This window comes from Paenibacillus sp. MAHUQ-45 (assembly GCF_058133325.1).
On record NZ_JBYUPV010000003.1, the window covers coordinates 353616 to 411286 of the forward strand.

Below are 57671 nucleotides of genomic sequence, written 5' to 3' on the forward strand. Positions count from 1 at the left end.
CTGGATGTGGATATTAACACCAGTAAAAAGCGGGGATTCATTACTCATGTTAGATGAATAGCTATAATGGACATTCTGTATTTGTAGTGCAGCCACTTCATCAGAAATTACAGGTAATACGCCCGGTTCTGGTGAAGAGTGATCGTTTCCTTCATCAGGGGAATCTAGTATAGCGAATACGCGGTCTGATGCACCTAAAGCTTCCTGTACGCTGCCCCATGTTTGGGACATATGGACAAATGGCCATTGAACCCTGCCCATCAGAATAATAAAGGCGAGTACTCCACCTGCAGTCGTCCCACCTTTTAAAGCAGATAAAGCTATTAAAGCCGCACATGTTATCATAATGATATTGTTGATAAAAGCAGAAGATTGCCATAGGAGTCCATTAAGAAGGGATCTTCTCAGCTGCATTCTTCGTAGCTTCTCACGTTCTAACGCATATTTGTCTAAGAGAATTTCTTCTAGTGAGAAAGCTCTGACGACTGCCATGCCTTGCAGTGTTTCTTGTAGAATCCCACGCAATTCTGCCTCTTTAGCATATATTTCAGTAGATAATTTACGTAGCCTGCGATCAAAGAAGCGACCAGAAAGAAATACAAGGGGGCCTGATCCGAGAGCAAGCAGTGCGAGCCAGACATCTGTTTTGGCCAAGTATAGAAAGGAAATAAAACATAAAAGAAGGTTATATCCTAAATCATATACGATGCTATTAATCATACCAATGGCTATTCCTGCATCCTGATTATTACGTGAAGTCAAATCACCGGAATGCATGGATTGTACTTGCTGAAAAGGTAGTCGGTTGCTCTTGCCAAATAGCTTACCACGGATATCCCAGGCCATCCGGCTCTGTATGACAAAGCGGAAGTAATGCTGTAGCATGAGACAGAAAATGATGATCACACAGACAATAGCACAAATAACGGTTATTCGCGTAAGCGCATCCATATTGGAGCTGTTGATCGTATCAATAAACACCTGCTGTACAGCCGCAATTCCTACATCCATTACTAACCTGGCGGAGAGGAGGAGTAAAGCAACAATAAAGCCAATACGATAAGGCCTAGCATAAGACATTAATCGACGCAGCACATATCCTAGTTTAAGCTCCTTGGATTCAGTTATATTCATTGTACTTCCTCCATGACCGCTGTAGTGTTGTCATCGTTGTTCAATGTTGTCTCTACCATGTTATAATACTTTCCTTTCAAATCCATTAGTTCCAGATGGGTCCCCTCTTCGACAATAGAGCCTGCTTCCATGTAATAAATATGATCTGCATTTCTGATGGTAGAGAGTCTGTGGGCAACAACAACGGTAGTTCGATCATGCATGAGTTCTTGTAGTGCTTGCCCGATGATTTCTTCATTGTGGCTGTCGAGCGCTGCAGTGGGCTCATCAAGAAGCAGAAGCTTAGGCTTTCGGACAAACGCCCTGGCAATGGATAGTCGCTGTCTTTCGCCTCCAGATAATGTAAGCCCCCGTTCACCGATAAAAGTCTCATATTGATGAGGGGTTGTCATAATGAACTCATGGATACCTGCGCTTTGTGCCGCTGCAATAATGTCTTCAGCAGTAGCATCAGGTCTTCCCCACGCAATATTCTCATAGAGTGTTCCGGAGAATAGATAGGATTCCTGAGATACATAAGCCAAATTCCTACGCCATGATCGATGTGGAATGCTGTTTAACAGCAGATTACCGGAGTGAATTGTACCCTCATTAGGCTCATATGAGGACAGTATTAATTGAAGAAGGGTACTTTTTCCGCTACCGCTAGGGCCGGCAAGTGCGGTTACCTTACCAGGTTGAATCGTTAGATTGACGCCTGTTAATACTTGATCATTACCATAACCAAAACCGACGTTGTTAAAAGAAATTGGATATAATCCGCTAACCGCCTGATTGGTGTTGGTCGATGTTCCGAAATGAAGATCTTTACCATTGGAATCACGGCGTACACCTTCTTCTTGTAAATCAAGGACCTCGAATAACCGCTTACCTTGCGCCAAAGAGCCTTGTAATTCGGTCCATAGATTCGCAAGCTTCGATACTGGATTCGCAATTTGCTCGAAGCATACAAGAAAGGCTGCCACAGCGCCCACATCCAAACGACCATGAATAACGAGATATCCACCATAGGAGAGAACATAGAGCAAACCACCAAGAATAACGGCAAGAGGCATATTATAAGCTACAGCTTCTAAGCGTGAGACCGGTAAATGTATTTTCAAATATTTCATAACCCGCCCTGTGAATTGCTGCTGAAGCTTGGGCGCAAGGGAGAAGGTACGAACAACCTCAGCACCCTGTACCGTATCCTGTATAAACATTTGTTGAGTAGTTTCAATGTGCTGTCTTTGCTCATGCATGGAACGTAGGCGAGAAGAAAAGGGAAGCATCACAAGCGGAACCAATGAGCAGATCAATAGCATCCCCAAGGTTAAGGCATATTGGAGAGAGAGCAGATAGGTCAGAAGAAATGTAATTTGCATCAGATTACTGAAGAGATCAATCGTCTTCTGATTGATGCCTTGTTGGGCAGCAGTCGCAGAATCATTAATACGACTGATGAGATCGCCAGAATGATAACGGTCTAAATCTTTCATTTGAACATTTAATAATCTGGACAGAACAGATACCTGAAGCTTGGAGGTGGATTTGAACTCAAGTACACCTGATAAGTAAGTTTTTAGAAAATTAGCCGAAGCCTCCACAGTAATGATTACTATTGCAATAATTGCTCCGGAAATCAAACTGGACAAGTCTTTATTCGTAGCAGCATTGATTATCCGCCGTAATGATTCAGCGATCCCAACTGCTGCAAGAGAAACGATTGCTGCCAAGATACACAATATGAGATACCAGCCAAAATAGGGTTTTCCAAGTTTCAGTAAACGCATAAATGTATTCGAAATGGCTCGTGATTTCTTTGTTGGCTCCGCTTGAGCATTCATCGATTTATTCAAATTAAATCCTCCCTGGTTCCTCATCTAGCATGACCTTGGTAGTGATAGCCAGCAGTTCTCGCAATTTATCTACTTGAAGATGGTAATATAACCGATGATCTTCTCTTTTGATCTCGATGAGGTCTAAGAAGAATAAGAAGTTGGCATGATAAGATACCGCTGCGGGTGTGATGCCAAGTGCTGTTGCAATTTCTTGCCCATAGTGAGGGCGATTGCGTAATAGTAACAAGAAGTCTAAACGTCTTTTATCCGAGAATGCCTTTAAGAATAATTCCGTTTTCTCCCGATCGGCGGCAGGGCCGAATATAAGATCATTATGTACTCCGAAGATTACTGTTACCACACGTTCAGATTCTGATGTGTTAAAAAAGAGACAATGGTTTCCAAATTGAGTTATGAAGCTAACGTGAAAATTAGTAGGGACGTCATATAAGGCAGGTTCATTTTTGTTAACCTCACGAATAAATCGTTCAGGATTATCTAGGAACATTTCTTCATACCGCCGGGAAGCTTCTTCAGATGCCTTTCTTAGTGGCTCTTTCAAAAGTGAAAACACATCTCGATAGAACTGTTTGAAGAGCTGCATATAACGTTGCTTCGTATCCTCCGGATGATTGAGGCATTCGAACAATGGTCCATGAGCCTCAATAACCTCATGATGTGGTTTTGTTCTAGTTAGAAGCTCTGTCATTAAGCGAAAATCCTTTTTAACGACCTCCCAATCGTTTCCATCGAGTAGTTCTTCTAATTTATCGTAATATACGCCATATACCATCTCTGCAACTACCTTCTTGGCTGGGCTTTCCTCCAAACGAGTGATCCATGCTTCAGCCGTTAGTGGTTCTGCCCAGGTACAGATGGACTCAAAGAAAGCAAAGTCCAGTGCTTTATGAAAAAAGTTAAATTGAAAGAAAAACAGGAGTTCCCGGTGTGCATGAGGCGACAAAAGTGACCGTGCTTCTTCATGATAGGATAAGGCAAGGGGATCCAGTTCAATTTTATAATCCGCTGCCCACGTCCGTATCTGCTCTTCATTAGCAATCATCCCCATGAAAAGAATGAATTCTAAAGCCTCGTTGTAAGCAAAATTAATGTTCTTTAGTAAGGTATTCTTCATCGTATCTGCCATCTTAGCCTCCATTTTTGAATAAAGTGAAATTTAAATATTATGTATGATTGATCAATGTTCAATAATCACTTAATGTTAAAATAAACCATATCCTATTTTTTGTAAAGATAAATATTTATTTCGTGATTTGACGATGTAATTCAATTTGAACAATTTTGAGGAACTGAAAAAGTTTGTGTGGTAAATTTTTCATGGTAAACTATGGAGAATTAAATCTCTTTTGGAGTAAGCATAGAGGAGGAAATGATGATATGGAAGTTGGAAAAATATTAGGTATAGCCTACAATGTGATTCCTGTTAAGGATCTGGAGAAATCGGCGGCATGGTTTGTCAAGCATTTTGGATTTAATATTAGACATCAAAGAGAAGATTATTTAAGCTTATTTAGAGATAACAGACCGATTTTAGATTTAATTCAAAGTGATAATGATTCACGAGCGGTCTTTGAAATAAAACAGAAGAAAAGATGGATCATTACATTTTTCACTAATGATATTGTATCTTTACATGACTATTTGAAATCAGAAGAAGTTAAGGTAGGAGATATTAGTGATGAGGGGGAATACGGGAAGTTTTTTGTGCTTGAAGATTTGGATGGTAATATATTTGATGTATGGCAACATCATGATTGTGAGCTAGTTTACTAGATATAATTCCCACGAAACGAGCCCTACAAGTGATTCTAGAGGCTCGTTTTTTCTCGTATGTTCTTAATGGAAACTCCTTCAGCGGCCTCATCACCAACAGTGTGGCTAGTTTAGTTCTTTTGATGAGACTCGTTAAACCATGCAAGTGCAAGCTGTTCTATATCCCTTACAAATCCTTTTTTAGCCGGGCTATTTCTTCAGGATGGCATCTTAAGTAATCTCTAAATATAAGATGTCGTTTAGTAATCTTCTTCCTGCAATGCCCCATTCTCCTGCAACATCATATCCGAGTGAGTTCATCTTGTCGTTAAATAAATCGACTTTTTCAATGTCTCTTACAATACACATCATGTCGATAACAGGTTTAGCTTTTAAGCCTGGAACGGATGTACTGCCGAAATGTTCAAAGCGTATTATTTCATCACCAAATATTGTTTTTAAAAATTCGGCTTCATCTTGAAACAGTCTAATCCAGTTTTCATTATAATCAGCTAATCTTACTTTCACAGGATATCCTCCTAAAAAGTCTTGATAATAGCATCGCGGAACGCCGAAAGGTGATAGATTGCCCGCTTGAAAAAAGGAGCAGTTCAGAAACTAATAAATAGTTCTGAACTGCTCTTATGTGTTTGAAGTGTCGCCCCGGTTCACTTCTTCTTGGTGTTTATTATTTTTAAAAAATCATTCCAAAAAGACTATTCCGCAGTAATAAATCTTCTGCCAAGCCACCACATTCCACTGCTGATTGCCAGGAAGTATAAAGGCATTGCCAGCAATGAACCATTATGGAGAAGGCTCATTCCCCATGTAGTCAGACTTACCAGTAAGTAGTACCCCAAGCTGAATATTGCACCCGCTGTGCCAATTACATCGTGGAATTGAACAAGGGCAAGACTCAGGCAATTAGGCAATGCCATACCGGCACCAATCAACATCACGTACATGGCTATTAAAATGCAGATCACGACCAGGATGTCCTTCACCCCGGGCAGATTACTTCCCAGCGTTAAAAGTAACGCTCCGCCAGTCATCACCAGACAACCCCGATGAATGATTGTTTCCGGTGCATACAGGGTTAACAATCTTCTGGAGATCATGGCTCCAACAACGGAGGCCAGAGCGACGATAATGCCCATAAAACCATAGACTCCCGGGGACAGCTGGAAGTGCTCGATGAAAATGAAGGGCGCTTCGGCATAATAACTGAATAATACTCCGTTAATTCCACCAATTATTCCTCCGAACACCAGCACACGAGGCATAGCAAGCATTCTTCGAACTACCGGCAGTATATCTACCTTTGATCGCTCAGAGACGTTTGTTGTCTCCGGGAGTCTCAAGTAGGAATATACAAACAACAACACACTCATTACCACTAGGACAAAGAACACCGCCCTGAAACCGAAGACCTGGTCAACCCATCCGCCAATAAGCGGTCCGACTGCTGGTGTAAACGCAATAACCGCCGATATTTGGGCGAACATGATATGTCTTCGCTCTCCTGATACACTTTCACGGAGCATCGTTTGGGTGATGACCGAGCCTGTTGCAGCACCAAAAGCCTGTATGAAACGGCTGACAAGAAGCCAATCAATGGATTTTGCATAAAAACACATCAGGCTTCCAATGCCATAGACAATAAGACCGCCCAACATCGCTGGCCTACGTCCGATCAAGTCGGACAACCAACCCCAACAGAAGACACCCAGAGCAAATCCGATAAAATAGATACTTAAAGTGGATTGTACGGAACTATTGGATACACCAAGTACCGCTGCCAGATCCGGTAGTGATGGGGTATAGATCGTCTCACTGATTTGTGGAAAAGCCACAAGAACAATCATTAAAAGCAACGATGGTACTGCATACTTCTTCATTATATTTTAGCCCTCCTACAAGCTTATACTCCGTTATGACAACAAGAATATGAGCCTAGCTAGGGAAAGGGGGGCATCATGATGGCGAGACGATTATAAATCATCATATCTTAGAATGGCCTTTCGTTCGTGATTGATTTAATGATAAGTAGGAGGGTTTACTAATAACTGCTAACGCATCGATTTAGGGTATCATGTCAAATTATTGAAGTCAACACTGACATGCTTAATAAATTTTTAATAATCTGCGCGTAAACTGACTGTATCAGTTTGGGATATCGCTAAACGATGATATCGGAGAGGATGACTATGATCAAAGTATTATTAGTAGAACAGGTGATAAGTGTAGCAAGGGTCATAGCGTCGGAACTAGAGCATGAATTGTACAGCGTAACGATTGCTAAAGATGGCGTTACAGGCCTGCAACTGGCACAAGATGAAGAGTGGGATATCATTATTCTGAGTTTAAAGCTTCCCGAGAGAAGCGGGATTGAACTGTGTAGGCAAATCCGGAGCATGAAGCAAACACCGATCATTATCATCGGAGCCCGAAATAATTTTGAGGATAAAATAAACAGCTTGGAGAATGGGGCGGACGATTATATCTTCAAGCCCTTATCCACCCGGGAACTGCTGGCACGTATGAAGTCCCTATTACGACGAACAGGTGCCTCAAGAGGAGAAGTGCTAGTGCTGGGCAATATAGAGCTGGATATTGAAGGGTGCTCGTTGAAGAAGAACAACCATGGCATAAAACTGACCAAACGCGAGTTCGAAATCCTCTTGGCCCTAATGAAGAATCGCGGGCGAGTTATGACCCGTGAAATGTTATTGGAGTCTATATGGGGCTATGATTCGGATGTGGATACGAAAATAATAGATGTGTATATCAGCTACCTGCGTAGTAAAATTGATGAGGTTGGACAACCCAGTGTCGTTCAGACGATGCGCGGTATTGGGTACATAATCCGAAATTAATCCTTTGGGTTAAAATAAGCCCAATTAGAGAAGCCCGCGAAATGGCGGGCTAGTTGAGGGGAGCGAGTCTATCCTATTGTACCTTTTATTCGTAATAGCCTTCAGTTGATTTACGGAGTTGCTTGAATTGATCCCCGTCATGGCCGAACCACACTTGAGAATTCGTTCGTGCAGCCAGGGTGCGAATTCTTTCTACCGTGTCCCGATACCCAAGCAGATCATAAATAATGCCTGGCGGCCGGACGGGTGGACCATAGCTTTCCGCTGAATAGATCGCATCCGAAGCCAGAATGATTCCTCCAGTGTCTGGTAGCTCAATATGCAAGCCAATCATGCCCCAAGCATGTCCGCTGCCAAAATTGAGGATTTTAATGCCTTCAGCTAGTTCCAGATTATCCTCCTGGCGTTTGATGGTTTTCCATTGCAGATGATTTTTGATCCAGGCATCAATGTCGTCCCAGACATAAGCACCTTCCTTGATATTACGGGCATAACTCTGCAGCGCACCGTTCAGCTCATCCTCATGCACGATAATGGTCGCGTTGGTGAACATCTCCAGACATCCCGCATGATCCAAATGCAAATGGGAAGCAACGACATACCGAATATCTTCGGGTCGTACGTTCAGCTGTTCCAGTCGGTTATGCAGATAACATTCCTCACTGGCGACCCATGGAGAGGATAATTGGGTGGATTCAGCCCAGCGCCCTTGCGGGCCCATTGAACTTGGATTACATGCGGTATCGAACAAAATCTTCCCCTCGGGATGGTCGATCAATACGGTATAGATCGGAAATTCAACAAATTGCGTCGCCGCATTAGGATTATTAATTGTAGCCGGATTGTACATGGCAATGATCCAGTTCTTGTCCATACTCATCGTTCCGTTATCCATGACATACAATTTAGGCTGTGGTTTAATTATGTTCGCCATACTCATTTCCTCCTGATGAAGAGTTATATTCATTCCATTGCACACTCCACTCGTAACAGTTACGCTAGTGTGGCAGCAGGTATAGACATACCTTAATCTAAAATCTAAACTTACATAAGGAGGCACTTTAAAGTGCCCAGGGTACCTACAAGTTCATAAGGGGGAAGAGGAATGACATCCTCAAGCAGAAAACAACAACCCGACATCACACGGGCGGGCTGTGGCTACAGCAGAGTCCTTGATATTATTTCTAATAAATGGACGGCGCTTGTTATTTACGCATTAGAGAATGGACAGATCAGATATGGGGAAATCTCCAGAAGAGTTGATGGTATTTCCAAAAAAATGCTGACCCAAACGCTGCGGAAGCTGGAGCGCGATGGAATCATAAAACGTCATATCACACCTGTGGTGCCTCCAATTGTGGACTATTCGCTAACATCATTAGGCGAAACCTTACTTGAACCGATGAAGGAACTAAGGCAGTGGGGCAGAACGAATTATTCGCAAGTTGAAGAGGCACGGTTTCACTATGATCGGACTTTACCGGAACGAGGAGGCTAAGCAAGTAAGAGCCTCTTTTTTGGCGATGCAGAGGTTCTAAATGAATTAATAATTCCTTAAGAATTGTTTCATAACCAGTTTATACTTGGGCATTACATTGGTTTAGACGAATTTTTTAATTGAAACGGAGTGAATATTCGTGCACCAATTGTTATCTTGGATATCTGAAACAGCCCTGCATCTGGTAAACACAATGGGGGTATGGGGGATATGGATAGGAATGATCTTGGAGAGCGCCTGTATTCCGATTCCGAGCGAGGTGATTATGCTCAGTGGCGGCTGGCTGGTTGCTCAAGGCTCACTTTCGTTTGTGGAGGTAGCTGTAGCGGGAATCATTGGGAACCTCTTGGGTTCAATCCTTGCTTATTATGTGGGCAGAGCCGGGGGACGACGCCTACTCCAGAAGTACGGCAAGTATATTTTGCTGAATGAGCATCATCTGGAGCAAGCGGAACGCTGGTTCGAGCGTTTTGGAGAGAGCACGGTATTCTTCACCCGTATGCTTCCCTTTGTCCGTACCTTTATCTCCTTGCCGGCAGGGATTGCAGGCATGAAGACCTGGAAATTTGCTGCATTTACCTTACTTGGCTGTATTCCCTGGAATTTGGCCTTGCTGTATTTGGGGTATCGTTTAGGAGGAAACTGGAGTATTGTGGAACAATATTTACGTCCAGTTAGTTACGCCATTTGCGGTGTGGTACTGTTGCTTCTCGTGTGGTGGTTGCTGCGCAGAAGAAAGGATCGAACAGTCTGACGTCACAACAACAGGCTTTGTACTTTTAGATGTCACATGCAATGTCGTATGATAAGTACATCCTGGAACAAATAGAGGTAGGGTGATTGGCCTGTATGTCCATTCGATTGAAGTTTCTGCTGTCTTACGCGGCAATGCTGGTAGTACCACTGTTTCTGATTCTGATAACAGCTTCGCTGCTAACTATCGTCTATCATGGGGATGTGCAAAGCCTTAAAAGTGCCTATGGAAGTAAATTTGAAGGCATGGAAGAGAGCGATACCCGCAATCTGATCAAGCACACCTTTATGCAGAATAAAGATTTACTGACAGACCCTGTTTTTTTGAATGAACTATCCGCAGATATGCTCAAGAAGAACACTTCTATTTATATTCGTGCCGACCATAAGGCATTGTATGCATCAGACGATGTCCTCCTGAAGAAAGGGCTGATAGACAGCCTGCCGGGTTTTAAACAAGCCGGAACTAATAATGAGCCCTACAGGGAGAAATATAACAATGAATGGTATCAGATTGCGCAGTTTGATTTATTATCCAAGGATGCAGAGCCGGTAAGTATTTTTTTGGTGAGTAAAATCGACCCGTTGGTTCAATTCGTGCGAACGTTTTTTCCGATTCTGTTTCTGTCCACCGTCGTTGTCCTATTTCTGACACATACCTTGCTGACAACCTATATGTCGAGACGAATTATTCGTCCCTTGCTTGAACTGCGTACAGCAGCGCGGATGGTGACCGATGGTGATCTTGATTTCAAGGTGGAGATTAGCGGCAAGGATGAACTGGGACAATTAGGCATGGCCTTTGAAGAGATGAGGTCCCGGCTTCAGGAGTCTATTCAAGTCCAGCAGCAATATGAGAACAACCGCAAAGAGTTGATTACGAATATTTCCCATGATTTAAAAACACCGATTACTGCTATTAAAGGCTATGTGGACGGGATTTTGGAAGGCGTAGCGGACTCACCTGAAAAAACTGAAAGGTACATGCGCACCATCGCCGCCAAAGCCGGTGAACTGGATCATCTGATCGATGAATTATTTTTGTACTCCAAGCTGGATATGCAGAAGCTGCCGTTTTCCTTTGAATCCGTACCGATTCTCCCTTTCCTGAATGATTGGGCGGACGAGCTGAAGGTGGAGTTGGAAAAACAGGAGGTAGATTTGCAAATTGATATGGATGGCGGAAACACAGCCAAGGTTGCTGTAGACCGGGACTCATTTAGACGCGTGCTCAGCAACATCATTCAGAACAGTCTGAAGTATATGGATAAACCGAACAAGAAGATCACCGTGAGCACCAAGGTAGAGGCGCGATCCCTTACGCTGGCTATCGGAGACAATGGTCCCGGCGTTCCTTCGGAAGCTGCTGAGCATATATTCGAACGGTTTTACCGTGCGGAGCAGTCTAGAAATACAAAAACAGGCGGAAGTGGTCTTGGTCTTGCCATCGCTAAGCAGATCATAGTAGAACATGGCGGAGCCATTTATGCGGACAGTCAGGAAGGTGTCGGAATGGTGATTACAATTGTGTTACCAATAGAAGAGGAGGCGCTGGTCAATGCAGAGAACGATACTGATCGTAGAAGATGAGCCTTCCATAGCCGAGCTTCAGCGGGATTATTTGGAGATGAACGGATATCGAACGGAGATCGCTGTGGATGGGGAACAGGGGCTAGAGCTAGGTCTTAGCGGCAAATTTGAATTAATCGTGCTGGATGTAATGCTGCCCAAGCTGAGTGGCTTTGAGGTGTGCAAAAAAATCCGTGATGCGCTGGATATTCCTATCCTAATGGTCACTGCGCGACGGGAGGACATCGACATTGTGCGTGGCCTTGGGCTTGGCGCGGATGACTATATGACCAAGCCCTTCAAGCCTGCTGAACTGGTCGCGAGAGTAAAAGCCCATTTGTCACGTTATGACCGTCTGAAGGGGAGTGGGAGTGGATCTTCCACGACAGAGCTTGAAATCAGGGGGCTACGATTGAACCCCGACTCCCGCCGTGCTTTTGTCAGAGATGAAGAGGTCACACTGACGACCAAGGAATTTGATCTGCTCTATTTTTTTGCTCTGCACCCCAATCATGTATTCAGTAAAGACCAGCTCTTCGAGCGGTTGTGGGGCATCGACTCACTTGGTGATACACAGACGGTGACCGTGCATATCCGCAAACTGCGGGAGAAAATCGAAGAGGATTCCGCCAATCCAGTGTATATTGAGACGTTATGGGGGGCTGGCTATCGATTCCGTCCTTAAAATGAATATGGCAAAGCCAAAGCTAATCTGCGGATGATGCTTTGGCTTTTTTTGTTGCCGGGGAAGTTAATATTTTTTTAAGAGTCTGTTCACAGCCATTTTAGATTTACCCTGTAGTCTAGGGTTGCGGGAAAGCTTACGGGAACTGGACATTATAGCTAAGGGGGAGTAGACATGGAGGATATAGCGAAGTTAACAGAAGTAAGCAAGGAATTCCGGAACGGTAGAGGCATTAGCGGTGTGAATCTGGTGCTGCAAAAAGGAGATATCTACGGATTGCTCGGACCCAATGGTGCCGGCAAAACAACTCTTCTAAAAATGCTGACCGGACTCATTTCTCCAAGCTTCGGAAGCATTACATTGTTCGGACAAGATTTGGAGCATTCCTTCGCATCAGGCATGCGAAAAGTGGGCTGTATGATTGAATCCGCTGATTTTTACGATTATGTCACCGCGATTCAATATTTGAAGCTGAATGCCAGCTTTTATCCGAATATCACACCACAGCGGATTGATGAAGTACTTGAGGCGGTTGGTCTTACAGCGTTTGGCAAAGAAAAAATAAGACACTTTTCCACCGGTATGAAACAGAAGCTTGCCATGGCCTCATCGATTCTGCACTCCCCCGAACTTGTCATCTGGGATGAGCCGACGAATGGACTGGATATTGAAGGGGTTGTTCACTTCCGCTTGCTAGTTAAGCAACTATCTGCTGAACAGGGAATTACCTTTCTGATCTCCAGTCACATGATTCATGAATTAGAGCAGCTCTGCAATAGAGTTGGTATTTTGAATCAAGGCGTTCTGATCCGAGAGGGCAACGTGCAGGAGCTGCTGACGGATAATCTCTCACTGGAGCAGTATTATATCGGGGAACTTCAAAAAGGAAAGGAGCTGATGAACGATGGACGGCTTGGCAGCAGGACTTAAAAACGAACTACAGCTCATGATCTATCGTAAAAAGACAATCTTCTTCTTCGCTATATCCGTATTCATTCCGGTGCTGCTGATTGCACTATTCCATTCGCTGCAGCCTGTTCTGGGACTGTTTGCAGTCAGTCCATCTTATCCGATTCAGATGCTGGAGATGTACACGATCTTCTTGATTCCGTTGTTTCTGTTTCTGGAGATTGCTGATTTATTTCCACAGGAAGTCTCCTCCCGGACTTTGAAACTGGCCCTGCTGCGACCCATTACGAGATTAGGTGCTTATACGGCTAAGTTTCTTGCGCTGGGGGTAGCCATCGGAGCATTGCTGCTTCTTCTCGGAATCGTGAGCACCCTGTGTAATCTAATGCTTGGAACCCCGGGCACAGGAAGTATCGACGCTTTCGGATTGCTAAAAGCTTACGTAGCAGCGTTCCTGTCCATGTGGTCCCTTGCAGCATTGTTTGTATGCGTGGCCCAATTTTTCCGGAGCGCTGGCGGATTTCTGGTGTTCTCAATTCTATTATACGCGGGGACCAAAGCCGCTCCTTACTTTCTGCAAGGCTTCTCCTCATTCTCCATAACTTCATATACAGACTGGTATTCTTTATGGCTCGGCCATTCCATCTCAGTTGCCAAACTGGCAACGGGTTCGGTGTTTGTGTTATCCAGCCTGGTTCTGTTTCTGGCCCTAGGCTACATCTTCTTTGAGAGGAAGGAGGTCTAGTCTGGAATTTTGACGGTAAGCAAATCACTCATGTTGTTATATGAAAGGGGAACGGGTCAATGAATAGCACAAGCACTTTAGTAGAGAGAGAAGAGCAATTATGGAACAAGGTTCCGCAGGTCACGATCTTTTTCTGGATGATTAAAATCATGGCTACGACTGTGGGAGAAACGGCCGCAGATTATCTCAATTTCAATTTGAATTGGGGATTAACCATCACCACTCTCGCAATAACGGGTCTGCTGATTGTCGCCCTGTTCTTCCAAATGTCGGCCAATAGATATATTCCTTCATTGTATTGGCTGGCAGTCGTGCTGATCAGCGTTGTAGGGACACTAATTACTGACAACCTCGTTGACAATCTCGGGGTACCGCTGGAATCAACAACTCTATACTTCTCGTTGGCCCTGCTGGTTACCTTTGTAGCTTGGTACACAAGCGAGAAGACGTTGTCGATCCATTCCATTACCACAAGAAAGCGGGAAGCGTTCTACTGGCTGGCGATTCTCTTCACCTTTGCACTGGGAACAGCAGCCGGTGATCTTTTCGCCGAAACTCTGGACCTGGGGTACCTGGTCTCTGCAGTGATTTTTGCCGCTATTATTGGATTGATCACTTTGGCACACTTCCGTCTGAAGCTGAATGCTGTTGTGGCGTTTTGGTTGGCGTATATTCTGACCCGTCCTATGGGGGCGTCATTGGGAGATTACTTGTCGCAGCCCCGCAGTGAAGGTGGACTTGAACTGGGGACGACTGGCACTAGCATTATTTTTATCGTCATTATCCTGGGCTTGGTTCTATATTTGACAAAAACTAAGAAAGACCAGATATCTCTGAACTAGAGGGCAAGCGAAACGAGGAGTTTTTCTATGAAGCAGAATCCAGTAGTACTTATTGTAACCTCCAAATTCGGAGACGGTCATTTGAAAGTCGCTGAGGCCATCGAGATCGCTTTTAAAAACAGAGGCATTCGCCGTATCCACACCATAGATATGCTTGCTGAAGTATACCCTCGTGTGAATGAGCTCTTCCGCAGATTCTATTTGAGTGGCTCTGTCCTTTCACAAGAAATCTACGGATGGGTGTATTCACTGACGAGCAGGATGAATCCGGGACACCCCTTGGGGAGCTGGGTTCATTCCATGGGCAAGCGGCAGGTGCAGGAGATCCTTGATAAGATACGACCGGATATCATTATTCATACCTTTCCGTATTTAGCTGCCGCTCAGCTTATCAAGGAGACGGGGCGTCCAGTCCCGACATTCACAATCCTGACGGATTATGTATTGCATGGTAGATGGCTACATCCCCATACCACCAAGTATTTTCTCGCCGCCGAAAGTGTGAAGCCAGCCTTCCTGGATGCAGGAATATCGGAAGAAGCACTCATGGTTAGCGGAATTCCCATTCGTCCAGATTTTGAACAGCTTCAGGATCGTGAGGACCTCTTCGATAAATATGGTCTAAGTATTAACAGGCGTTATCTTCTTCTAGCGGCAGGCGCATACGGTGTGTTATCTAACATTAGCGGTTTGATCCAGAGTGTGGTCGATAAATCCGATTTTGATGTCATCGTCGTGTGTGGGAATAATCACAAGCTTCGAACGGCGACTGATGATTTATTTCAGAAGAACAATCGTGTTCATGTGCTGGGCTATACGGATAAAATGCACGAGTGGATGTCTATCGCATCTTATCTACTGACCAAGGCGGGCGGGATCACCTTGACGGAAGCGATTGCTCAATCCCTCCCGGTTCTGGTCTATCGTCCGCTTCCGGGACAGGAAGCAGGCAATGCAGAGTCGTTGGCAAGCCAAGGAATCATTGATGTTGTTAACAATGAAGATCAGTTCATCCATCAGCTTCAGCAGTTGGAACAAAGAAGCTATAGAGAAGAGAAGCAACAATTAATGAAGAGTTTTTCGCGAAAATCCTCTGCGGAGCTTATTGTCTCAGAAGTGCTGCAAGTGACAGAGGCTCGGCAACCAGTGGCTCGGCACGCCAAACCCAGAATCACCGAAGGGCAGGCGACCACCATCCACGGTCTCTAAAAGAAAGTCCGCGAATTCATGATTTAAGATTTATTTAATAGTCTCTTCACGATGAGTTTAGGATTATCACTTAGGATTAGCATTGTGCAAGATAAAACTAGCAATGAAGGGAAGGTAGAAACATGAAGAAGAAATGGCTCTTAACCGGAAGTGCAGTTGGAATTAGTGGTGCGTTGATGTTGGCCACCGGCCTTACGGCATTTGCGGGAACCTCGGGGTATGAAGATTACAAGGCTGCGCTGAAGAATACGGGTCAGAATCTGAAAAGTGTGACTGTTCAGGCAGATGCAGTCCTTAAGGATAACGGTTCCCTGCTTAGTCAGGCACAAAGTACATTAAAGGCAAACCTGAAGAATGAAGCGGTGAGTGGAACCGTTAAGATTAGCGGAAAAGCAGGTTCTCAGAACCTCAACCTTTATAGTCAGCCTGATGGACAAGTCTGGAAAAGTGATGCCTCCGACACCTACTATGTGAAGAAAGACAAAGTGGATAAGGATGATCAGGAACATGGAAAAGAGACTAAGGATGGGGCTTGGTTCAACAGTCAGGAAGAGACGGTTATTGATGCACTGATCGGTAACTTGAAGAATGAAATCACCTCTACCACGGCAAACGACGGATCCAAGAATATCTCCTTGCAGCTGGATAATGCGCAAATTCCGGCGGTTGTTCAAGCACTCGCACCAGTTGCTTTCAAGCATTTGTCGGATCAAGCACAGCGGAGTGACCTGAAAGACAGTGGGGCCAAAACCCAGCTGAATGGTCCAGAGAATCTGTTCAAGCACAACCTGTTTAATCTCAAGGATATCGCGCTGACCGAGGGTGTGCAAATTCAAAACATCCAATTGGATGCAGTGATCAATCCAGCCAACGAAATTCAGCGCCAGCAATTTGACATAACATTTACCGGTAAAGATGCTCAAGGTGTGTCGCATACATTGACTGCAAGTCTGGATGTTCAATTGTCTGCTTTGAACACAACAACACCTGATACCATTGACTTGAATGGGAAAAAGGTGCAGCAAGTACAGGATCATCATGAAGGTAGACATCACGACTAAACGGAGCTAAGAATAGCATCTACACAGAACTAAAGACGGATAAGAGCCTTGAGTTCTTATCCGTTCTTTTTAAAAGTCACGATAAGGATGAGGAGCGCACGATAATATGCATGATTACATTACGGCAATTATTCAAGGCATTGTGGAGGGAGTTACCGAATTCCTACCGGTATCCTCCACAGGCCATCTTATTCTAAGCGGGGAGCTACTGAAATTCACAGGAGAGAAAGCCGATACGTTCGAGATCGTTATTCAGTTGGGAGCCATACTTGCTGTGGCCATTATTTACTGGCGACGGATTCTCGGCTTACTGGGTCTGGTAAAGGTTGAATCGGAATCCGGGAATTCATATGGAGGGCAGAAATTGAATCTGCTCCATGTGATCCTGGCCTGCTTGCCGGCAATGGTGCTTGGTCTTGTTCTTCATTCTGTGATCAAAACGTATTTGTTCTCTCCCTATACGGTACTTGCAGGACTGGTGCTGGGAGGGGTTTTTATGCTGTATGGACAGAAGAAACAGACTTCGATCACGGCAGGAAATATAGATCAGCTATCTTATAAGCAAGCTTTCACAATTGGTTTATTTCAATGCTTGGCGTTATGGCCTGGATTTTCTCGTTCCGGCGCGACGATTGCAGGGGGCCTGCTGACGGGTGCCAGCTACAAAGCGGCTACGAACTTTTCATTTCTCATCGCGATCCCGATGATGGTTGCTGCAAGCGGCTATGAGCTGCTGAAGAGCTATCACACACTCACAGCTGCCGACGCTAGTTTTTTCATCACTGGATTTGTAGTCGCTTTTGTTGTGGCCCTGTTAGCGGTCATTACCTTCTTGAAGCTGTTAGAACGGCTGAAGCTTGCCCCCTTTGCCTATTACCGGTTTGGACTTGCAGCGGTGTTTGCAATCTACCTGCTGGTTCGTTAATTTGGCAGAGGACAACTTTAGCTTGATTTACATGCAATTGAATCCGTATCATGGAGAGGAGCTATACAATGAACGAGGAGTAATAACGAGAACTGATTAGTCCTATGTTTTGGAGGAATCGACGTGAGTGCAATTTTTCAAATCCATCACTTGGCCAAATTGAATTGGTCGACAGATGCTAACAATCGGAACAAGTATTTATTCTCACAGATCTCTGCGGAGATCGCCGAGCCGACCAGGATTGCATTGATTGGTGCTTCTGGACAGGGGAAAAGTACGCTGCTGCGAATCATGGCGCTACTGGACACGCCGGATGAAGGGGATCTGCTGGTCAACGGTAAGTCCTATCAACATATTCATGCCCGGCAATGGAGAATGGCTGTTACCTATGTGGCCCAACAAGCGGTTATGCTTCCAGGTAGTATTGAGGATAATTTGCGCACGGTAAGCAAGCTGCATGGGCAGCCTTATGATGTTTCCCTTGCCACCGAGCTTCTGGAGCAGCTTGGACTTGATTACCTGGATCTTGGTAAAGTAGCGGAGGATTGTTCAGGCGGAGAGAAGCAACGGATTTCCCTGATTCGTTCGCTGCTGCTCAGGCCTGAGATTCTTTTGCTGGATGAGATCACAGCTTCACTGGATATGAACAGTACACAGAAGGTGGAAGCGCTGCTGCTGAAATGGCATGAGGAACAAGGGACAACCTTCATCTGGGTCACTCATGATCTAGAGCAAGCTCGTAGAATCAGTAATCGAACATGGGTAATGGACAAGGGTGGGCTTCAGGAATACAGCAGTGAATCTTTTTTTAATGAACCAGTGGCGGACTTGGCGAGAAGATTTGTTGGGCCCATGGAAGGAAGGCTCCAGCCATGACCTTAACCGCACTCAGCTTCACACTGCTCTTTGTCATGGGCACCATGATGATCTCGATCTGGCAAAAGCTTGGCCTGGAAAAGGACATTGCTGTTGGAACTGTACGGTCAGCGGTTCAGCTACTGGTCGTTGGCTATGTGCTGCAGTTTATTTTTAATGCCGATCATGTTATATACATAATCCTGATAATTCTCTTTATGATTGCTGTAGCCTCATGGAATGCCGCCAAGCGGGGAAAGGGCTTGCCAGGACTCTTCTGGAGGATTGCCTTGGCGATTTCAGTTTCGGAGGTGCTGATGATGGGGATTCTGCTTGGTCTGCATATCATTAAGGCAACCCCTCAATATATTATTCCCATCAGCGGAATGACGATCGGGAGTGCTATGGTTGTCTCCGGACTGTTCATTAATCATATCAAGCAGGAGGTTCAGTCGAACAAGGGAGAGATCGAGACCCTGTTATCTCTTGGCGCAACCGCCCAGCAGGCGATGCAGAAGGTCCGGGCAAGCTCTGTGAAATTCAGTATGATTCCAACGATTGACGGGATGAAGACGGTAGGCCTTGTACAGCTGCCCGGGATGATGACCGGAATGATTATTGCCGGGACGGATCCTATCATTGCCGTCCGCTATCAGATTCTAATCGTATTCTCTTTTACCGCCTCTGCTGCGATTACCAGCATACTGCTCAGTGTGCTGATTTATCGGCTCTTCTTCACGGCTGGTCTGCAGCTGAAGCGGTAAGGAGATTATTTCCAGATGTCGATAGGCTTCGCGTCTTTGCTTTTTCCAAGGGCGCTCAGCCCGTAGACTTCTTCAATCGTACGCAGCAATGAGAAATGATTCGTCTTTACCGAGTATGCGCCTTTTTTGACATTGGCTCCCACAATGATTGTCGGTATTTTGTTATGTTGGCTCATATCATCCTCATCCCAAGTTACAATAAGCAGGCTATTGTGGGTAGTGGCCCAGGTAGCATAAGAGGACAGATGCGTCTTTAGCCACAGATCTGCTGTTTTAATACTGCCGTCGTGCATATCATTATCCAGGTTTGGAATGACAAAAGAAACGGTAGGTAAGTTATTGAAATCCTTGGGAAAGCTGGATAAAGGCAAGTTGACGCTGGCTGGAACATTGGAGAAATTGACCCACGGATTATGCTTTCTCGCGTACTTGGTCTTCAGATCATAGGGACCTGTGTACCCTATTTTAGGCAGACCTTCTGAATAGCCTCCGAATGTATAACCATTACGAAGGAGCTCAGAAGCTAAATTAGCGTGGGCTGTAGGAGGATGGGACCGGTCATCGGTTATACCTTGATTGGAACCCGAAAACAAGTCCAAATAATTGGGCTGGCTCGGATGTTCGATCGCATAATGATTCGTAAGACTCAATCCTTGCTTGACCAAGCTGTTCATGTATGGAGCCGCCGGGTTATTTAAAATCTTTTGTGAGGAATGATTCTCTTCAACCACGATCACGATATGATCTACAGCAGCTTTAGAAGCAGCAGTGTTTGAATGGGCAGCAGGCAGAGAGATTACGCCCAGCATCGTACTTAAGGCGAGTGAAGCGATCATTAGCTTGGATTTGAACATATATTCTCCTCTTTCTTATGTAATCTTTGGAATACTCTTATTCTATATGCCATTTATTAAAATTTTCTAAACAACAGGAATAAATCCAGGGTAGCATCACGCTAGACAGGAAACTAAACATTGACTATAATTGATACTGATTATCATTATCTTTGTTAAATAGTTATTACACAAACACTGCCCAAATGGGTAGTGTTTTTTTCTAGAGAGAAGGGAGCCCGCAGGCTATGCTAACACCGGTCAAGGCAAATCAATTTCTCCAAGGTGTACTCTACGAAATCGTGGAAGCACGCCAAGATTCTTCAGTACCGGCCTGGGCGAAGAGCGAACCATTGGCTCATCATACGCTTTTATACATCGCACGCGGTAAAGGTCAATTGTACGTTGATGGTCAGCAGCACCAGTTGGAACGCAACTCTTTGCACTTGTATCGGCCGGGAACCCGTTTGCAGCTTACAGCTAGCAATATAGGGGAAGAACTGCAATTCTACTGGATTGCTTTTGATATCTATCGATTAATGGAAAGGGACATGCGTCGCAGAGAATATATTCGAGAGCTTGAATTCCCGCTTCAAGGCCACATCTCAGTCGGCGGTAGCCAGTTCAAGAGACTCTTTTACCTCATGGTTGCGGAAGGAAAGCTTGTGAACGATCGGAATCCTTTTATAAGTCAACAGTACTTGCACGATATGCTGGATGGAATATTACGGTATGCTGAGCCTCAAGCTCCCAACGATATGGATATCCGGTTGAAGCTGACGCTCGATTATTTGCAGAATCATTACCGTGAAGATATTCGGATTGACAAGCTGGCAGAGATGGCCGAGCTGCATCCGTCTTATTACTCCCAGGTATTCAAGCAGGCTATGGATAAGTCCCCGGTGGTTTTCCTTACGCATCTTCGGATGAATAAAGCCAAAGAAATGCTGCTTCAATCTGACAAGACCATTCGGGATATCGCTGTGGATGTCGGGTATAAGGATGAGTTCTATTTCAGTAGACGATTTAAAGAGTCCAGCGGTTATTCGCCAAGGGCTTTCACAAAGAACAAGGACAAAAAAGTCATTTCGCTCTCATCGCCTTATACAGATCATTTATTCACGCTTGGCTTAATTCCAAGTGCAGCTCAATTGCATCGTCATCTTCCCTCGAGCACTAAAGGTCTCACACTCCCTGAGCATGCCAGAGATCCATGGGGAATTAGCCGGGAAGTTTTTCTATCCGAGCAGCCGGATCTGATCTTGTGTAAGGATAACGTACTGTCCAAAGCTCGGGAACACATCAATGATGTCGCCCCGATTATAGCCATTCCGTGGGCAAGCCAGGATGTGTACGCTCATCTAATGATCATTGCAGAACTGGTTAATAGGGAGGCAGAAGCGGTACGGTGGCTACATAATCATGAACAGAAGGCTGAAAAATACCGCAAATCGCTCCGCTCTATCGTTGGTGAGGGCACTGTAGCGATATGCGTCTGCCGTGAGTCTGAGCTGCGTATATACGGGGCAAGGAATATCGGACATGTCTTCTACCGCTCCTTGCAGCTCACGCCTCCTGAGAGAATTCGAAAAGAGATGGAAAGGCATGACATCGGCACGGTACATAGCTGGACTGCGATATCCCCTGATGAGCTAGGGGAGTATGAATCTGATTTTTTATTTTTTGCGGTGGAGACGGAAGGGGACAAGCGCCGAGTCCTTGAACTACAGAAAACGAATCCGGTCTGGAAGCGGCATGCCGCGGTCAGAAGCAGACGGGTCTATTTTATCGACTGGGAAAAGTGGATGATCTATGCTCCTTGTGTCATTAACCAGCAGTTGGAGGAAGCTGCTTCATTGCTGAGCCGCTCTGCGAGCCTTGCAGAAATCTAAAAAAAGTCCATGTTCCGATCTTGGATATTGGCATGTACCTATCTGGGAAGTCAGATATAATAATTAAGTGATAATGATTCTCATGATCATTAGGTGAGGGGGAGGCTTTCGTAGCGCAGTCCTATGAGATTAAATCGAAGTATCTTTAAGTTTCTATGGTTTATCACCGCAATAGCAGGATTATTGCTTACGATCTTTCTGGCGATTTCCTTTGGCGCCAAGGGAATGACACTGGACACCGTATGGTTGGCCGTCTTTCAATATGATCCTTCGCTAACCAATCATCAAATTGTGCATGAACTGCGACTTCCCCGGGTTCTTGGTGCGGTTGTAACGGGGATGGCTTTTGCTGTGGCGGGCGCAATAATGCAGGGTGTAACGCGCAATCCGCTGGCAGATAGCGGCATCCTCGGTGTCAACGCAGGCTCCGCCTTTGCGGTATGTCTCTGTTTTGCTTTTATGCCAGGACTCTCCTATTGGGGACTCATTATCTTTTCATTCATGGGTGCAGCTATGACCACTTTATTCATCGTGCTGCTTGGTTCCTCAACCCGGGGCGGACTGACCTCCCTAAGACTAACCATCGCCGGGGCCGTTGTTGCTGCGATTCTTCATTCACTGAGCACAGGTGTCGCGATTTATTTCGAATTGAGCCAGGATTTGGCCTTTTGGTATGCCGGCGGTGTGGCGGGAGTGAATTGGGAGCATTTGCGCATCCTGACACCGATAGTCTTGATAACTATCCTATGGGCGATTAGTATGGGGCGGCCAATTACCTTTATGTCGCTCGGAGACGAAACCGCCGCTAATCTGGGAATACATACGAACAGAATTCGTATCCTGGGGCTGATTGCTGCTGTAATTCTGGCCGGTTCATCCGTAGCTGTAGCTGGTTCTATAAGCTTCGTAGGTTTGGTTGTGCCGCATATCGCCCGTCGTGCAATGGGAGTGGATTATCGTTTATTGATTCCATTCTCAGCCCTACTCGGAGCGATATTGCTTGTCTGGGCTGACTTTGCCTCACGAATGGTGAATCCGCCGCAAGAGTTCGCCATAGGTGCAATGGTAGCGATGGTTGGGGTCCCGTTCTTCCTTTACCTGGCCCGTAGAGAGAGGAGAGACCTCTAGCGTGGAATCTAATATAACAGCTGTGGAGACAAAAAGGAACAAACGCGCACTTTTTGTAAGTAGTATTCTGCTGCTGCTTGCTATAATCATTACTATGATTAGTCTTAACACAGGAACTGCTTCCTTAACCCCGCTAACTGTGTGGAAGACGCTGCTAGGCTATGGCACTAGTGATGAACAAATGATTTTATTTGACTACCGTTTGCCGCGGATTATCGTAACGATGCTGGCTGGAATCGGACTCGGGATCGCGGGTGCGGTATTTCAGGGCACGACACGTAATACACTTGCCGATCCAGGCATTCTCGGAATTAATACTGGGGCAGCGTTGGGACTGATCATCTTCGTCTCTTTCTTTCGGACAATGGAAGGGCCTGTTGCCCTTTTGATTCCGCTGTTTACCTTTGTTGGGGGGACGGTGAGCGCGCTAATTATTTTCCTGTTCGCGTATGACCGCTACAGAGGATTAATGCCGATTCGCCTCATCTTAGTTGGGATTGCTGTAGCCGCCGGGATTAGTGCCGTTACACTTTTACTATCCTTGAAGCTGGATGATAAGACCTATGCCTTCACAGCGCGCTGGTTAGCAGGAAGTGTCTGGGGTAGGGATTGGATACATGTAGGTGCGCTTCTGCCATGGATTGCTGTACTTGTTCCGTTAATCTATAGTCGCTCCAAAGCGCTGGATCTCTTCGTGCTTGGCGACGAAACCGCCTACAGCGTGGGCAGTCATGTTACCCGAGAACGGCTATCCTTGCTGGGCATGGCTGTTGCACTCTCTTGCGCCAGTGTGTCGGTTGCGGGTGGGATCGGATTTATTGGTCTGGTCGCTCCCCATATTGCGAGACGTCTGGTTGGTCCACAGCATCGCAATTTTCTTCCGGTAGCAGCGCTTATCGGCCTGGTCATTCTGGTTACAGCAGATACGATCGGACGATCGATTTTTCGCCCTAATGCCATTCCGGCAGGTGTGGTGGTTGCCGCAATCGGCGGCCCTTATTTTCTGTATTTATTGTTTAAAACAAAATAAAAGATTGAACGTTCTGGAGGAAATGAATCAACATGAAAAAACTCACTTTAGCTATAATCTCAATGATGTTGCTCGCAGTGTTAGCTGCCTGTGGAAAGTCTAACGAAGCGACAAGCACAGCAACAGCAAATTCCGAAGTCACTTCGGATTCAGCGCAATCGGAATCGGCTTCACCGACACATAGTCCAGATGCCAAAATCGCCTCCATGTCCATTCACATCACCAACAATCTACTAGCGCTGGGCATTACTCCTGCTGGCTCAGTAATCGGTGGTGATCTGAAAGATTTCCTGCCCCATGTGGCTGATCGACTGGAAGGTGTGACCAAGCTCGGGGTGGTAACAGATCCGGATATGGAAGCGGTACTAGGGTTAAAACCGGATGTAATCTATATTGATAAAGTCTATTCCGGCGAGGATTTGCCCAAGTTCGAGAAAATCGCCCCAACGCTGACCATTGATATGGATAGTGGAACCTGGCGTGATCATCTCTCACGGATTGCTGAGCATGTTGGACGCGAGAAGGAAGCCCAAGATTTCATTCAGGATTACGACGCCAAGGCCGAGCGGGTCAGTGGATTGATTAAGGAACAGTTGGGTGAGAACGCGAAGGTAATGGCTATCCGAATGACGGCGAAAGAACTTCGTGTGATGGGGACAAAACGTCCGCTGGGACCGATCATGTTCGAGGATTTGAAGCTGAAGATGGCAGATGGTGTAGAGAAAATCCCAGCTAGCGATCCATACCAGGTAATTTCTAAGGAAGTGCTCCCAGATTTTGATGCCGATGCGATCTTTGTGATCATTAGTAAAGGAAACGAAGCCAAGAGCAATTTCGAAGAGCTGGAGAAAAATCCGGTCTGGAAAAATTTAAAGGCTGTTAAAAACAATCATGTCTATATGCTGGACGGGCAAAAGTGGTTGGATTATTCCTCCATTGGCCAAAGTATGGCACTTGATGATGCTGAACAGCTGTTTCATAAGTAATTTTTGAAAAGAAGAGATTGTCCTTTCAGTTTCGTAGAAGGGGCAGTCTCTTTTGTGTTGAGGGGAAAAGGTATAATTGAAAAAATAAATCGTTTTTCCGGTGAACTGCGTCTTACCTTTAGAACGAGGGGGAGTGATGGTGGAAAATACAATAGATAAGATCAGAGAGACAGATTTTGCACTGTCAGAGGAAGAAGCCTTTTTTAAACGCTGTCTCAGATGGGCCTCTAGAAACTAAAAAGCTGCTACCGAAACTTATCGGAGCAGCTTTTACTTAGATGCCCAGCACGGGCATCATCTCTAAGGTGAAAGTCCTGAAAGGGAGCTTGCACAAACCTACCGTCAGCCAAGGACAAGAGTGTGTCATGAGGCGGAATATGAGGGTAAAAACCATGGCCTGTGAACGGCTTCCCGCCTCAGTGTAGATGTTTTTGCTATTTAAAACTAAATTGAGCTAAAAGCAAACATAATTTCTGCTTCACAAACGAGTTCATTGTTAACCGTAGCTACACCTTTACCTTTGACGATCTTTCCTTTGATGCGAGTTACATCGAATTCGAGCAGGAGGTGGTCACCTGGCTTTACTTGCCGTTTGAAGCGACAATTATCAATGCCCGTCAATAAGCCTATTTTATGCTCATCGCTCACTCCATTAGACATTACGATCCCACCGACCTGTGCCAATGCTTCTACAATTAAGACGCCAGGCATAACGGGATAGTCGGGAAAATGACCAAGAAAATAAGGTTCATTGACGGACACATTTTTAAGTCCAACAGCTCTCTTTCCTTCATCAATTTCCAAGATTCTATCGACCAGCAGAAATGGATATCTATGAGGAATCATCTTTTTAATGCTTTCAATATCAAACATGAACGGCCTCCTAGGAATAGTGTAATACTATTTTATCTCGATTTGGAAAAATTGACCACGAAAATCCGTGTATGCTGCGTGAACCGGTTGTTTTGATGAGGTTATTTTTGCAAACACCTGATATTGACAGTGAGCCATTTTCACAAAAAATGTTTTATAAATCCGCTCCATTATGCAAATCCTATTTAGAAGAAGCCTGCGCTCAAATTCTAACAGGAGCTGATAACAGTTATGGCGAAAAAGCAATGCTTATTCTGTGATCAAATCGTTCCATTGGAAACCAGTGGGGATTATGATAAATTTATTGACTGCCATTGTGCTCCGGGGGATTCTTACCGTTTGCTCCGTGGCAGCTATGAAACCGTTAATGCATTGTCCCATCAGGACAAGCGGCAGCTTTTCCCCATTTTGTCGGCATATATTCGGGAGCAGATTGATCGGGGAAATCAAGTGGTGCTGGCCGCCGGGGAGCTGGAGTCGATCGCCAACTCACCGGACATTCCGGCCACCATCGAGGAGAAGGGAGCGCGCTTCCTGCAATATCTGTACAGACATTCAGAGGCGGCAGGCGAAGCGGTGGTTATCCAACCGTTGGCCAACAGCTATAATATAACCTACTCGCCGAACCTACAGGAACTGGTCTATATTATAGATAAACTCGCTGGCGAAGAGCTGTTGGTGCGCGAAGGGATGAGCTTCAAGCTGACGGACAAAGGCTGGGCGGAAGCTGCCGCAAGAGCAGGTGGAAGAAGGCTTAAGCCATGCTGTGTCCTGCTGTCGGCCGATCCGGTGCTGCTCGAAGAGTGGTCGACTCATGTGCTGCCCCGAATTGAACAATGCGGGTACAGCCCGCAAGTATTCAATGCAGCGGAGCAAGACCGCCGTGAAACCTATGCCCTGGACACCATCGCCGCAAGCAAGCTGATCATCGCGGATGTGACAACTCATTCACCAGAGGTCTATTTGGGAGCAGGGTATGCTCTTGGACAGGACATTCCGGTGCTCTGGACGATGAAAAGTGTTCATCATGAGCATGGTCCACTTCTTCCAAGCGAGATACGTCTATTGCTCTGGGACACGGCAGAAGAGCTGGCAGCCATTCTGCTACAACGATTGAGTCGTTAATTGTTCGCGCCAACTCCTCCTGTTTTCCAGTTTTATACACCCGAATAAGCCATAAATCCGCCGTCTACAGGAACCGTAATTCCCGTAATAAAGCCAGAGGTCTCTTCATCGGCGAGCCAAAGCAGTGTGCCGAGCAGGTCCTCCGGCTGACCGAAGCGACGCATTGGGGTATGGGCAATAATTTTCTGCGAGCGCTCTGTTAGCTCTCCGTCTTCGCGGATCAGCAGCTTCTCATTCTGTTTGGTCAGAAAAAAGCCGGGGGCGATCGCGTTCACGCGGATGCCCGCGTCTGCGAGATGGACAGCCAGCCAACTCGTGAAATTGTTGATGCCCGCCTTGGCGGCGCTATAAGCTGGTACCTTGGTCAACGAGGATTCAGCGCTCATCGATGAGATATTGATGACAGCAGCACCTTGTCGTCCAAGCATCTGAGTGGCAAAAATCTGGGTAGGAATCAGAGTTCCGATCAGATTGAGATCAAGCACTTGCCGAAAACCCGGAACACTGAGATCGAAGAATGAATGCACGTCAGGATTATCCAGATCCCCGGGCTCATAGCTCTCTTTCGTAGTATTGGCCGAGGCATCATTGCCACCGGCACCGTTGATCAGCAGATCGCAAGGACCCCAGCGCTGCTGCACCTCATTAGCGGCACTGGCTACGCTATTCTTGTCCGTTACATCACAAGCAATTGCGTAAGCCTGCCCGCCTGCCGCTTCAATCTCGACCTGCAGAGCCTCGCCTTTCTCTAAAGTACGGTTAAGAATGGCCACCTTCGCGCCTTGCCGCGCCAGTTCAAGTGCCATCGTACGGCACAAGACACCCGCCCCGCCTGTAATCACCACTACTTTTTCTGCCAGTGTAGGATGTATTGCCAGCTTGCCCATAAGAATCGCTCCTTGTCATGTGATAAGTTATTGTGCTTATTTGGTACTGATCCGGTAAGCGGAGGGAGAGACTCCCGTATTCTTCTTGAAGCTTTTGGAGAAATGCGCCAGCTCCATCCCAACCTGCTCGGCAACGCTGGAGATACTGGAGTCCGAATAGGAGAGAAGCCGCTTGGCATACTCTATCCGTTTGAGCTGAACATACTGCATGGGAGGGACCCCGACGAATTTTTTGAAATAAGGAATAAAGTAATTCGGATGCAAATGCACAAGCTCGGCAAGATCTTCAACCTCCAGCGGCCAATTCAGGCGTTCATCAATAAAATTAAGAACATTGGCCAGCTTGCCCTGATCCCCGGTCTGAATGAATTCCTTCATGAAGTCCTGGTACCCGCCAGATTCCAGACATAGGGCCAGGAGATTCATCAGCGAAGCCTGGGTACGCATTTTGGAGAAGAAATCGTTCCGGTGAAAATTGTCGATCATCTCGGAAAAAATCTTTCGCACAGCGTCCCGGTCCGGTGCATCGCTGATGTACAGCTTGCCTGCGGCATGGAACAGCGGCCATTCCCCGATGCGGGCATCGAAATGACAGTAATAACGGGTGTATGGATTGTCACGAGAAGTATCCGTGGTCTGAGTTGTACCTGCCGGCATAATCATTAACTGCCCAGGCTTCGGGTAGTAGGTCATTCCGTTAAGTACCACCTTGCCCTCGCCCTTGTCTATGTAATAGAACCGGCCAAAGGAGGGTGTCTCATTGGTCCGGTTCCAACCGGGATATTTGGTGCTGACTTGGGCATAGGATACGTTGACTGTCAAATTTTCCAGCATACCACTTGTAAGATTGGGAGGGGTATTCATCATCAGGGCTCCTTGTGAAGCGTTCTAAATCCATTATAGCGATTATTGTGGATTTATCTAATGTATCTTATTTATTTACAAAACAATCTTAATTCCTGGCATGTTCACTTTCCGTCAGTCGTTATATTCTCAAGTCATACTTATGAACAGGGAAGTGATCCACTATGCCAACCGTACGTTATGGAATTATTGGAGTAGGGAATATGGGCCGGGCTCATGCGATTAATCTATTGAGTGAGATCAAGGGCGCGGAGCTGGCTGCAGTCTGCGATATTAGCCCGGAACGTCTGGAGTGGGCCGGAGAACATTTACCGGAAACTGTGAAGCGGTATAGCAGTCCTGCGGAACTGTTTGCAGCGAAGACTGTGGATGCTGTACTCATTGCGACACCGCATTACGACCACCCGACGCTGGCAATTGAGGCGCTTAACGCAGGATACCATACCTTGATTGAGAAGCCGGCAGGCGTTTACACCAAGGCTGTGCAAGAAATGAACGAGACGGCTGCATCTCATCCCGAGTTGAAATTCGGCATTATGTATAACCAGCGTACGAACCCGCTATACCAAAAGCTGAGAGACCTGATTCAGTCTGGTGAGCTTGGTGAGATCCGACGCACCAACTGGATCATCACAGACTGGTATAGGACGCAGAGTTACTATAACTCCGGTGGCTGGCGGGCAACTTGGGGTGGGGAAGGCGGCGGTGTACTGCTGAATCAGGACCCGCACCAGCTTGATCTGTGGCAATGGACGACCGGCATGATGCCGAAGCGTGTGCGTGCGTTCTGTCATTTCGGCAAGTACCGGGACATTGAGGTTGAAGATGATGTAACCGCTTATGTGGAGTATGAGAACGGGGCTACGGGTCTGTTCATCACGACAACCGGAGAAGCACCGGGAACGAACCGTTTCGAAATTACAGGTGACAATGGGAAAATAGTGGTCGAGAACGGCAGCCTGACCTTTTGGCGGTTACGCACCCCAGAGCCGAAATTCAATGCGGAGTACGAAGAGGGCTTCGGCGCGCCGGAAAGCTGGAAATGTGAGATTCCGGTGGAGCCGGGCGGCGGTGAACAGCACAATGGCATTCTGCGGAATTTCACCCGTGCGATCCTGCACGATGAGCCATTGCTGGCTCCGGGAGAAGAAGGCATCCGCGGCCTGACGCTTTCCAATGCGATGTATTTATCTTCTTGGACCGACAATTGGGTGGAGTTGCCGATCGATGCTGAGCTGTTCCATGAGAAGCTGACTGAGAAGATTGAAAGCTCTACTTTTCAAAAAGCAGCAGCCGGCAATAAGACTCTTGATGTCAAAGGCACCCACTAATCTACTATCATTCAGGAGATGATTCCCTATGCAACATTCCAATATCGCATTGCAAATGTATACCTTAAGAGATTTCACCCAAACACCGGATGAGCTCAGAACAACTTTTCAGAAAGTGGCGGCCATCGGCTATACTGCTGTCCAAGTATCAGGTATCGGACCGATTGACCCGGTAAAAGTGAAGGAATACGCTGACGAGGCTGGCTTGAAAATCTGTGCCACCCATGTTTCTTGGGACCGCTTGGAGAATGATCTTGACGCGCTGGCTCGCGAACATCAGTTGTGGGATTGTAAATATATAGGTCTTGGCGGGCTCCCGGATCATTATCGTACCAGTCAGGAAGGTTATCGGACATTTGCACGGAAGGCCTCGGAGATTGCCCGTCGTCTGAAGGAAGAATACGGCCTGCAATTTATTTATCATAATCATGATTTTGAATTTGAACGGGTGGATGGTGTCACAGGAATGGATATCCTGCTGAACGAGTCTGATGCGGAGCATTTCGGGCTTGAATTGGACCTGTATTGGGTGCAGGCGGGCGGTGGCGATCCAATCGAATGGACACACAAAGTAAAAGGACGGATGGGCGTTGTTCATCTTAAGGATATGGCCATCGTAGAGAGAAGGCAGACTTTTGCCGAATTGGGTGAAGGAAACATGAATTATAAGGGGATTATTGAAGCCTGTCGTGAGACGGGTGTGGAATGGTATGTAGTCGAGCAGGATGCGTGTCGGCGTGATCCTTTTGAGAGTGTGACGATTAGCCTGGATTACTTGCGAAGCTACCTTCAGGGAGGGTCCAAATGAACCGCAAGGACGGGATGAATTATGCCCCTCGCCACGCGGCCAAGCCGGTGGTGCAGTCCGGAGAATTCGTGATTGCAGCAATAGCGCTGGATCACGGTCATATCTACGGGATGTGCAACGGTCTAATCGAAGCTGGGGCACAGCTGAAATGGGTGTATGATCCTGATCCTGCTAAAGTGAAGGTCTTCATGGAGACCTACCCAGGGGTAAGGGCTGCCCGATCAGCGGAAGAAATTCTGGATGATGCTGCGGTTCATCTCGTTGCGGCCGCTGCGATCCCTTCGGAGCGCGCTGCGCTCGGCATGAAGGTCATGGCGCACGGCAAGGACTACTTTACAGATAAGACACCGTTCACGACACTAGATCAACTGGCAGCTGCCCGGGTTCAGGAGGAACGGACCCGGCAGAAATACATGGTCTACTTCAGTGAACGGCTGCATGTGGAAAGCGCAGTTTATGCCGGGCAGCTGATCCGCGAAGGACGCATTGGTCGGGTGCTTCAAGTTATAGGTATGGGGCCGCATCGTCTCAATGCGCCAAGCCGTCCAGATTGGTTCTTCAAGCGGCAGCAGTATGGGGGGATTCTCTGCGACATTGGTAGCCACCAAATTGAGCAGTTCCTGTATTATGCCGGCTGCCAGTCTGCCAAAGTGTTGCACAGTAAAGTGGGCAATTACAATCATGCCGACTACCCCGAGCTGGAAGACTTCGGCGATGCAACGCTTGTTGGCGATAACGGTGCTACCCAGTATTTCCGTGTAGACTGGTTCACCCCGGAGGGCCTTGGCACTTGGGGTGATGGACGAACGATGATCCTCGGGACAGAAGGATATATTGAATTGCGCAAATACACCGATCTGAGCCGCGCTAACAGCGGGGATCACGTCTTCTGGGCGGATGCGAAGGGCGAGCATTACGAGCATGTCGCAGGCAAGGTCGGCTTTCCTTTCTTCGGCGAGCTGATCCTGGATGTTCTGAACCGGACTGAGCTCGCCATGACTCAGGAACATGCCTTCAAGGCAGCAGAACTGTGTCTCGTTGCTCAGGACCAGGCAGTCAATCTGACGCCGGACCAATTACGTTAGCGCAGGCAGCGCGGAAGGAAGAGCGAACCATGCAAAATACGAAAAAGCTTGGCGCAGCGATTATTGGCTGTGGTGCCATCTTTCCTCTGCATGCTCAAGGTTTAGCCGGGCTGCAGAACGTAGAGCTTCTTGCCGTTGTAGATAATGATCTATCCAAGGCCGAACAGGCCGGACGTGAATACAACTGTTTGGCAATCGATGATTATCGAACCATCATCGACAACGACGATATTGATGTAGTTCATCTGTGTACCCCGCACTACTTGCATGCGGAGATGGCGATAGAGCTGCTCCGAGCCGGTAAGCATGTACTGACTGAAAAGCCTCTGGCTGATAGTCTGGATGCGGCTCACCGCCTGCTTGAGGCAGCAGCCAGCAGTACAGGGCAGCTGGGCGTAGTGTTCCAGAATCGCTACAATGACCCATCCGTGCGTATCAAGCAAATTATCGAATCCGGTGAACTGGGGCGGCTGGTCTGCCTGAAAGGCGTCGTTACTTGGCACCGGGATGAAGCCTATTACCAATCCAGCAGCTGGAGAGGTCGCTGGGCCACAGAGGGCGGAGGGGTCCTCATGAATCAGACCATTCATACTCTAGATCTTCTGCAATGGTTCGGAGGCGAAATTCGCTCGGTACGGGGAAGTGTGACAACAGATGTCCTGGACGGCGTAATTGAGGTTGAAGACACCGCACATGCGTGCATTGATTTCAGTAATGAAGCCAGAGGGCTTTTCTACGGAACGAATGCTTATCTGGTTAATTCACCAGTAGAGCTGGAAGTGGTCTTCGAGCACGGAACGCTGCTGCAACGCAGGGATTGCCTGTATCTCTGGAAGGATGAACAGGAGACACTCCTCTGTGAACCATCAGCCAAATCCGCAGGAGCTAAATCCTATTGGGGCACTGGACATTTCCGGTTGATCGAGGATTTCTATAACCACATCCGTGAGAATCGGAAATTCTGGATCGATGGTGAAGAAGGCTTTAAGGCGATGAAGTTGGCGAAGGATATTTATAGCTCATCTAATGCGAGATCCTAGAAGAATTTATGATTTCATATCCATGTTAGCACGTATTCAGCAGGCCGCGATAATTCGCGGCCTGTTCATTGTATAAGCCCAGTAACCGAAACCTCTTTACCGGAATAGAATAACAAATGGAGAATCAGCATTTCACATTCATTAAAGAGGCGGGAGGATTACTATGGCTTCCCCTGGAAGGAACAAAAAAACAACGGTTTCATCTAACAGATCAAAGAATGGAGCAAGTGCAGAACGTTCCATTCAGGCACTCCTTAATGGTGGTAAGAACTTGGAGATCATTGTTGCAGCCTTACTCTTAACCGGGAAGCTGAATGTCGATTCGGTAACTATATTCAAGCAAGCTACGCTGCTTGTCGGGCTGACTGGTAAATATAAAACGCTGATTAAGAACACCAATGTGGACAATATGGTAAAGTTTCTTAACGACAATGGTGATATGACGATCGACGAGGTACTTCAGGCTTTTACACAGAAGAGCCAAAAAGGCTAGAAGAGATCAAGACGATGGCGAGCTAATTACAAGCAAAGGAGCAGGTGAATAATGGGCGAAACTGTTGGTCCGGATTTTGGGATGTGGGTTATTTTTTTCATATTGTTTGGACTATTTTTCTTTGGCTCCACCGACATCGAGAATCTTTCTAGTCAACCGACAGAGGCCTAGTCTATGTAAGGCGTCCAGCATGTAGCTTGATCCATATTGACCTCGGCAGTTAATTGTGTCTTTAATATAAGTAGATACATGACTGGATAGAGAGAGGACTTATAATGATGGAACAAGCTATGTTTGCTGGAGGATGTTTTTGGTGCATGGTCACCCCTTTTGAAGAGTTGCCGGGCATTCACGGTATCGTCTCGGGATACGCTGGCGGACAGACAGTTAATCCTACTTACGAAGAGGTCAAGACAGGAGAGACAGGCCATTACGAGGTTGTACAAATTACGTTCGACCCCGCATTATTTCCATATGAAAGGCTGCTTGAGCTGTTCTGGCCACAGATCGATCCTACTGATGATGGCGGTCAATTTCAGGACCGTGGTTCCCAGTACCGGACAGCGGTTTTCTATTATAATGAGGAACAACGCTTGGCGGCTGAAGCTTCCAAGGTAAATGTAGCAGCCAGCGGGCGATTCGAAGGACCCATTGTGACAGAGATTCTGCCAGCACCGGTCTTCTACCGTGCGGAGGAGTATCACCAGGATTATCATAAGAAGAACCCCAAGCATTACAAGGAGGACCGGGAGCAATCCGGCCGTGACACCTTTATCGAGAAGCACTGGTAATCAAAGAGAAGTAATATTCGTTGTCTATTTCGGAGGGAGTTTGAAGGTGTGAGCAGAACATTGCAAAGTATTTTGTTTGATCTGGATGGTACGTTAACCGATCCGAAAGAGGGAATCACGAAAAGTGTAGCCTATGCCTTGAACCAACTAGATCATCAAGTAGAGGACCTGGATACGTTGCTTCCTTACATTGGACCGCCATTATACGATTCTTTTATCGAATTGAACGGTTTCTCGGAGGACAAGGCTCGCCGTGCCGTTGAACTCTACCGTGAGCGCTACAGCACCATTGGCAAATTCGAGAACGCCGTTATTCCAGGTATCCCTGAATTGCTGGAGGGATTGAAGGAGCAGGGATATCGTCTGTATGTTGCTACCTCCAAACCGACTGTGTTTGCTGAGCAGATTATCGAGCATTACGGACTTGCCTCTTACTTCAAGCATGTCGTAGGAAGTAATCTGGACGGAACGCGTTCCAAGAAGCAAGAAGTGATCCAATACGTTCTGGATCAGAATGATATCGCTCCAGAGCAGGCAGTGATGATCGGCGACCGGAAGCATGATATTATCGGGGCCATAGGCTGCGGTGTGGAATCTATTGGCGTCCTGTTCGGATATGGTTCAGAAGAAGAGCTTAGCAGTGCCGGTGCGGATCACATCGCCAGCCGGGTGGAAGAGGTTGGGGAGATTATCGCCTGCATTCGTGAAGTTGGAATCGTAAGCGGAGTCTAACCAGCATATTGTGTAGAGAAGCGAGAAGCCCGAAATGGGCTTCTTTTTTTACTTGAATGCACGATTTCAGCATTTTTCATACAGAGTTGTGAACTAAGGATCATGAGAGTTTTTTTGTACTACAACTTCATTTTTAAATTTGAACTATTACCATAAGCTTAGTGGGCAGTAAATGCTGCGCTATAGTTAAGAACGATCAGAGAGAATGTGGTTATGCGTTTATTCGAGATGATATATTTCACCGATGCCCAGCTATTCTCTCCGCTACTTCGATACCACGGTATTACGGGTAACGTTAGCGAAAAACACGGGGCAGATATCGTGAATCGTTACGTTTTGGACTTCTTCAACAAGGAATTGGAAGGGGCGGACGAAGCCCTGATCAGCGGTCAGAATGCATCATTTCCCAAGGTGAAATTCCAGCGTTCTGGCAGGGAAATTGTAGAATAAAAAACTAGTTGATTTCCCCCCCTTTGGTAAAGCATACTTGGTCTTGGAAGACCATTTTCTCAAGTTCTATCATCCTACCAAAGGGAGCGTTGGATTCACATGTGGCCTACACACCTTGATGAACTGTCAGGCGAAGCTATACGACTTGTTCCAATGGAAAAAAGTCACACTGCCGGGCTGGCTGCTGTATTGGCAAGTCCTTCAATCTGGGAGTATACCTGGAGGCAAGTCACTACGCCTGAGCAGATTGACCAATTACTATTAACCGCACTCACGAACAAAGAAAATGGCACAGAGGCTCCTTATACTATCTTCGATAGGGCTACTGATCAAATCATCGGCACGACCCGTGTTCATCACTTGGACATGAATCACCGGAATGCGGAGATTGGTTGCACCTGGATCGCTCCTGACTACTGGCGTACAAGGGTCAACACCGAGTCCAAGTTCCTGCTTCTTCAGCACTGCTTCGAAGAACTGGCACTGGTCCGCGTGCAATTCTCAGTGATCGGCAATAATCAAAGGTCCCAGCGTGCTGTTGAACGGATCGGCGGGGTTAGAGAGGGCGTACTGCGTAATCACCGTCTTCGCTCCAACGGTACCGTGCTGGACAATGTCATCTATAGCATTCTCGATTCAGAATGGCCTACCGTCAAAGACAACCTCCATTACTTGTTGAATCATAAATACTAATTCTATTATGTGAAATTAAAATTCAAACAGAAGACTAGGTGGTATTCTGGTGAGGTTAGGGCGTAAGGATGCAAATTCCTCATCCCCTTTCCCAGTCTTCTTACAGTGAAATTGGTCCATCACCTCAACTAAGAGCATTTTTGTACCTTATTTTTCTTGAATAAAGATAAATAAGGGAAATAAGAGCATTATCGTACCTTATTTTAGGGAAAATATGCAGAAAGACCTGTTTTGGAAGAATTAAGGTACAATATTGCCTTTAATTCCTACTAACTCGTAACTGCAGACGAATTAGGGTACAAAAATGCCGTTAATTTCACTTCGGGAATCAGTAATGTAAACTCTCTTTTTCCTGGCTTTGTTTGTTATTTTAATGTGTTCTATAGAGCAGTAATACTCAATTATGCTATAATAGAAACATACATTCCCGTATGCTAAGAGGTATGCTGCAATCTCCAACCCATATTGCTCCCCTTCGAGGGGCGGATATGGGTTTATGTTATTTTTTTGGAGGCTGATGGAACTGATGGATTTGCTAGAGGAGAGATTTGGTAGGAATCGCACCCAAAACATAGAGTGACTTTAAAATGGTTTGAAGAAGAAATCATTAGGATTGTTTATACGTACCGATTCGATTACGAACGTAACAATGGGTTCAGTGTACTAGCGACGGCTATTGAAGAGCTGGTGTCCGAAGGATTTTTAACACCCATCAAATCAAGTCAGAAAACCTATAAATCACCTTTTATACATACTGCTTATTGGTTAAACGAAAACGCTCCTGCATCAGGTAGCTGGAGTACGTCTGCTATGCTGAGAATGCAAGAGTTACTCGATCTTCATTTCTACGACAAACATCCTGAAACTCAGACAGAAGAGAACTGGGCAAGGATAGAGCGGGTGTATTCTTTTCTTCGTATACTAACAGACAGAGAACTTGTTACAAGAGAGGAACGATTGCTAGCAAAAAATCTGAGAGTGCCTCAGGAAATCTTAAACTACGAAGTGATGGCGAGGTTGGCTGAACGATGAACTGGTCTGATTTTGGTGAGCGGAATAAACGGCTGAATCCCTTGTGGAATCTGGGTGCTGGTATGAACCTTGGGGAGATTCATCCTTATAAAGAGATGCTGGCGCTAAGCGTTCTGCTGCAAGTCTATTATCTGGAACTAGAATCTAATGAGAGACGGTCCAAAGAGGATATTATTTCGCTGGCTTGGACTGCGCTGGAACGGTTTAATATAGCCCTGTTAGGTACAACGGAATCTGTGGAACGTCTGGTAGACGGTTTGCTGTGGAGCGGGAACGGCGGGGATTTTGAATCCTGGTATTACGACGATGCGACGCGGCAGATGACACTGCAGAAATATAAATATTTTACGGTGGATGAGGATGCAACGCGGAGTAGCTGGGAGGAGAACGGGAAGACGATCTACCGGCTCTCGGAGTACGCGATGGAGCTGATCTTCATGAGCCACGAGATTATCGATGAATTCCAGATCAGCATCAAGCTGCTGGAAATTCAGATGCATATCAAGCATGGCCGGGTGACCCGGGCGCTGCAGGATGTCAATGAGCTGATCTCTCGTGTACGCAAAATGACGCAGCAGCAACAGGAATACCGGAACGCCCTGCGCCGTAATCCGAAGCATATTTTCAGCGAATACGGGGTATCGCGCCACCAGCGGCTGGAAGAGATTCATCAGCAGTTCGATGAGGAGCGCAGGCACTTTGACAACATCCACCGCTCTTTGGCCCGGCTCGCCAATGATGAGAAGGATGTCATCGATTTTAATGAGATTCGTCTTTTGTCGGAGCGGGTGGAGCTGTCCAGGCGGGTGCATGATGAGCTGGCCGAGATGGTTCTCAATATTTTCGAGGTGGAGACGAATCTGCGGCTGAATTTCCCGGAACTGTTCTGGGGCGCGACGGGCTTCAATTTCCGTACACATGTATGGGAGGAATGGGTCAAGGAAGAGGGATTACCTGCCGGGGACAGTCTGGAGCTGATGATCGCCGGTCTGTTTGCGCCGAATCAGGATTTTGCTTATCCTCTGCCATGGGCTTGGGAGGAACAGGACGTTGGTTTTATGCCTGAACTATTGATGGATGAACTGGAAGAGGAAGAGCAGGACTTGTCTCCACCGTATGTTGCCAAAGGCATTCCTTGGGCAGAAGTGACCGAACTGTGGATGCCAGTATTTCATACCTTGGCAGAGCAGGGGACGTTTACATTCTCGGCGGAGGCATTTACAGCAGAAGAGCAACGCAGATGGGCTACTACTCCCGATGCGGTCGATCTATGGATTCAATTCTTTCACACCGACATTACAGTGCAAGAGCAGGAGGATAACAGCGGCAGTGGGAATGACGAATGTCAGCAGTTGATCGCGCGTTTGTTAACGGGCAATCCTCATCTAGAGGTGCTGCGTGGTAAAAAGCTGCGGACGTCGATCGCTGTGGAAGGGTCGCAGCGTGTGTTCTGGCCTGGTCTCGATATCAGTCCATATGAGATTACGATTGTAGAATAGAAAGGTGAGAAGCACATCATGAGTTATTCACTGGAACAAGTGCAGCAGGCGTCACGGCTGTTTTTTGAGCTGCTCCGTAAAAAGGTACTGCCCCTCGATGATCCCGCCGCCGCGGAATGCTTGCAGGATACCGCCTCATATGACGCACTCCAATATGTAGCGAGAGAAGCGGGCTGCCGGGTGATGAACTCCGGGCATCGACTTCACCTGCTGGTGAATCCGCTGGGTTCGGTATTTGCTACAAACTTTACGCAACTTAAGAATAAATACTCGCGCATCGAGCGCAAAACCCATTTACATACGATTAATATCATCATCCTAGTCTTCCTGGCAGAAATGGATCAGGACGAGACGAACTTCAAGCCGGGACAGGACAGCATGTCATATATTCAGATTGCCGATCAGGTATCCTCGTTATTTCAAGCCTGGATTCAGATGGATGAGGACGGCCGGTTCAGCCGCCAGTGGCAGCTTGATATCCAGGCCATGCACAAGGTATGGTCCAGTCTGTATATGCAGACCAAGAGCCAGGAGGAGAGCGATCTCTTGTCGAGAGGTGCCAATTCGCGGATCGGCCTTATTCATGAAGGGATGAAGCTGCTAGAAGAGGAGAAGCTGGTCTTTATCTCCGAACAGGAGAAACGGATTTTCCCGCGTGAAGAGCTTTATGAGAGAATGCGCTACCTGTACCATGATGTCGATCGTTATCAGGAATTAAGAGGCTTGATCGGCCGGACTTTGGCGGAAAAGGAAGGTGAAGTCCATGCCACGGATTGAACGCATTCGGATAACCGGACTTAAATATGAGAAAATGCTCAAGAAGTATGACGATATGGTGCTGGATCTGTGCAACGAGGAGGGACCCGCCAATACGCTGATCACGCTGATGAACGGGGGCGGGAAAGGGGTGCTGCTGCAATCCATTTTCCAACTCCTGATCCCGAAGACACCATGGGGAAAAGATAGCGAGAACCAGGTCGAGGCTTTTTTTCATAATCATAAAAAACAGCTCAAGCCCTACACCTTCCACGTGGCGATAGAATGGCGGCTCGATAACAGCGAACGCAACGAATATATCACGACTGGTATCGCTATGACGGCGCATAACTCGCTGGACCAGCAGGATATCAAGGTCGATTATCTGCTATATGCGTTGCTGGAATACGGTGAGGGTGCTGAGCTGAATCTCTCCACCTTACCGCTCTATGATGAGACCACTCGCGAACCGGCAGACTTTGAGACCATTCAGCAATTGGTTCGTGAACGTCGCAATGAGATCCTGCCATTTGGAAGTCACAGCTCGGATATGAAGAGATATTATGATTTCCTGGCGGTTAGGGATATACATATCGCCGAATGGCGCAATATGCGTAGAATTAACGGGGAAGAAGGCGGAATCAAGGGTTATTTCAAAAAGCATGATGCCTTCACGAACCACAACGTGTTCGAGAAGCTGATCATCCCCGAGATCGGTGCCAGCCTGAACGAAGGGTTGAAGGAAGACGATAACTCTCTGCAGCGGATGTTCATTGATGCGGCAACGGTAGCGCAGCGCCTACCTATGCTGGAGCAGCGGGAACAGGCGTATACTGAGTTTCTAGGCATGGCCGGTCCACTGTATGACTTGGTTGAACAGGGAACTGCTGCAGATGAAGCTGTACAGGAGACGGAGCTGCTGGGTCGGCAGATGTTCACCGTGATTCACGAGGAACTGAACAGTACGGAGGCGGAGCGCCGCCGGATCGCAGACGAACTGGCAGGGCATCATCAAGAGGCGGACCAGCTTCGTTTCGAAGGGGATAATCTCAAGTATCTTCGCAGCAAGGACGAGCTAGAGACCAAGCAAGCGGAGTTCAACACGCTGAGCGATCACCAGAATCGTGCACGCACCCGGCTTACTGACTCCAAAGAAATGGAGAAGAAGCTGGAGATCGCCTACTCCCTTGCCAAGCGTAAGCTCCAGATATCGCAAATAGAGCAGTGGCAGAAGGAAATTCAGGCCATTGAAGGCTCCATGGAAATGAAAGAACGCCAAGAAGTAATTCAGGAGACGAAGGAGAATCTGCGACAGCAGTGGGATGTTGTTGCCCGTTTATGGCAGCAGACGCTTAGTGGTTTTGCAGCTTCTCTACATTCACTTACCGGGGAAGAAGAAACGCTGCGGAAGGAGCGGGATGAATCCCTGCGGGAATTGGCTACTCTTGATGTTATGATCAATGACCTGACGTCAACCATCCGTAAGTATAGCGAGGATATGGGTACCTTTGCCGCCAAGTATGGATCGGAAGCTGCTCATGCGCCCGGCCCTGCGCTTCAGCGATCGCTTGCCACCGTACAGGAACTGGAAGAGACGAACGCATTGTTGAAAGAGCAGGTCAGAGCAGCCGAAGAACAACGTTTGACGCTGCACACAACACATACGCGGCTTTCCGAGCAATTTGCTGCCAATGAACGGGACACCGGTGAGCTAAGTGTACTACTGGATACGCAGAATCAGCGGGAATCACAGCTGTGGTCACAGCTTGTCGTGCTGTTGGAACTGTATGAAGAGCATAGCCAGCTTGGAACTACAGCGCTATATGAAGTGAAAGAAGCCATAACCGCAAGGTTCCTGCACCGCATCGAGGAGACAGGGCAGCAGAACAAGCGCCTGCGCCGGGATTACTATCACCAACTACTGGATGTGGAGCTTCAGAATCAATCGTATTGGGTGCCCAATGGGGATATTCTGACCGTTAAAGATATGCTGGATAATTTAAAAATCCAGTCAGTAGCGGGCAGCTGCTACTTAAATGATCTTCCTTATCTGGCCCGGGAAGAGGAGCTAGAGCGGTATCCGCTCCTGCCTTATGCTCTGATCCTCACCAAGCGCGAAGCGGAGAAGATCCAGCCGGATATGCTGAAGGAAGTACTGCTGAAGTCTCCTGTACCACTATTTATCCGTGAGGATATGGCAGCTATGGATTCTCCAGCCTTAATGCTTCTGGCGAGCGAAGGGCCGCAAATGGTATTACAGCCGGAACGGTTTATGAACTGGAAGAATGGAATCACCGCTAAGCTCAAAGAACGAGAGCAGGAGCTGCAGGATGGTGAAGCGTATCTATCCAAGCTGAGATCTGCTCGTCAGGAGTATGAACGACTCTTCCAACTCGATAATACGTTGGTCCTGCGCACCAAGCTGGATGCCTTGACGCTATTGGATCAAGAGCTGCGTCAGAAAATTGGGCAGCTGAATGCTGAGCTACAGGATCACGAAGATCTAATACTCCGGCTAAGTCGAGAGATTGCGGAAGGCTCTACAGCTATCCTCGAACAGCAGCAGCGCCAGCTCGCCCTGCAGAGCTGGATCGAGCGGACCCGGGCGCAGGAGGAGGCGCGTCAGGAGAAGCAGAAAGTGGTAGATCGGAAGGGGGTGCTAGTCAGAGAGCTTGCAGCCCGAGATCAGCAGCTTCTCCAGCTTGCCGGACAAAGAGAGAACATGGCCGGACAGCGTGAAAAATGGATGGGCGATACGCGATATTCGCTATTCCCAAGGCTTCAGCACTGGTTCCCGGAGCTTGTATTCCCGGTTGATCAGCCCGCGCCTCAATTGACAGAGAACACAGCCCCAACTGCTGAGACTGTAGACCCTGCGGAACAGAATACGCTGTTGGAACTGCTCAGCACCGTGGAAGCTCTTCAGCAATCGCTCTCTCGCAGCGAGCTGGATATCCGTACTCGAGGGGCGCAGATCACCGCTGCCCGGGAGAATCTGAACGAGCTGGAAGCTACGCTCGGCGGGATCGATATCGGCTGGCGCAGCGCGCCTGAGCCGGTCGACAGTGCTGATTCCCTCATGGCGGCTAGAGTACGCCAGAAAGCCGATACGGCGATGCTGGAGGAGGATTACCAGCAGATCCATGATGACTATATCCGCTGCCAGACGGTGACGGATAGTCTGCTGAAAGAGCTGAGCAAAGCGGAGAAGGCCATCAAGATGAAGCATGAGCGGCCGATTGAAATCTGGACGGAGGGGCTGGATTATAAAGAGCAAGAGATCAGCCAGCGCATCCAGGACAACGAGCGCCTGTTTGGTCAATGCAAACGAAATCTGGAGCGCACGGACCGTTTGATCCAGACCTTATCGAATCAGCGCCAAATCATGAACGCCCATATCGAAGAGCGTGTGAACCTGCGCGACATTCCCGAAGAGGTGAAGCAGCGCGTTCAGGAGAGCTGTGAGACGTTCGTATCACAATGGCTGCTCCAGATCAAGCAGCGCAGAGACAAACGGGCAGAGATATCGAAGAGAGTCAAAGAGGAGAAGAACGCACTGAGCAGCAGACTCTCCAAGAGCGGGTGGAATGCTGAACTGGAGACTAAAATTCAGGATCGGCTGAACACCGTGCACTGGGACGATTTTCATATTGCTCGCCAGGTTCTGGATTCTATGCTGCGCAGCTCCCGTGATCAGATCGAGAGTATCCAGAGCGACAAGGAAGGGATGGAGCTGTCCCGCAAGCTGTGGGTCGGTCGGGCGGCCAAGCGTGTCATTCAGATTGTGGATATCATGAAGCGGATGGAGCGGCGGATGATCATTCATAATGAGAACCAGCATGCTTTTCCACTGGTTAAGCTGAGCTATAAGAATATCAATGTGCCGCGTGCCACCGACGATGTAGAACCGCTGGTCACGGACTATTTCAATCATTGTATCCAGGATCTGTTGAAGAAATATCCTAGAATGGAGCAGGTACCGGCTGCCGCAATCAAAGAAATCATTAACGACGGCCGGATCGTCTATGCCGCCTTCCAGAATCGCTTCCCTGTTCTCCAGGTGTATAAGCCGGTTACAGAGAATTACTTCCTGTATGCTGCTCCTGAGGAATACCATTATTCCGATTGGGAAGTCATCAACAGGGGGGCCTTGGATGAAGCGGTCGGCAGCGGTGGTCAGCGACAGTCCGTTCAGCTACTGGTAGCGATGATGATTATGACACACAAACGGGTGAACCGTGAGAACAAGGGCTGGACCGTCTTTTTATATGATAATCCATTTGGCGAGATGGTCTCGAACAACGTGCTGGACCCGGTGTTTGAAATCTCCAAGGCTCTTCGGTTCCAGTGGCTGATTGTTACCCCGCCGGAGCTGGTCAAGAATGATGTAAGTATTAGATTCGGTGTATACTGGCAGCTCTACTTTGGCGGTATCAAAGGGGATATGCTAGAATCAACGCTGGTTAAAGGAGGACGGAAGCTGGTCCCTTCAGCGCTGTTCTGATCTTTTGTACAAGCAGAATTATGAAACGAGGGTCCTTTACCTTCACTGAAGGCAGGGACCTTCGTTTAGTTTGTGAATTTGCAGCTCTATTGTTCACGGTTGAAAAAAATTAAATATCTGCTACTATTAATACATAGTAAACATATGGGAAAAATGATAATAGGAGTGAGAAGATGGGAAACATTTATCAAAGCTTAACAGAGCTAATCGGGAATACCCCGCTGCTTGAGATTTCCAGATACAGCGCCATTCAGAATCTGGAGGCCAGAATATTGGCCAAGCTTGAATATTTTAATCCTGCGGGCAGCGTGAAGGATCGAACCGGATATGCCTTGATCAAGGATGCCGAGGAAAAAGGCTATATCAACAAGGATTCTGTGATCATCGAGCCTACGAGCGGAAATACGGGGATCGGGCTGGCTTTTGCCGCCTCCAGTCTGGGGTACAGGCTGATTATTGTGCTTCCTGAGACGTTCAGTGTTGAACGCCGCAAGCTGATGCTGGCCCTTGGCGCCGAGATCGTGCTGACTTCAGGTGCGGAGGGCATGAGCGGCGCTGTCAAAAGAGCAGAGCAGCTAGCCGCGAGTACGCCCGGCGCGTTCATTCCACAGCAGTTTAGCAATCCGGCGAATCGGCAGATTCATCGGTCGACAACGGCCGAAGAAATCTGGCGGGATACCGATGGGCAGGTGGATGTTTTTATTGCCGGGGTCGGTACCGGCGGAACGGTCTCCGGTGTGGGTCAGCTATTGAAGGAGCGAAATCCAGACGTTCATATCGTTGCTCTTGAGCCGTATGATTCTCCGGTTCTTTCCGGCGGCGTTCCCGGTGCGCATCCGATCCAAGGGATCGGAGCCAACTTCATCCCGGACAACTATCGTCCAGAGTTTGTGGATGAGATTCTCCAGGTAAAAAGCGAGGACGCCTTTGCCACGGCAAAGGCGCTGGCCAAAACAGAAGGGTTGCTGGTCGGCATCTCCTCCGGCGCGGCGGTATACGCGGCGGCAGAGCTTTCCAAACGTCCGGAGTTTAAGGGTAAGACGATCGTGACGATTTTACCGGATACCGGGGAACGTTATCTATCTACGCCACTATTCAACTACGGAGAGTAATTTTATTCGAGATATCATTCATGGATAATTAGGGAACGGCAGACATCCTACGAGAGCAGGAGGCCTGCCGTTTCTTTCGTGATGCCACTATAGCCAAGAAGTGAAGTGCAGCCAAAATGAAGGATACCTGGAAACCTTTGTAGAATACAGTTACTTAACGTAAGCTCTGTAATTCAGGCGAAACTATTCCCGGAGCTCACCGTATCCGATAAAGAGAAGAGGAACATACAGGAGGTGCACTTATGAAGCATAAACCACTAAAAATCGCTTGGATTGCCATTATACTTACGATGCTGTTTCCCGTAATGAGCTTCGCTAAGGGTACATTGCCGGAGCATACCGGAGCTTTTTACGTGAATGATTTTGCGGGCGTATTGAATGACAAGACCGAGAATTATCTGGTGAATTACGGAATTAAGTTACATAGGAAAAATGAGGCGCAGGTCGTGGTGGTGACTGTTGATTCTACCGGAGGAATGCCGATCAAGGAGTATGCTACATCCTTGTTCAATAAGTGGGGCATCGGCTCCAAGGAGAAGAACAACGGGGTACTGCTGCTCCTTTCCATTAAGGATGACGATTACTGGGCGGTGCAGGGCAAGGGGCTTGTGAACACGCTACCGGATAGCAAGATTTCAGAGATCCTGTCCCAGCAGTTAGAGCCTGATTTTGCAGCCAAGAACTATAGCAATGGTGTCTATAAAACATATGGATCGTTCATTCAAGCGCTAGGTGGTACTTGGATAGAAACTGTAGGCAACAAGACATATGTTTCGGATAATGCCGGGGTGTTCAAGCAAGTCACGAAGGATTACCTTAATCAGTCCAGCAACAGGTATAAAGACACCACCGGGAGCGGGATTTATGTTGTCACAGTCAAGAATACAGGCGGAAAAACCTTGCAGGATTACACCTATATGAAGTTTGCCTCTGTAGGTGCGGGACCGAAGGATACGATGCTCGTGCTGGACATTGGGGGAGATGACTACCATGTGTTGCAGGGCAAGGATGTGGATCAGGTTCTGACCAATGAAGTAATCAAAGACATTCTGAATAGCGTCCTGGAGCCTTCCTTTGCCAAAAAAGATTATGCCGGTGGAGCCACAGCGACAGCGAATGCTTTCTATAATTTCTTCCTGTCGCGAGCGGACGTCTCACCAAGCGCGGCAACTGGTAATAAAGCATCCGCTCCAGCAACTGCTACACAAACTAAAGGGGTCAGCGAGAAATCCGATAATTCGGGAGTGTCTTCTGGCATGTTCAAGGTCTTTTTGGGAATCATAGGCCTCTTCATCTTTTCTTCCTGGCGGCGGAGCCGGAATCTAGCGAAGTATGGTGTACGACACAATCCCTACACCCGGCGCAATAGACATCGTTATAGCCGCTGGGACAGGGATGACTATCGTCATCATCGTTCCTCCTCTTCAAGTGGCAGCTCTTCCAGCGGACGCCGTTCCTCCGGGGGCAGTAACTGGGGCGGTGGCGGTTCATCCAGTGGTGGTGGCGCTGGGCGTCATTCCTCTGGAAGTAGTTCTTCGGGAAATAGCGGCGGCGGCGGTTCCAGCAGCGGCGGAGGATCGGGTAGACAATCTGGCGGAGGAGGTTCTTCCGGTGGTGGCGGCAGTGCAAGCAGCGGTGGCGGCGTAGGACGGCATTAGGGCAAATTCTTAGAGAGGTGGATGTATGATGAGTGTAAACAACATTCCATGGAGCAGCGGAACCTGGACGGTAGCACCGAAATCGGCAAATACAGAAGGACACACGCTCAATGTTGAGGCAGTGGAGGGCAGCGATTATTGGGAGAAAACACTCTATGAATTTCAGCATGACAACGGCCATGCACTTCTGGCTCCCTGGGAGGACGATCAGGGCGTCGAAGTGACCTTCCGGCTAGACAGCTTCACCGAGTTGTACGATCAGGCTGGGCTAATGCTCTGGCATAGCCCTACGCAGTGGATTAAAGCAGGCATCGAGCTCAATGACGGGGTTCCTCACATTGGAGCTGTCGTTACCGACGACTACTCCGACTGGTCTTTGTCTCCGGTAGCAGAATGGGCAGGGGAGACCGTCACCATTCGTGCTTCCCGGTCCAATGATGCGGTGATCATCCGCGCTCGTACCGAGCACCATACGTGGCGAACAATACGCGTCGCTCGCTTCCCTTATTTGACAGGCAAACAGGCTGGACCCTTCCTGTGCGCACCTACACGTGCAGGGTTTCAAGTGGTCTTTACAGCATGGCGGCATACGGAGCCTGATGAGGCGCTTCACACCGATCCACCAACATTTTCCGATAAATAATGACTTACAGGTTGTTAGGAGAAGTCGAAGGGGCGCTAAAAATTGAAGAAATTGATACCTTTACTCTCGCATTTTCGTCTATGATTAAAAGATACGTTAAGTATTCTTTTTATTCATGGCAAGAATCAGGGAGGAAAGAAAAGAGTGAACTCACCATCATTACCGGAGCGCTCGACCAACCGCAACAAGAAAACGGTCAAGAAGCGCAAGAAAAAGAGCTTTTTTCGTAGACTGTTGAGAGTACTGCTATTTTTGTTAATTTTGCTCCTTGCCGGAGGAGGCTGGCTGTATTTTGCACCGTCGGCCCAAAATCTGCGCTATACGATTGCGGATACGCTGATCACAACCCAACATCGGCAGTGGGCCAAATATATCATTGGTGAGGAAGAGCTGAAGGAACGTGTAGCCGAGTACACCAAACGCTTCGATAATATGGGGGATGAGAAGGATACCCATACCATTCATACACCTCCACCGGAAGTAAAAGAGAAGCAGCTGGTGGAGATCGAACCTGTCTCCGGTACCGGCTACTCTGGATATGTCATGATCGTTAACGATCCGACAAAGATCCGGCTCGGAATTCCGAACAAAGTCGGCTCCGGGGAAAAGGTCACCAGTATGGTGAAACGACTTGGGGCGATCGCCGGAGTAAATGGCGGAGGATTCGCCGATCCGAACTGGAGCGGGAATGGTTTTAAGCCGATAGGGATCGTCATTTCTCAAGGAAAGCTCTATTACAATGGGCTAGGTGGAAAGAAATCGACGCAAATCGTAGGACTGGATAAGCAGGGCAAGATGATCGCGGGGAACTACACGCTGGATGAACTCAGTAAAATGGGGGTTCAAGAGGCCGTATCGTTCCAGCCACGTATCATTGTCAACGGCAAGGGACTGGTCAAGAACGCAGCCGATGGCTGGGGGATTGCACCACGGACAGCGATGGGTCAACGTGAGGACGGTGCGATCATTTTCGTGGTGATTGACGGCAGACAGCCAAGCTACAGCATTGGCGCGAACCTTTACGATGTACAGCAAATCATGCTCGAGCACGGCGCCGTAATCGCAGCGAATCTGGACGGCGGCTCCTCGACGGTTCTCGTCAAGGACAACGAGATTATCAACAAACCTTCTTCGCAGTATGGTGAACGTTATCTGCCTACCGCGTTTCTGGTTTTTGATCATCCGGATCAGGTGGATATCCCGAATATCTGGAAAGGCCTGGACCCTTCCAAAATCGATGCCGCGAAGAAGCGGACAAAATAGTAAAGTTTGAAATTTGTGCTACCTGTATAGGGTGAGATAAAAGATCGGAGGAATGCCTCCGGTCTTTTATTTTTGTGCGCCATCCTGGGGTTATGTAACAAACAAATCTGACGATTTTGTTAGTCAACAGGAGAAGAACACAGAGACACGGCGGCGTAGTGAAGTGCTGGAGAGCACTATTTTACAGGCCGCTTGGGTGGAACTTAACGCGGTTGGCTACGTTCCGCAGCTTATGAATTCAATAAAGGAGAACAAGCTGACCCTAATCATGAAGGCCATTCTGAATAACGCGGAGAAGTGGGGAGAGGTCGCCCTGGCTAAAATCAATGAGAGGGTGATTGCATTACCCATAGATCTGCTGAGATACGAATTGCTTACGACTCATGAGCCGTTATCTGAACAATGGATTACTGAGATTATTGACGATATTTTCACACCACTTGTGCGTGCTTAACATTGTACTTTTAAGATATTCAGGTGCGTATGGGATCGTTTTTATGGTGAAAAATTACGCCATAAAAAAAGACACGATACTAGGTACCAGTGTCTTGTAAAATATATTATTCAGATTGGGGTTCCTACCAATCTCTTTCTTGTAATGCCGTTTCAATATCGATATCCACTTCAAAAAAGTTCAAAATCTCTTCCACAGTGATCGCGATAGAATCTCTTGCAACCGTCTCTAATTCGCTGTCGTTTTGGTAGAACTCATCTTGTATATCATTAATCGCCAGAGTCATTTTATCTAGTTGTGCCTGTACTTCATCATTGTTATAAGATCCGCTTTCTAGAAACAACACAACTTTAACGATCTGTTCTTTTATTTTGTCGACGAGAAATGTGGGGTAATAGCTATCTGAGTACATATCTTTCAGGTATTGAAAATTTGAATCGAGTGTTTTCATATAAGTCTCCTTTCGATCCCGCTAAGTTTTAAAATTCGCTTTCAGGTTTGAGAATAGTTTCTCTTAAATGTGATTCTACCATTTTTTTAGTGCGAACCCCAAGCTCACATGAAATCCCTGGGAGATTCGCACCAGATTTATTACATTTATTGTATAAAAACTTGAGTCTGAAGCTGTTGACGCTTTAAGTTTTTCGTAATAAAGTTATTTTATGGAAGCTCATTAAGCGATTATACTCTTTTTAAGTCTGGAATCGCTGTCGCTCTCCGTGCGAGAGCGTGGATTGAAATACTGCTTCGCTGGCAAATTATAAGCTTTGTTCACGGGTCGCTCTCCGTGCGAGAGCGTGGATTGAAATGGCCAGTGATGTTGAAGTCGAAGACCTTGTACAAGTCGCTCTCCGTGCGAGAGCGTGGATTGAAATTATAAATCCCTTGCCAGCCAGTTCGGCCTTTACCGTCGCTCTCCGTGCGAGAGCGTGGATTGAAATTGTTCAACGCGCGGCGGACTTGCTGGCCGGAGCCGCGTCGCTCTCCGTGCGAGAGCGTGGATTGAAATAGCATGGGAATGTAGCAATGATGATCATGATCCTGACGTCGCTCTCCGTGCGAGAGCGTGGATTGAAATATACTCCGACTGTGAATAGTCAGGATTGAAGTTGTCGCTCTCCGTGCGAGAGCGTGGATTGAAATTGAATACGCCAGCCGCTTTAGTGGCCTTAAGCGCCGTCGCTCTCCGTGCGAGAGCGTGGATTGAAATTCACTAAAGTTACAGTACCTACTACAGCGAATATGTCGCTCTCCGTGCGAGAGCGTGGATTGAAATACCAATACACTTGAGTTGTTTGAATAGGAGGAACGGTCGCTCTCCGCGCGAGAGCGTGGATTGAAATATGAATGTTATAAAGGCCAACTGCCGGTGAATATCAGTCGCTCTCCGTGTTAGAGCGTGGATTGAAATAGCCCTCTTATAGCAGTTAGCTCAAAAAGCAGGGGTGTGAATCAAGTTATTCCGACTGTGAATACTCATATGTTTAAACAGACAATGAAGAATTGATTCATCTGGTGCGAACCCCAAGCTCACATGAAAACCCCGGGGGATTCGCACTAGAATTATTACAAATAATGTAATAAATCTAAACGTTGTAGTTATTGACGCTTTGTACTTAGCGTATTAAAGTAATTATACCGATCACTTTAACGAGATTATGACATTTTTACGTGTTGAATCGCTGTCACTCCCTACACGGGAGTGTGGATTGAAATTACTTTGGCAAGCTCAAGAACCGTAACGCTAAGGGAGTCACTCCCTACACGGGAGTGTGGATTGAAATAAGTTAATGCTCACGGTCATTACCTTTTCTTTCGTCACTCCCTACACGGGAGTGTGGATTGAAATCATTAATTAGCAGAGGTACAGCACAATTATTAGCGTCACTCCCTACACGGGAGTGTGGATTGAAATGATGGACGGTGTAACGAACCTATGTATGCAAGCGGGTCACTCCCTACACGGGAGTGTGGATTGAAATCTACGATATAACCGATAACCTCCGGTTCAGGCGCGTCACTCCTTACACGGGAGTATGGATTTAAATATTTTTGAGTTCTATACAGACGGCCTTCTTTCTGGCCTGCTGTTAACTTTTTCATTCTTGCCCCAACCGTCTAACCCCTTAACCTTCCAACAATCAAATATGATAAAAAGCAGTAGAAGCCTGCAGATCTCGCAGAACTTTCACTGCTTTTTATCACATACAACATCTCATTACACAAGTATCAGTGCAAGAAGACCAACCGCCAACGTTCGTACTTCTGGTTAAAAGTATTGCCTCGAAGCATCCACATTTGATTTTTCAACTGAAAATAAAGTAACAGCGCGACCCTATTAGGTCGCGTTTTTTGCATTTATTACCTCTATAACGAATGATAAATTTTATTTTACCCGGGTAATATTGATTTTTTATTTTTACCCGGGTATAATTGAGGCAATCAGAGAGGAGGTCAGCATGAGTAATTCCATAACGCACTTTAACTGCACGGCATTTTTGGGTGTGGGAGTCGTCGCCAGTGGTTCGTTACAGCACGTTGTTTCTACAGTGAAGGATGCTCTGGATGACAGAGACCTCACAGAGTTGCTTATTTTTGACGATTCCACGGGGAAGCCAATAGATGTTGATTTTCGTGGAAATACAGATGATGTGCTCAAACGATTAGGAGAACAGTATGGTGACTTACCCAGTACGGAAGTGAACCATGAGCCCGCACGGCGGGTCGGTCGACCCAAGCTGGGGGTTGTATCCGGTGAAGTTACGTTATTGCCACGGCAATGGGAATGGCTTAAGAGTCAACCCGGTGGGGCGTCGGTAACATTGCGAAAACTCATTGATGAAGCACGCCGTGCCGGAGAAAAAGAGAGCAATATCCGAGAGTCACAAGAAGCAACCTATAACTTTATGACGGCTATGGCCGGGGATTTCCATCAATACGAGGAAGCTCTGCGGGCACTGTATGCTAGTGATTTGGAACGTTTTTACCATTTCATCGATGACTGGGCACCTGATATCAGAAACCATGTCAAGAAATTAGCCGCTAATGCATTCGCTGAAGAGGACGTATGAATGAAAGCAAGTGAAGGCGTAAAAAAATAAAAGGGAAATATGAAAGGAGTCGCTATGACTGAATTAGAATCTACTCGTTACATCGAACCATCACAACGAGCTGGCATGAGGTTCATACAACGAGGCATTGAAGGTAACATCGTCATGCTGAACCTGCTGCGTTTTCGTGATGTTGCTGATTACACAGCCAATCCTGAACTAACACCGGAGGTCTCCATTAGCGGTGCCGAAGCTTTCAACCGCTACATTGAGCACACCCTCCCATATCTCCGTGAAAGCGGAGGTGAAATTGTGTTTCTTGGCAATGGCGGGGAGTTTCTTATCGGACCCGAAGACGAGAAATGGGATCTCGTCATGCTGATCCGCCAGAGTAGTGCGCAGTCATTCCTGGCTTTTTCAAGTCATCAAGACTATCTGACCGGTATCGGTCACCGCACTGCAGCGATCGAAGATTCACGGCTTCTACCTATAACAGAGCTTCCGATCCCAAATTAATTGAAGGAGAACATGATTATGAATATTATGAAAGTCAATGGCATTGAGCTAGCCTATGATAGCTTTGGTAACGAAAATGACGAGGCAATTATCCTAATTGCCGGGCTTGGAACCCAGATGATCCGATGGACGGTTCCGTTTTGTGAGCTATTAGCAGCGCGGGGGTTTCGCGTCATCCGCTTTGACAATCGCGACGTAGGTTGCTCGACACACTATAGCCATTATCCCACGCTGGATTTTGAAGCACTGGCAACTGCGCTTATGTCGGGAAAGCGGCCGGACATTCCTTACACACTCGATGACATGGCCAGCGATGCTATCGGACTGCTCGACGGACTTTCTATTGACCGCGCACATTTCGTTGGCAGGTCAATGGGCGGAATGATCGCCCAGGTTGCAGCTAGCAGATACCCTGAACGGGTGCTGTCACTCACCTCTATTATGTCTACTTCCGGTAATCCTACTCTTCCGCAAGCTTTGCAGGAGGTCATGGCGCTGATGACTACACCGGCGCCGAATCCCTTTGAGGATGAAGCAGGATTTTTGGCACACAGTTTCTCATTTGCGAAACGCATCGCCGGCACTGGTTATCCGTTTGAAGAGGACGCTTATCGGGCGCTCATTCTGGAAGAAGTCCGGCGTGCTTACGATCCAGGCAGTGTCGGCCGACAAATTGCTGCGATCGCTGTCTCCGGCGACCGTCGTCCGCTACTGGCGACCATAAAAGTACCAGCACTTGTCATTCATGGAGTGGATGATCCCTTGTTCGTCCCGGCATGTGGCGAGGACACGGCTTCTGCGATCCCTGGCGCCGAGCTAATGTTGGTTGACGGCATGGGTCACGACCTGCCGCATCAACTGTATAAAGTAACCGCTGATGCTATAGAGCGAACGGCTCGTCGCAATGGACACGTACTTCCTGAATAGGAAGCAGATCCATTTTAATTAACGGAGTTTCGTAACAGAGGATTCAACTGAACGTATATATGGAAGCAATCGAAAAAAGCGCCGGTTTCATGCTAATATCATGAGCCGGCGCTTTTTAAATTCATATTTTTCTAAAAAGAGGATGGTCACAGTCAGAAATGAATGATTCAGGTTGCGGGCACGCTGTCCCATATAACATGACCTGCGCCAGGAGAGATTTCCGTGAAGCCTGCCATTTTACGCTCCATAAATCCAATAGAGACATGGCTGCCGATCATCACGATGTTCAGCACATCGCCAGCATTGTCAGAAGGAAGGGCAAAGGCTCTCGTATAAGCAAATGTATGGCCCAGTGTAGTATGAATAGCGTTAATCATCCGGTCCTGTTCGCCTCTACCCATCAGATTCAGAATCACGGCTCCGCGTTCATCCAGCTTCTCAGCAGCCAGTGTGAAAAATTCCTCTGAGGTCAGGTGGGAAGGCGTACCCTTGTCCGTGAAGGCGTCAACGATTATGTAATCGTAGCTTTGCGGCGCTTCGCTGCTGAGAACAGAACGCCCATCTCCAACCACGACGTTGTCTCTGTTATACCCGAACCACTGTCTGCTGATCTCCAGCACCTTTTTATTGTGTTCAGCGACTTTCATCCTACGGTCTGCAAAATAACTGGCTATCGTCCCAATCCCATGTCCGATTAGAAAGGCAGCCTCAAACTCCGGAGCGTTATGTTCCATTAAGTGGATGATCGCTTGGGGATATTCAAATAAAACCCGATCCGGACGGTTCAGATCCATCGCCCCCTGGATCGCCTCGTTGGAGAATTCCAGCACCCGAAAAGCACCTTTTTCTCCATACAGTTCTGCCGTATCGTAGACCAATATCTCGTAGTTACCGCCAGAACCTTCGTCTATTTCCTTGTGCAGCAAGTTCAAATGTCCAATCTCCTTCTCTTTCTGTTGCCCAACCAGCTTCCAAGCCATCGTTACGTATTTTCTAAATATATCTTCTATTATGGATAGAGGCAACGGCAATCATCGAAATAGCTTCATCTAAAGTAATAAGGGGACCCGACACCTCATAATCTGTAAAAGGGGAACGAAGCAGCGTCTCTTTGGGAGAGGAGATACACGTCCGAGGAGCCATCCTTTACGAAGGAATGGAGGCGGACGCAGATGAGTATCGATCAGCTCATTGCATTGCTCGTTCTTGTCATCATGATCATACAGTTAGCAAACAACAACAAAGGCAAGTCCTGATTACGGCGCAGCCGGATGGCTTCCGAAGCTCAAGAACACTTGAGTCTCGGAAGTTTTTTTTCAAATTACATATTACGTTCTTGAACCTGATAATCCCCGCTCGGCATACGCCTCTCTAGCGTAAATTCTGTTTCACTATAGAGTAATTTCTCTATGCAGCTTTGAATCCGTCCGAAGAGTCCGATCTTGATTTCCCGCTCCTGATATCCTTTTAATTTTTCTATGATATATGGATGTTCCAGCATGACGTGATCCCCACTTTCTCTCTTTTGTTAAGGCTAATTATGTGCTTTTCAAAAGGGGACAAAAAGCGTATAATTGCCTCTAACGATTTCCCCTTTTAGGGGAAAAGCACGGGAAGGAGGCCACAAAAGGTGATCATGGCTGAACGTTATTTAACGCTTTATGAGCGCTTTGGAGGGAATAGCAGTGGGGGAATGCCTGTTGAGGCCACCTTGGAGGATCTCTCGGAAGCCTTATTCTGTACGTCCCGTAATGCGAAGCTTATCTTGCGCAAGCTGGAGGAAGAAGAGCTGATTGACTGGCTGCCTGGGCGCGGGCGCGGTAATCGCTCACGGATTGCATTCAAAGCCGACAAGGAGAGTTATCTACTGCAATTGGCTCAAAGCCGGGCAGAAAAAGGAGACTACAAGCAAGCTTTTGAGTTGCTGCAATCGTTCGGGGAAGGTACGTTGGCCAAGCCGAAATTTCTCGAATGGCTGAACGGCCAGTTCGGCTATCATAAAGAGGAAGCCAGCGATGGTATTTCTACCAGTGACACACTGCGTTTTCCCGTATATCGTCCTGTCACGACATTAGACCCGGCCCAGGTGAACTATTCCATTGACGCTCACCTGATGCGGCAATTGTTCAGCCGCCTGCTTCAGTTCGATGAGGGTGCTAGCAAAATTGTCCCCAGCATCGCTCATTACTGGACATCCAATCCAGAAGCGACGGAATGGACTTTCTATTTGCGTAAAGGGGTGCGTTTTCATAACGGCCATGAACTAACGAGCAGAGACGTGGCCTTTTCGCTGGAACGCTTACGTGGAGATACACTGAACCGCTGGCTGCTGCGCGGTGTGTACCAGATTGCAGTACTCGGACCACGGGTCCTGCGCATTCATCTCAAGCAACCGAACCGAATTTTTGACCGTTTCATGTGTTCCAACGCCGCATCGATCCTGCCTGTGAACCTTGGCGGTATGGAGGAGGAAGAATTCTGGCAGCTTCCGATCGGCACGGGGCCTTTTCGAATGGTCTCGCAGTCATCACACTGCATCGAGCTGGTTGCCAATGCGGCTTATCACGAAGGCAGACCTTACCTGGATGGCGTGGATGTAGTTGTTATGCCAGAGGAATGCCGGGATACAGCGGTCGACATGCCTGAGATGCTGCATAAGGGCTATGCCGGGAATCATCTTCTGGAGAAGCACATGGAGAATTGGCAGCTGCTTAAGAAGCTCTGTAGAGGATGCACGCTGCTCACCTGGAATCTGCGGCGTCCCGGCATCCAACAGTCGGAGGCATTTCGCCGGGCGGTACGCATGATCCTGAATACGAGTGACCTTGTCACGGAGCTGGGCGGGGACCGCGTAATGCCAGCCTACGGCTTCCGACCGGAAGGGAGCCAATCCCGCTCCGCAGATCCGCTTCTACCGGAGCGGGTTAAGACTGCGCTGCGTGAATCTCATTATGATGGCTCGGTTATCACTTTTACCGCCCATGAAAATTACGAAGAGGACGCTCGCTGGATTGTGGAGCGGCTTGGGCAATGGGGCATTCATATCGACCTCAAGATCCTAACCTGGGCAGAAGCGCCTGGCTGCTCTACGCCACTCCATGACGAGGACTTGAAGATCCACAGCTTTATTTTGCCTGAAGATGAAGTATGCGAGATTGAAGCCTATGAGCACGTAGATAGTGTCTTTAAGTTCTATCTGGATGACGAGCTGCACAACTGGATCCACGGGCGGATCGACGAGGCTTTAAGTGCTGATACGGAGGGCTTAAGACGCCAACACTTGAAGGTGATTGAGGAGCATTTGCGAGACGAGGCCTCCGTTATTTTTCTCCATCACAGGGAGCTACGAACCTATCTTCACCCGACCATTAGAGGCGTCAGTCTGAATGCCCTCGGCTGGATCGATTTCAAAGATATTTGGTTGGAAAAGCTGGACTGATACCAGGTGCCATCTGATCTTTGGCCTAATGACACGAGCGTTCTCTTTACGTATATTCAACTCCTCACTCGGAGATAATGGAACAATGATTCCAGTCTACAATTGAGGAGTTTTTGGTATGCCGAATCAAGACTCGAACCCAGCGCAAGATTCATCAGCTGTGCAAAGTCCGGTTTATAACCAACATGAACCGCTGTCTTTTGTGAATCGAATTAAGGATTATCTACATAGTCCGCCTGACCTTATCATTCACTCGCTAGTCATTTCGCCAGGCATTCCTTGCAGCTGCTTGTTTCTCGATACCTTAACCGACAAGGACAAGATTGAGCATGAATTGTTGTCTTTTCTATCGGAAAAAG

56 protein-coding genes and 1 CRISPR repeat array (2 of these 57 cut by a window edge) are annotated in these 57671 nt (G+C 47.4%); of the genes, 43 read left to right on the top strand and 13 right to left on the bottom strand.

All coding sequences use genetic code 11. The features are described from left to right. The 3 genes in view from AC3Y23_RS08900 to AC3Y23_RS08910 are tightly spaced (each overlapping or abutting the next) and all read right to left on the bottom strand, a layout consistent with a single transcriptional unit that may run on beyond the window. Positions 1-1134, bottom strand: the 5' portion of a protein-coding gene (locus tag AC3Y23_RS08900) for an ABC transporter ATP-binding protein (RefSeq protein ID WP_379197812.1). 693 nt of this gene lie to the left of the window's left edge; only the first 1134 of its 1827 coding nucleotides appear in the window; it begins with the start codon at positions 1132-1134; its stop codon lies off the left edge, out of view. Further along, positions 1131-2996: an ABC transporter ATP-binding protein gene (locus tag AC3Y23_RS08905; protein WP_379197815.1), complete on the bottom strand. Its 1866-nt coding sequence runs from the start codon at positions 2994-2996 to the stop codon at positions 1131-1133. Before AC3Y23_RS08905 ends, AC3Y23_RS08900 begins: the two co-directional genes overlap by 4 nt. Continuing rightward, complete coding sequence (locus AC3Y23_RS08910; protein WP_175372685.1) at positions 2974-4101, bottom strand: helix-turn-helix domain-containing protein; 1128 nt, start codon at positions 4099-4101, stop codon at positions 2974-2976. The genes AC3Y23_RS08905 and AC3Y23_RS08910 overlap by 23 nt, the downstream gene beginning before the upstream one ends. Positions 4102-4352: 251 nt before the next feature. Here AC3Y23_RS08910 and AC3Y23_RS08915 point away from each other — a divergent pair, with 251 nt between their 5' ends. Then, a complete protein-coding gene (locus AC3Y23_RS08915) occupies positions 4353-4748 on the top strand; it encodes a VOC family protein (protein WP_379197817.1) in 396 nt (131 codons plus the stop codon). A 210-nt stretch (positions 4749-4958) separates the two neighbouring features. On the opposite strand, the gene AC3Y23_RS08920 is transcribed toward AC3Y23_RS08915, so the two are convergent. Continuing rightward, entirely contained in the window at positions 4959-5255 is a 297-nt protein-coding gene (locus tag AC3Y23_RS08920; protein WP_379197819.1) for a GrpB family protein, read from the bottom strand. 188 nt (positions 5256-5443) lie between these two features. Continuing rightward, positions 5444-6625, bottom strand: coding sequence for a multidrug effflux MFS transporter (locus AC3Y23_RS08925; protein WP_379197821.1), 1182 nt, complete (start codon positions 6623-6625; stop codon positions 5444-5446). 309 nt (positions 6626-6934) lie between these two features. Here AC3Y23_RS08925 and AC3Y23_RS08930 point away from each other — a divergent pair, with 309 nt between their 5' ends. After that, positions 6935-7603 (top strand): response regulator transcription factor, encoded by a 669-nt coding sequence (locus AC3Y23_RS08930; protein WP_379197823.1) that lies wholly within the window; start codon positions 6935-6937, stop codon positions 7601-7603. An 85-nt stretch (positions 7604-7688) separates the two neighbouring features. Here AC3Y23_RS08930 and ahlS read toward each other — a convergent pair whose 3' ends face one another. Continuing rightward, positions 7689-8537 (bottom strand): AhlS family quorum-quenching N-acyl homoserine lactonase, encoded by an 849-nt coding sequence (gene ahlS, locus AC3Y23_RS08935; protein WP_379197825.1) that lies wholly within the window; start codon positions 8535-8537, stop codon positions 7689-7691. A 171-nt stretch (positions 8538-8708) separates the two neighbouring features. Here ahlS and AC3Y23_RS08940 point away from each other — a divergent pair, with 171 nt between their 5' ends. The 12 genes from AC3Y23_RS08940 to AC3Y23_RS08995 all read left to right on the top strand — a co-directional run bounded on the left by AC3Y23_RS08940 (position 8709) and on the right by AC3Y23_RS08995 (position 19418). Continuing rightward, positions 8709-9101: a winged helix-turn-helix transcriptional regulator gene (locus AC3Y23_RS08940; protein WP_379197827.1), complete on the top strand. Its 393-nt coding sequence runs from the start codon at positions 8709-8711 to the stop codon at positions 9099-9101. A 193-nt stretch (positions 9102-9294) separates the two neighbouring features. Then, positions 9295-9855, top strand: a complete 561-nt coding sequence (locus AC3Y23_RS08945; RefSeq protein WP_379198564.1) for a DedA family protein — start codon at positions 9295-9297, stop codon at positions 9853-9855. 95 nt (positions 9856-9950) lie between these two features. After that, on the top strand, positions 9951-11444 hold the full coding sequence (locus tag AC3Y23_RS08950) for a sensor histidine kinase (protein WP_379197829.1): 1494 nt from the start codon (positions 9951-9953) through the stop codon (positions 11442-11444). Beyond that, on the top strand, positions 11413-12108 hold the full coding sequence (locus tag AC3Y23_RS08955) for a response regulator transcription factor (protein WP_379197831.1): 696 nt from the start codon (positions 11413-11415) through the stop codon (positions 12106-12108). The genes AC3Y23_RS08950 and AC3Y23_RS08955 overlap by 32 nt, the downstream gene beginning before the upstream one ends. Before the next feature lie 174 nt (positions 12109-12282). After that, positions 12283-13038 (top strand): ABC transporter ATP-binding protein, encoded by a 756-nt coding sequence (locus AC3Y23_RS08960; protein ID WP_379197833.1) that lies wholly within the window; start codon positions 12283-12285, stop codon positions 13036-13038. Beyond that, positions 13013-13762 carry an ABC transporter permease gene (locus tag AC3Y23_RS08965; protein WP_379197835.1) on the top strand — a complete coding sequence of 250 codons (750 nt, stop codon included), beginning with the start codon at positions 13013-13015 and terminating at the stop codon, positions 13760-13762. The genes AC3Y23_RS08960 and AC3Y23_RS08965 overlap by 26 nt, the downstream gene beginning before the upstream one ends. Positions 13763-13821: 59 nt before the next feature. Beyond that, complete coding sequence (locus AC3Y23_RS08970) at positions 13822-14604, top strand: COG4705 family protein (protein ID WP_379197837.1); 783 nt, start codon at positions 13822-13824, stop codon at positions 14602-14604. A 27-nt stretch (positions 14605-14631) separates the two neighbouring features. Further along, entirely contained in the window at positions 14632-15813 is a 1182-nt protein-coding gene (locus AC3Y23_RS08975) for an MGDG synthase family glycosyltransferase (RefSeq protein ID WP_379197839.1), read from the top strand. Between the two features lie 122 nt (positions 15814-15935). Continuing rightward, a complete protein-coding gene (locus tag AC3Y23_RS08980; protein WP_379197841.1) occupies positions 15936-16874 on the top strand; it encodes a hypothetical protein in 939 nt (312 codons plus the stop codon). Positions 16875-16980: 106 nt separating this feature from the next. After that, on the top strand, positions 16981-17799 hold the full coding sequence (bacA, locus tag AC3Y23_RS08985) for an undecaprenyl-diphosphate phosphatase (protein WP_379197843.1): 819 nt from the start codon (positions 16981-16983) through the stop codon (positions 17797-17799). Between the two features lie 123 nt (positions 17800-17922). Then, entirely contained in the window at positions 17923-18675 is a 753-nt protein-coding gene (locus AC3Y23_RS08990; RefSeq protein ID WP_379197845.1) for an ABC transporter ATP-binding protein, read from the top strand. Further along, positions 18672-19418 carry an ABC transporter permease gene (locus AC3Y23_RS08995; protein WP_379197847.1) on the top strand — a complete coding sequence of 249 codons (747 nt, stop codon included), beginning with the start codon at positions 18672-18674 and terminating at the stop codon, positions 19416-19418. Before AC3Y23_RS08990 ends, AC3Y23_RS08995 begins: the two co-directional genes overlap by 4 nt. A 5-nt stretch (positions 19419-19423) precedes the next feature. Here the strand turns inward: AC3Y23_RS08995 and AC3Y23_RS09000 are convergent, their stop codons facing one another. After that, positions 19424-20272, bottom strand: coding sequence for an alkaline phosphatase family protein (locus AC3Y23_RS09000; RefSeq protein ID WP_379197849.1), 849 nt, complete (start codon positions 20270-20272; stop codon positions 19424-19426). A 227-nt stretch (positions 20273-20499) separates the two neighbouring features. Here AC3Y23_RS09000 and AC3Y23_RS09005 point away from each other — a divergent pair, with 227 nt between their 5' ends. From AC3Y23_RS09005 to AC3Y23_RS09020, 4 genes are all read left to right on the top strand, one after another. Further along, entirely contained in the window at positions 20500-22143 is a 1644-nt protein-coding gene (locus AC3Y23_RS09005; RefSeq protein ID WP_379197851.1) for a helix-turn-helix domain-containing protein, read from the top strand. A gap of 123 nt (positions 22144-22266) precedes the next feature. After that, the gene (locus AC3Y23_RS09010) at positions 22267-23271 is read left to right on the top strand and encodes a FecCD family ABC transporter permease (protein WP_379197853.1); all 1005 of its coding nucleotides are present in this window, start codon (positions 22267-22269) and stop codon (positions 23269-23271) included. 1 nt (position 23272) lies between these two features. After that, complete coding sequence (locus AC3Y23_RS09015; protein ID WP_379197855.1) at positions 23273-24301, top strand: FecCD family ABC transporter permease; 1029 nt, start codon at positions 23273-23275, stop codon at positions 24299-24301. 32 nt (positions 24302-24333) lie between these two features. After that, positions 24334-25287 (top strand): ABC transporter substrate-binding protein, encoded by a 954-nt coding sequence (locus AC3Y23_RS09020; RefSeq protein WP_379197857.1) that lies wholly within the window; start codon positions 24334-24336, stop codon positions 25285-25287. A gap of 444 nt (positions 25288-25731) precedes the next feature. Here the strand turns inward: AC3Y23_RS09020 and fabZ are convergent, their stop codons facing one another. After that, positions 25732-26160 (bottom strand): 3-hydroxyacyl-ACP dehydratase FabZ, encoded by a 429-nt coding sequence (fabZ, locus tag AC3Y23_RS09025; RefSeq protein ID WP_379197859.1) that lies wholly within the window; start codon positions 26158-26160, stop codon positions 25732-25734. A 71-nt stretch (positions 26161-26231) separates the two neighbouring features. Here fabZ and AC3Y23_RS09030 point away from each other — a divergent pair, with 71 nt between their 5' ends. Together AC3Y23_RS09030 and AC3Y23_RS09035 are read left to right on the top strand one after the other, a co-directional pair. Further along, the gene (locus tag AC3Y23_RS09030; RefSeq protein WP_379197861.1) at positions 26232-26420 is read left to right on the top strand and encodes a hypothetical protein; all 189 of its coding nucleotides are present in this window, start codon (positions 26232-26234) and stop codon (positions 26418-26420) included. Then, positions 26392-27285 carry a hypothetical protein gene (locus AC3Y23_RS09035; RefSeq protein WP_379197863.1) on the top strand — a complete coding sequence of 298 codons (894 nt, stop codon included), beginning with the start codon at positions 26392-26394 and terminating at the stop codon, positions 27283-27285. Before AC3Y23_RS09030 ends, AC3Y23_RS09035 begins: the two co-directional genes overlap by 29 nt. Positions 27286-27317: 32 nt before the next feature. Here the strand turns inward: AC3Y23_RS09035 and AC3Y23_RS09040 are convergent, their stop codons facing one another. Beyond that, entirely contained in the window at positions 27318-28172 is an 855-nt protein-coding gene (locus AC3Y23_RS09040; protein WP_379197865.1) for an SDR family oxidoreductase, read from the bottom strand. 36 nt (positions 28173-28208) lie between these two features. Then, a complete protein-coding gene (locus AC3Y23_RS09045) occupies positions 28209-29039 on the bottom strand; it encodes an AraC family transcriptional regulator (protein WP_379197867.1) in 831 nt (276 codons plus the stop codon). 161 nt (positions 29040-29200) lie between these two features. Here AC3Y23_RS09045 and AC3Y23_RS09050 point away from each other — a divergent pair, with 161 nt between their 5' ends. The 18 genes from AC3Y23_RS09050 (at position 29201) to AC3Y23_RS09135 (ending at position 49380) form a co-directional block, all read left to right on the top strand. Beyond that, positions 29201-30367: a Gfo/Idh/MocA family protein gene (locus AC3Y23_RS09050; protein WP_379197869.1), complete on the top strand. Its 1167-nt coding sequence runs from the start codon at positions 29201-29203 to the stop codon at positions 30365-30367. A 28-nt stretch (positions 30368-30395) separates the two neighbouring features. Then, complete coding sequence (locus AC3Y23_RS09055) at positions 30396-31175, top strand: sugar phosphate isomerase/epimerase family protein (protein WP_379197871.1); 780 nt, start codon at positions 30396-30398, stop codon at positions 31173-31175. After that, positions 31172-32260, top strand: coding sequence for a Gfo/Idh/MocA family protein (locus AC3Y23_RS09060; protein WP_379197873.1), 1089 nt, complete (start codon positions 31172-31174; stop codon positions 32258-32260). The genes AC3Y23_RS09055 and AC3Y23_RS09060 overlap by 4 nt, the downstream gene beginning before the upstream one ends. 29 nt (positions 32261-32289) lie before the next feature. Continuing rightward, the gene (locus AC3Y23_RS09065; protein ID WP_379197875.1) at positions 32290-33300 is read left to right on the top strand and encodes a Gfo/Idh/MocA family protein; all 1011 of its coding nucleotides are present in this window, start codon (positions 32290-32292) and stop codon (positions 33298-33300) included. A 163-nt stretch (positions 33301-33463) separates the two neighbouring features. After that, the gene (locus tag AC3Y23_RS09070; protein ID WP_379197877.1) at positions 33464-33793 is read left to right on the top strand and encodes a hypothetical protein; all 330 of its coding nucleotides are present in this window, start codon (positions 33464-33466) and stop codon (positions 33791-33793) included. A gap of 278 nt (positions 33794-34071) precedes the next feature. Next, a complete protein-coding gene (msrA, locus tag AC3Y23_RS09075; protein ID WP_379198566.1) occupies positions 34072-34584 on the top strand; it encodes a peptide-methionine (S)-S-oxide reductase MsrA in 513 nt (170 codons plus the stop codon). A gap of 48 nt (positions 34585-34632) precedes the next feature. Further along, the gene (locus tag AC3Y23_RS09080; RefSeq protein WP_379197879.1) at positions 34633-35316 is read left to right on the top strand and encodes an HAD family hydrolase; all 684 of its coding nucleotides are present in this window, start codon (positions 34633-34635) and stop codon (positions 35314-35316) included. 228 nt (positions 35317-35544) lie between these two features. After that, a complete protein-coding gene (locus AC3Y23_RS09085) occupies positions 35545-35766 on the top strand; it encodes a hypothetical protein (protein WP_379197881.1) in 222 nt (73 codons plus the stop codon). Positions 35767-35865: 99 nt separating this feature from the next. Beyond that, positions 35866-36459, top strand: coding sequence for a GNAT family N-acetyltransferase (locus AC3Y23_RS09090; RefSeq protein WP_379197883.1), 594 nt, complete (start codon positions 35866-35868; stop codon positions 36457-36459). 576 nt (positions 36460-37035) lie between these two features. Then, positions 37036-37491, top strand: a complete 456-nt coding sequence (locus tag AC3Y23_RS09095; RefSeq protein ID WP_379197885.1) for a hypothetical protein — start codon at positions 37036-37038, stop codon at positions 37489-37491. Next, positions 37488-38990, top strand: a complete 1503-nt coding sequence (locus AC3Y23_RS09100) for a hypothetical protein (protein WP_379197886.1) — start codon at positions 37488-37490, stop codon at positions 38988-38990. Before AC3Y23_RS09095 ends, AC3Y23_RS09100 begins: the two co-directional genes overlap by 4 nt. An 18-nt stretch (positions 38991-39008) precedes the next feature. Beyond that, entirely contained in the window at positions 39009-39767 is a 759-nt protein-coding gene (locus AC3Y23_RS09105; RefSeq protein ID WP_379197888.1) for a DUF6063 family protein, read from the top strand. Beyond that, positions 39754-44250 (top strand): coiled-coil domain-containing protein, encoded by a 4497-nt coding sequence (locus tag AC3Y23_RS09110; protein ID WP_379197890.1) that lies wholly within the window; start codon positions 39754-39756, stop codon positions 44248-44250. The genes AC3Y23_RS09105 and AC3Y23_RS09110 overlap by 14 nt, the downstream gene beginning before the upstream one ends. Positions 44251-44423: 173 nt before the next feature. Continuing rightward, positions 44424-45362 (top strand): cysteine synthase A, encoded by a 939-nt coding sequence (gene cysK / locus AC3Y23_RS09115; protein WP_379197892.1) that lies wholly within the window; start codon positions 44424-44426, stop codon positions 45360-45362. Positions 45363-45604: 242 nt separating this feature from the next. Next, positions 45605-47020 carry a TPM domain-containing protein gene (locus AC3Y23_RS09120; RefSeq protein ID WP_379197894.1) on the top strand — a complete coding sequence of 472 codons (1416 nt, stop codon included), beginning with the start codon at positions 45605-45607 and terminating at the stop codon, positions 47018-47020. Between the two features lie 28 nt (positions 47021-47048). Further along, positions 47049-47663 carry a DUF1349 domain-containing protein gene (locus AC3Y23_RS09125; RefSeq protein ID WP_379197896.1) on the top strand — a complete coding sequence of 205 codons (615 nt, stop codon included), beginning with the start codon at positions 47049-47051 and terminating at the stop codon, positions 47661-47663. A 144-nt stretch (positions 47664-47807) separates the two neighbouring features. Then, a complete protein-coding gene (locus tag AC3Y23_RS09130; protein WP_379197898.1) occupies positions 47808-48926 on the top strand; it encodes a phosphodiester glycosidase family protein in 1119 nt (372 codons plus the stop codon). A 52-nt stretch (positions 48927-48978) separates the two neighbouring features. Then, positions 48979-49380 (top strand): TetR-like C-terminal domain-containing protein, encoded by a 402-nt coding sequence (locus AC3Y23_RS09135; protein ID WP_379197900.1) that lies wholly within the window; start codon positions 48979-48981, stop codon positions 49378-49380. Positions 49381-49504: 124 nt separating this feature from the next. Here the strand turns inward: AC3Y23_RS09135 and AC3Y23_RS09140 are convergent, their stop codons facing one another. After that, positions 49505-49831 carry a DUF5713 family protein gene (locus AC3Y23_RS09140; protein WP_379197902.1) on the bottom strand — a complete coding sequence of 109 codons (327 nt, stop codon included), beginning with the start codon at positions 49829-49831 and terminating at the stop codon, positions 49505-49507. Between the two features lie 258 nt (positions 49832-50089). Next, positions 50090-50791: direct repeats of the CRISPR family, unit length 32 nt; unit sequence GTCGCTCTCCGTGCGAGAGCGTGGATTGAAAT. 1048 nt (positions 50792-51839) lie between these two features. Here AC3Y23_RS09140 and AC3Y23_RS09145 point away from each other — a divergent pair. From AC3Y23_RS09145 to AC3Y23_RS09155, 3 genes are all read left to right on the top strand, one after another. After that, a complete protein-coding gene (locus AC3Y23_RS09145) occupies positions 51840-52451 on the top strand; it encodes a DUF2239 family protein (protein ID WP_379197904.1) in 612 nt (203 codons plus the stop codon). A 105-nt stretch (positions 52452-52556) separates the two neighbouring features. Then, complete coding sequence (locus AC3Y23_RS09150) at positions 52557-52946, top strand: DUF1330 domain-containing protein (protein ID WP_379197906.1); 390 nt, start codon at positions 52557-52559, stop codon at positions 52944-52946. Positions 52947-52964: 18 nt separating this feature from the next. Beyond that, complete coding sequence (locus AC3Y23_RS09155; RefSeq protein ID WP_379197908.1) at positions 52965-53873, top strand: alpha/beta fold hydrolase; 909 nt, start codon at positions 52965-52967, stop codon at positions 53871-53873. A gap of 167 nt (positions 53874-54040) precedes the next feature. On the opposite strand, the gene AC3Y23_RS09160 is transcribed toward AC3Y23_RS09155, so the two are convergent. Both AC3Y23_RS09160 and AC3Y23_RS09165 read right to left on the bottom strand, forming a co-directional pair. Next, positions 54041-54853, bottom strand: coding sequence for a spermidine synthase (locus tag AC3Y23_RS09160; protein ID WP_379197910.1), 813 nt, complete (start codon positions 54851-54853; stop codon positions 54041-54043). A 341-nt stretch (positions 54854-55194) separates the two neighbouring features. After that, positions 55195-55374 (bottom strand): hypothetical protein, encoded by a 180-nt coding sequence (locus tag AC3Y23_RS09165; protein WP_379197912.1) that lies wholly within the window; start codon positions 55372-55374, stop codon positions 55195-55197. Positions 55375-55509: 135 nt separating this feature from the next. On the opposite strand from AC3Y23_RS09165, the gene AC3Y23_RS09170 reads away from it, so the two are divergent. Then, positions 55510-57312 (top strand): SgrR family transcriptional regulator, encoded by a 1803-nt coding sequence (locus AC3Y23_RS09170; RefSeq protein WP_379198568.1) that lies wholly within the window; start codon positions 55510-55512, stop codon positions 57310-57312. A 118-nt stretch (positions 57313-57430) separates the two neighbouring features. Next, positions 57431-57671, top strand: partial view of a spore germination protein gene (locus AC3Y23_RS09175; protein WP_379197914.1) — the beginning only. Its footprint extends 1277 nt past the window's final position; only the first 241 of its 1518 coding nucleotides appear in the window; the start codon lies at positions 57431-57433; its stop codon lies off the right edge, out of view.

What these genes read in the sequence shown, in the direction of transcription:
- AC3Y23_RS09010 (WP_379197853.1), top strand. Translation starts at nt 22,267, where the DNA reads ATGAGATTAAATCGAAGTATCTTTAAGTTTCTATGGTTTATCACCGCA.
- AC3Y23_RS08925 (WP_379197821.1), bottom strand. Translation starts at nt 6,625, where the DNA reads ATGAAGAAGTATGCAGTACCATCGTTGCTTTTAATGATTGTTCTTGTG.
- AC3Y23_RS08970 (WP_379197837.1), top strand. Translation starts at nt 13,822, where the DNA reads ATGAATAGCACAAGCACTTTAGTAGAGAGAGAAGAGCAATTATGGAAC.
- AC3Y23_RS09110 (WP_379197890.1), top strand. Translation starts at nt 39,754, where the DNA reads ATGCCACGGATTGAACGCATTCGGATAACCGGACTTAAATATGAGAAA.
- AC3Y23_RS08945 (WP_379198564.1), top strand. Translation starts at nt 9,295, where the DNA reads ATGGGGGTATGGGGGATATGGATAGGAATGATCTTGGAGAGCGCCTGT.
- fabZ (WP_379197859.1), bottom strand. Translation starts at nt 26,160, where the DNA reads ATGTTTGATATTGAAAGCATTAAAAAGATGATTCCTCATAGATATCCA.
- ahlS (WP_379197825.1), bottom strand. Translation starts at nt 8,537, where the DNA reads ATGGCGAACATAATTAAACCACAGCCTAAATTGTATGTCATGGATAAC.
- AC3Y23_RS09105 (WP_379197888.1), top strand. Translation starts at nt 39,009, where the DNA reads ATGAGTTATTCACTGGAACAAGTGCAGCAGGCGTCACGGCTGTTTTTT.
- AC3Y23_RS09170 (WP_379198568.1), top strand. Translation starts at nt 55,510, where the DNA reads ATGGCTGAACGTTATTTAACGCTTTATGAGCGCTTTGGAGGGAATAGC.
- AC3Y23_RS08965 (WP_379197835.1), top strand. Translation starts at nt 13,013, where the DNA reads ATGGACGGCTTGGCAGCAGGACTTAAAAACGAACTACAGCTCATGATC.
- msrA (WP_379198566.1), top strand. Translation starts at nt 34,072, where the DNA reads ATGGAACAAGCTATGTTTGCTGGAGGATGTTTTTGGTGCATGGTCACC.
- AC3Y23_RS09165 (WP_379197912.1), bottom strand. Translation starts at nt 55,374, where the DNA reads ATGCTGGAACATCCATATATCATAGAAAAATTAAAAGGATATCAGGAG.
- AC3Y23_RS09135 (WP_379197900.1), top strand. Translation starts at nt 48,979, where the DNA reads ATGCCTCCGGTCTTTTATTTTTGTGCGCCATCCTGGGGTTATGTAACA.
- AC3Y23_RS08950 (WP_379197829.1), top strand. Translation starts at nt 9,951, where the DNA reads ATGTCCATTCGATTGAAGTTTCTGCTGTCTTACGCGGCAATGCTGGTA.
- AC3Y23_RS09145 (WP_379197904.1), top strand. Translation starts at nt 51,840, where the DNA reads ATGAGTAATTCCATAACGCACTTTAACTGCACGGCATTTTTGGGTGTG.
- AC3Y23_RS09000 (WP_379197849.1), bottom strand. Translation starts at nt 20,272, where the DNA reads ATGTTCAAATCCAAGCTAATGATCGCTTCACTCGCCTTAAGTACGATG.
- AC3Y23_RS09035 (WP_379197863.1), top strand. Translation starts at nt 26,392, where the DNA reads ATGGCGAAAAAGCAATGCTTATTCTGTGATCAAATCGTTCCATTGGAA.
- AC3Y23_RS09120 (WP_379197894.1), top strand. Translation starts at nt 45,605, where the DNA reads ATGAAGCATAAACCACTAAAAATCGCTTGGATTGCCATTATACTTACG.
- AC3Y23_RS08980 (WP_379197841.1), top strand. Translation starts at nt 15,936, where the DNA reads ATGAAGAAGAAATGGCTCTTAACCGGAAGTGCAGTTGGAATTAGTGGT.
- AC3Y23_RS09060 (WP_379197873.1), top strand. Translation starts at nt 31,172, where the DNA reads ATGAACCGCAAGGACGGGATGAATTATGCCCCTCGCCACGCGGCCAAG.
- AC3Y23_RS09020 (WP_379197857.1), top strand. Translation starts at nt 24,334, where the DNA reads ATGAAAAAACTCACTTTAGCTATAATCTCAATGATGTTGCTCGCAGTG.
- AC3Y23_RS09125 (WP_379197896.1), top strand. Translation starts at nt 47,049, where the DNA reads ATGAGTGTAAACAACATTCCATGGAGCAGCGGAACCTGGACGGTAGCA.
- AC3Y23_RS09140 (WP_379197902.1), bottom strand. Translation starts at nt 49,831, where the DNA reads ATGAAAACACTCGATTCAAATTTTCAATACCTGAAAGATATGTACTCA.
- AC3Y23_RS09070 (WP_379197877.1), top strand. Translation starts at nt 33,464, where the DNA reads ATGGCTTCCCCTGGAAGGAACAAAAAAACAACGGTTTCATCTAACAGA.
- AC3Y23_RS08995 (WP_379197847.1), top strand. Translation starts at nt 18,672, where the DNA reads ATGACCTTAACCGCACTCAGCTTCACACTGCTCTTTGTCATGGGCACC.
- AC3Y23_RS09050 (WP_379197869.1), top strand. Translation starts at nt 29,201, where the DNA reads ATGCCAACCGTACGTTATGGAATTATTGGAGTAGGGAATATGGGCCGG.
- AC3Y23_RS08960 (WP_379197833.1), top strand. Translation starts at nt 12,283, where the DNA reads ATGGAGGATATAGCGAAGTTAACAGAAGTAAGCAAGGAATTCCGGAAC.
- AC3Y23_RS08915 (WP_379197817.1), top strand. Translation starts at nt 4,353, where the DNA reads ATGGAAGTTGGAAAAATATTAGGTATAGCCTACAATGTGATTCCTGTT.
- AC3Y23_RS09005 (WP_379197851.1), top strand. Translation starts at nt 20,500, where the DNA reads ATGCTAACACCGGTCAAGGCAAATCAATTTCTCCAAGGTGTACTCTAC.
- bacA (WP_379197843.1), top strand. Translation starts at nt 16,981, where the DNA reads ATGCATGATTACATTACGGCAATTATTCAAGGCATTGTGGAGGGAGTT.
- AC3Y23_RS08940 (WP_379197827.1), top strand. Translation starts at nt 8,709, where the DNA reads ATGACATCCTCAAGCAGAAAACAACAACCCGACATCACACGGGCGGGC.
- AC3Y23_RS08955 (WP_379197831.1), top strand. Translation starts at nt 11,413, where the DNA reads ATGCAGAGAACGATACTGATCGTAGAAGATGAGCCTTCCATAGCCGAG.
- AC3Y23_RS08975 (WP_379197839.1), top strand. Translation starts at nt 14,632, where the DNA reads ATGAAGCAGAATCCAGTAGTACTTATTGTAACCTCCAAATTCGGAGAC.
- AC3Y23_RS08910 (WP_175372685.1), bottom strand. Translation starts at nt 4,101, where the DNA reads ATGGCAGATACGATGAAGAATACCTTACTAAAGAACATTAATTTTGCT.
- AC3Y23_RS09160 (WP_379197910.1), bottom strand. Translation starts at nt 54,853, where the DNA reads ATGGCTTGGAAGCTGGTTGGGCAACAGAAAGAGAAGGAGATTGGACAT.
- AC3Y23_RS09040 (WP_379197865.1), bottom strand. Translation starts at nt 28,172, where the DNA reads ATGGGCAAGCTGGCAATACATCCTACACTGGCAGAAAAAGTAGTGGTG.
- AC3Y23_RS09055 (WP_379197871.1), top strand. Translation starts at nt 30,396, where the DNA reads ATGCAACATTCCAATATCGCATTGCAAATGTATACCTTAAGAGATTTC.
- AC3Y23_RS09065 (WP_379197875.1), top strand. Translation starts at nt 32,290, where the DNA reads ATGCAAAATACGAAAAAGCTTGGCGCAGCGATTATTGGCTGTGGTGCC.
- AC3Y23_RS09045 (WP_379197867.1), bottom strand. Translation starts at nt 29,039, where the DNA reads ATGATGAATACCCCTCCCAATCTTACAAGTGGTATGCTGGAAAATTTG.
- AC3Y23_RS09090 (WP_379197883.1), top strand. Translation starts at nt 35,866, where the DNA reads ATGTGGCCTACACACCTTGATGAACTGTCAGGCGAAGCTATACGACTT.
- AC3Y23_RS09085 (WP_379197881.1), top strand. Translation starts at nt 35,545, where the DNA reads ATGATATATTTCACCGATGCCCAGCTATTCTCTCCGCTACTTCGATAC.
- AC3Y23_RS08905 (WP_379197815.1), bottom strand. Translation starts at nt 2,996, where the DNA reads ATGAGGAACCAGGGAGGATTTAATTTGAATAAATCGATGAATGCTCAA.
- AC3Y23_RS09150 (WP_379197906.1), top strand. Translation starts at nt 52,557, where the DNA reads ATGAGGTTCATACAACGAGGCATTGAAGGTAACATCGTCATGCTGAAC.
- AC3Y23_RS08930 (WP_379197823.1), top strand. Translation starts at nt 6,935, where the DNA reads ATGATCAAAGTATTATTAGTAGAACAGGTGATAAGTGTAGCAAGGGTC.
- AC3Y23_RS09100 (WP_379197886.1), top strand. Translation starts at nt 37,488, where the DNA reads ATGAACTGGTCTGATTTTGGTGAGCGGAATAAACGGCTGAATCCCTTG.
- cysK (WP_379197892.1), top strand. Translation starts at nt 44,424, where the DNA reads ATGGGAAACATTTATCAAAGCTTAACAGAGCTAATCGGGAATACCCCG.
- AC3Y23_RS09155 (WP_379197908.1), top strand. Translation starts at nt 52,965, where the DNA reads ATGAATATTATGAAAGTCAATGGCATTGAGCTAGCCTATGATAGCTTT.
- AC3Y23_RS09030 (WP_379197861.1), top strand. Translation starts at nt 26,232, where the DNA reads ATGCTGCGTGAACCGGTTGTTTTGATGAGGTTATTTTTGCAAACACCT.